Source organism: Corynebacterium flavescens (assembly GCF_008693105.1).
Taxonomy (GTDB): domain Bacteria; phylum Actinomycetota; class Actinomycetes; order Mycobacteriales; family Mycobacteriaceae; genus Corynebacterium; species Corynebacterium flavescens.
In genome coordinates, this window is sequence record NZ_VXKK01000031.1 from 171,696 (window position 1) to 219,776 (window position 48,081).

42 protein-coding genes and 1 tRNA gene (1 of these 43 cut by a window edge) are annotated in these 48,081 nt (G+C 60.6%); 7 read left to right on the forward strand and 36 right to left on the reverse strand.

Annotation, left to right across the window (positions count from 1 at the left end; all coding sequences use genetic code 11):
- The 7 genes from F4V60_RS06680 to aspS all read right to left on the reverse strand — a co-directional run.
- Positions 1 to 803, reverse strand: the 5' portion of a protein-coding gene (locus F4V60_RS06680) for a shikimate dehydrogenase (RefSeq protein WP_075729889.1). It extends 31 nt beyond the left edge of the window; the window shows 803 of its 834 coding nt (coding positions 1-803); it begins with the start codon at positions 801 to 803; its stop codon lies beyond the left edge, outside the window.
- 85 nt (positions 804 to 888) lie between these two features.
- Positions 889 to 2,130, reverse strand: a complete 1,242-nt coding sequence (locus F4V60_RS06685; RefSeq protein ID WP_084559261.1) for an endolytic transglycosylase MltG — start codon at positions 2,128 to 2,130, stop codon at positions 889 to 891.
- Between the two features lie 67 nt (positions 2,131 to 2,197).
- A complete protein-coding gene (ruvX, locus tag F4V60_RS06690) occupies positions 2,198 to 2,722 on the reverse strand; it encodes a Holliday junction resolvase RuvX (protein WP_075729890.1) in 525 nt (174 codons plus the stop codon).
- A gap of 124 nt (positions 2,723 to 2,846) precedes the next feature.
- Positions 2,847 to 5,540, reverse strand: a complete 2,694-nt coding sequence (gene alaS / locus F4V60_RS06695; protein ID WP_075729891.1) for an alanine--tRNA ligase — start codon at positions 5,538 to 5,540, stop codon at positions 2,847 to 2,849.
- Between the two features lie 148 nt (positions 5,541 to 5,688).
- Positions 5,689 to 7,071 carry a replication-associated recombination protein A gene (locus tag F4V60_RS06700; protein WP_075729892.1) on the reverse strand — a complete coding sequence of 461 codons (1,383 nt, stop codon included), beginning with the start codon at positions 7,069 to 7,071 and terminating at the stop codon, positions 5,689 to 5,691.
- A gap of 14 nt (positions 7,072 to 7,085) precedes the next feature.
- Positions 7,086 to 8,240 (reverse strand): phosphotransferase family protein, encoded by a 1,155-nt coding sequence (locus tag F4V60_RS06705; RefSeq protein ID WP_141255855.1) that lies wholly within the window; start codon positions 8,238 to 8,240, stop codon positions 7,086 to 7,088.
- 146 nt (positions 8,241 to 8,386) lie between these two features.
- Positions 8,387 to 10,204, reverse strand: a complete 1,818-nt coding sequence (aspS, locus tag F4V60_RS06710) for an aspartate--tRNA ligase (RefSeq protein ID WP_075729894.1) — start codon at positions 10,202 to 10,204, stop codon at positions 8,387 to 8,389.
- 344 nt (positions 10,205 to 10,548) lie between these two features.
- Between aspS and ypfJ the strand changes: the two genes are divergently transcribed.
- The 3 genes from ypfJ to F4V60_RS06725 all read left to right on the forward strand — a co-directional run bounded on the left by ypfJ (position 10,549) and on the right by F4V60_RS06725 (position 13,473).
- Complete coding sequence (ypfJ, locus tag F4V60_RS06715) at positions 10,549 to 11,457, forward strand: KPN_02809 family neutral zinc metallopeptidase (RefSeq protein WP_075729895.1); 909 nt, start codon at positions 10,549 to 10,551, stop codon at positions 11,455 to 11,457.
- Positions 11,458 to 11,670: 213 nt separating this feature from the next.
- Complete coding sequence (locus tag F4V60_RS06720; RefSeq protein ID WP_075729896.1) at positions 11,671 to 12,783, forward strand: LLM class flavin-dependent oxidoreductase; 1,113 nt, start codon at positions 11,671 to 11,673, stop codon at positions 12,781 to 12,783.
- 3 nt (positions 12,784 to 12,786) lie between these two features.
- Complete coding sequence (locus F4V60_RS06725) at positions 12,787 to 13,473, forward strand: FMN reductase (protein WP_075729897.1); 687 nt, start codon at positions 12,787 to 12,789, stop codon at positions 13,471 to 13,473.
- Positions 13,474 to 13,505: 32 nt separating this feature from the next.
- Here F4V60_RS06725 and F4V60_RS06730 read toward each other — a convergent pair whose 3' ends face one another.
- Both F4V60_RS06730 and F4V60_RS06735 read right to left on the reverse strand, forming a co-directional pair.
- A complete protein-coding gene (locus tag F4V60_RS06730) occupies positions 13,506 to 13,688 on the reverse strand; it encodes a YbdD/YjiX family protein (RefSeq protein ID WP_075729898.1) in 183 nt (60 codons plus the stop codon).
- Complete coding sequence (locus tag F4V60_RS06735; RefSeq protein WP_428840510.1) at positions 13,688 to 15,883, reverse strand: carbon starvation CstA family protein; 2,196 nt, start codon at positions 15,881 to 15,883, stop codon at positions 13,688 to 13,690. Before F4V60_RS06735 ends, F4V60_RS06730 begins: the two co-directional genes overlap by 1 nt.
- A 454-nt stretch (positions 15,884 to 16,337) precedes the next feature.
- Here F4V60_RS06735 and F4V60_RS06740 point away from each other — a divergent pair, with 454 nt between their 5' ends.
- Positions 16,338 to 17,747 (forward strand): L-serine ammonia-lyase, encoded by a 1,410-nt coding sequence (locus F4V60_RS06740; RefSeq protein WP_075729900.1) that lies wholly within the window; start codon positions 16,338 to 16,340, stop codon positions 17,745 to 17,747.
- Between the two features lie 78 nt (positions 17,748 to 17,825).
- Here the strand turns inward: F4V60_RS06740 and hisS are convergent, their stop codons facing one another.
- The 3 genes from hisS to tpx all read right to left on the reverse strand — a co-directional run bounded on the left by hisS (position 17,826) and on the right by tpx (position 20,437).
- Entirely contained in the window at positions 17,826 to 19,109 is a 1,284-nt protein-coding gene (gene hisS / locus F4V60_RS06745; RefSeq protein WP_075729901.1) for a histidine--tRNA ligase, read from the reverse strand.
- A 5-nt stretch (positions 19,110 to 19,114) separates the two neighbouring features.
- Complete coding sequence (locus F4V60_RS06750; protein ID WP_075729902.1) at positions 19,115 to 19,762, reverse strand: MBL fold metallo-hydrolase; 648 nt, start codon at positions 19,760 to 19,762, stop codon at positions 19,115 to 19,117.
- Between the two features lie 165 nt (positions 19,763 to 19,927).
- Complete coding sequence (tpx, locus tag F4V60_RS06755; RefSeq protein WP_075729903.1) at positions 19,928 to 20,437, reverse strand: thiol peroxidase; 510 nt, start codon at positions 20,435 to 20,437, stop codon at positions 19,928 to 19,930.
- Positions 20,438 to 20,574: 137 nt separating this feature from the next.
- Here tpx and F4V60_RS06760 point away from each other — a divergent pair, with 137 nt between their 5' ends.
- Positions 20,575 to 21,435 carry a peptidylprolyl isomerase gene (locus F4V60_RS06760; RefSeq protein ID WP_075729904.1) on the forward strand — a complete coding sequence of 287 codons (861 nt, stop codon included), beginning with the start codon at positions 20,575 to 20,577 and terminating at the stop codon, positions 21,433 to 21,435.
- Between the two features lie 135 nt (positions 21,436 to 21,570).
- Positions 21,571 to 21,852 carry a hypothetical protein gene (locus F4V60_RS06765; RefSeq protein ID WP_075729905.1) on the forward strand — a complete coding sequence of 94 codons (282 nt, stop codon included), beginning with the start codon at positions 21,571 to 21,573 and terminating at the stop codon, positions 21,850 to 21,852.
- A 147-nt stretch (positions 21,853 to 21,999) separates the two neighbouring features.
- On the opposite strand, the gene F4V60_RS06770 is transcribed toward F4V60_RS06765, so the two are convergent.
- The 14 genes from F4V60_RS06770 to F4V60_RS06830 all read right to left on the reverse strand — a co-directional run bounded on the left by F4V60_RS06770 (position 22,000) and on the right by F4V60_RS06830 (position 37,764).
- Positions 22,000 to 22,593, reverse strand: a complete 594-nt coding sequence (locus tag F4V60_RS06770) for a DUF421 domain-containing protein (protein WP_232315896.1) — start codon at positions 22,591 to 22,593, stop codon at positions 22,000 to 22,002.
- Between the two features lie 121 nt (positions 22,594 to 22,714).
- Positions 22,715 to 24,268, reverse strand: coding sequence for a bifunctional metallophosphatase/5'-nucleotidase (locus F4V60_RS06775; protein WP_232315897.1), 1,554 nt, complete (start codon positions 24,266 to 24,268; stop codon positions 22,715 to 22,717).
- Positions 24,269 to 24,544: 276 nt separating this feature from the next.
- Complete coding sequence (locus tag F4V60_RS12765; protein ID WP_232315898.1) at positions 24,545 to 24,838, reverse strand: hypothetical protein; 294 nt, start codon at positions 24,836 to 24,838, stop codon at positions 24,545 to 24,547.
- A gap of 185 nt (positions 24,839 to 25,023) precedes the next feature.
- Entirely contained in the window at positions 25,024 to 27,318 is a 2,295-nt protein-coding gene (locus F4V60_RS06780; RefSeq protein ID WP_075729906.1) for a RelA/SpoT family protein, read from the reverse strand.
- 89 nt (positions 27,319 to 27,407) lie between these two features.
- Complete coding sequence (locus F4V60_RS06785) at positions 27,408 to 27,953, reverse strand: adenine phosphoribosyltransferase (RefSeq protein ID WP_075731146.1); 546 nt, start codon at positions 27,951 to 27,953, stop codon at positions 27,408 to 27,410.
- 5 nt (positions 27,954 to 27,958) lie between these two features.
- The gene (locus F4V60_RS06790) at positions 27,959 to 29,701 is read right to left on the reverse strand and encodes an ABC transporter substrate-binding protein (protein ID WP_232315899.1); all 1,743 of its coding nucleotides are present in this window, start codon (positions 29,699 to 29,701) and stop codon (positions 27,959 to 27,961) included.
- Between the two features lie 83 nt (positions 29,702 to 29,784).
- Positions 29,785 to 30,990: a protein translocase subunit SecF gene (secF, locus tag F4V60_RS06795; RefSeq protein WP_075729907.1), complete on the reverse strand. Its 1,206-nt coding sequence runs from the start codon at positions 30,988 to 30,990 to the stop codon at positions 29,785 to 29,787.
- Between the two features lie 3 nt (positions 30,991 to 30,993).
- The gene (secD, locus tag F4V60_RS06800; protein WP_075729908.1) at positions 30,994 to 32,916 is read right to left on the reverse strand and encodes a protein translocase subunit SecD; all 1,923 of its coding nucleotides are present in this window, start codon (positions 32,914 to 32,916) and stop codon (positions 30,994 to 30,996) included.
- A 222-nt stretch (positions 32,917 to 33,138) separates the two neighbouring features.
- Positions 33,139 to 33,519 (reverse strand): preprotein translocase subunit YajC, encoded by a 381-nt coding sequence (yajC, locus tag F4V60_RS06805; protein ID WP_075729909.1) that lies wholly within the window; start codon positions 33,517 to 33,519, stop codon positions 33,139 to 33,141.
- A gap of 91 nt (positions 33,520 to 33,610) precedes the next feature.
- Positions 33,611 to 34,699, reverse strand: coding sequence for a Holliday junction branch migration DNA helicase RuvB (ruvB, locus tag F4V60_RS06810; RefSeq protein ID WP_075729910.1), 1,089 nt, complete (start codon positions 34,697 to 34,699; stop codon positions 33,611 to 33,613).
- 24 nt (positions 34,700 to 34,723) lie between these two features.
- Complete coding sequence (gene ruvA, locus F4V60_RS06815; protein ID WP_075729911.1) at positions 34,724 to 35,332, reverse strand: Holliday junction branch migration protein RuvA; 609 nt, start codon at positions 35,330 to 35,332, stop codon at positions 34,724 to 34,726.
- 9 nt (positions 35,333 to 35,341) lie between these two features.
- Positions 35,342 to 35,908 (reverse strand): crossover junction endodeoxyribonuclease RuvC, encoded by a 567-nt coding sequence (gene ruvC / locus F4V60_RS06820; RefSeq protein ID WP_075729912.1) that lies wholly within the window; start codon positions 35,906 to 35,908, stop codon positions 35,342 to 35,344.
- Positions 35,909 to 36,030: 122 nt separating this feature from the next.
- Positions 36,031 to 36,786, reverse strand: coding sequence for a YebC/PmpR family DNA-binding transcriptional regulator (locus tag F4V60_RS06825; protein WP_075729913.1), 756 nt, complete (start codon positions 36,784 to 36,786; stop codon positions 36,031 to 36,033).
- A gap of 108 nt (positions 36,787 to 36,894) precedes the next feature.
- Positions 36,895 to 37,764, reverse strand: a complete 870-nt coding sequence (locus F4V60_RS06830) for an acyl-CoA thioesterase (protein ID WP_075729914.1) — start codon at positions 37,762 to 37,764, stop codon at positions 36,895 to 36,897.
- Between the two features lie 156 nt (positions 37,765 to 37,920).
- Here F4V60_RS06830 and F4V60_RS06835 point away from each other — a divergent pair, with 156 nt between their 5' ends.
- Positions 37,921 to 39,177 carry a hypothetical protein gene (locus F4V60_RS06835; protein ID WP_075729915.1) on the forward strand — a complete coding sequence of 419 codons (1,257 nt, stop codon included), beginning with the start codon at positions 37,921 to 37,923 and terminating at the stop codon, positions 39,175 to 39,177.
- A 22-nt stretch (positions 39,178 to 39,199) separates the two neighbouring features.
- Here F4V60_RS06835 and F4V60_RS06840 read toward each other — a convergent pair whose 3' ends face one another.
- The 10 genes from F4V60_RS06840 to F4V60_RS06885 form a co-directional block, all read right to left on the reverse strand.
- Positions 39,200 to 39,661, reverse strand: a complete 462-nt coding sequence (locus tag F4V60_RS06840) for a LemA family protein (RefSeq protein ID WP_075729916.1) — start codon at positions 39,659 to 39,661, stop codon at positions 39,200 to 39,202.
- Positions 39,662 to 39,663: 2 nt separating this feature from the next.
- A complete protein-coding gene (locus F4V60_RS06845) occupies positions 39,664 to 40,827 on the reverse strand; it encodes a glycosyltransferase family 4 protein (RefSeq protein ID WP_075729917.1) in 1,164 nt (387 codons plus the stop codon).
- A gap of 12 nt (positions 40,828 to 40,839) precedes the next feature.
- Positions 40,840 to 41,751: a phosphatidylinositol mannoside acyltransferase gene (locus F4V60_RS06850; RefSeq protein WP_075729918.1), complete on the reverse strand. Its 912-nt coding sequence runs from the start codon at positions 41,749 to 41,751 to the stop codon at positions 40,840 to 40,842.
- The gene (gene pgsA, locus F4V60_RS06855; RefSeq protein ID WP_075729919.1) at positions 41,752 to 42,399 is read right to left on the reverse strand and encodes a phosphatidylinositol phosphate synthase; all 648 of its coding nucleotides are present in this window, start codon (positions 42,397 to 42,399) and stop codon (positions 41,752 to 41,754) included.
- Positions 42,392 to 42,943 (reverse strand): ATP adenylyltransferase, encoded by a 552-nt coding sequence (locus tag F4V60_RS06860; protein ID WP_075729920.1) that lies wholly within the window; start codon positions 42,941 to 42,943, stop codon positions 42,392 to 42,394. The genes pgsA and F4V60_RS06860 overlap by 8 nt, the downstream gene beginning before the upstream one ends.
- A complete protein-coding gene (gene thrS / locus F4V60_RS06865; RefSeq protein WP_075729921.1) occupies positions 42,930 to 44,993 on the reverse strand; it encodes a threonine--tRNA ligase in 2,064 nt (687 codons plus the stop codon). Before thrS ends, F4V60_RS06860 begins: the two co-directional genes overlap by 14 nt.
- 76 nt (positions 44,994 to 45,069) lie before the next feature.
- Positions 45,070 to 46,329 (reverse strand): Dyp-type peroxidase, encoded by a 1,260-nt coding sequence (locus tag F4V60_RS06870; RefSeq protein ID WP_075729922.1) that lies wholly within the window; start codon positions 46,327 to 46,329, stop codon positions 45,070 to 45,072.
- Positions 46,330 to 46,331: 2 nt separating this feature from the next.
- Complete coding sequence (locus tag F4V60_RS06875) at positions 46,332 to 46,982, reverse strand: copper chaperone PCu(A)C (protein WP_232315900.1); 651 nt, start codon at positions 46,980 to 46,982, stop codon at positions 46,332 to 46,334.
- A gap of 6 nt (positions 46,983 to 46,988) precedes the next feature.
- Entirely contained in the window at positions 46,989 to 47,561 is a 573-nt protein-coding gene (locus F4V60_RS06880) for a copper resistance CopC family protein (protein WP_075729923.1), read from the reverse strand.
- A 394-nt stretch (positions 47,562 to 47,955) separates the two neighbouring features.
- Positions 47,956 to 48,028: transfer RNA gene (locus F4V60_RS06885), tRNA-Gly, on the reverse strand.
- Positions 48,029 to 48,081: the final 53 nt, after the last annotated feature.

A 48,081-nucleotide genomic window follows, 5' to 3' on the forward strand; every position in this document is an offset into this window, starting at 1 on the left:
GCGTTGAGAGCGGCAAACATGGCCTCGCGCGGCGCTGCCTGTCCGGTAAAAAGCTCGAATTGGCTAAAGGCTTGGTGCGCGAGCATGACCTGCCCTCCGACAGTCCTATAGCCGTCGGCGGCCGCGAAGATAGTAAGCGGGGTGGGCCAGGGATCATAAATAACGTCAAATACTGGCGCATGGGATAGTTCCGGAAGATGCCCTTCCAGCGCCCGCGAGGGAACCGTGGATACCACCACATCGGAAGAACGCGACAAGCGCGCCAACTCTGCTGAATCATCATCGAAGCTCATGCCACGCAGCTCCACGCCCAGAATAGCTGCCAACGGTTCCAGCTCCTGGAGGCGGTCACTACGGTTGAGCACGGTGACCGCCTTCGCGCCATAGCGTGCCAGCCCCCACAGCGTCGGGCGGGCCGTGCCGCCAGCGCCAATGATGGTGGCGTGCTCAATGGAGGCATCTCCGAGAAGTTCACCTAGGGCACCAAGCACCCCGTCGGCGTCCGTGTTATCAGCGAGCCAGCCCTGCGGTGTGCGCACCAAGGTATTGGCTGAGCCGATGAGGCGAGCGCGATCAGTGGCGACATCGCCAAGCGCGAGGGCCGCGAACTTGCCGGGCATCGTCACTGAGAAACCACGAAAGTCCTCTGGGGCTTGCTCTAGAAACTTCGGCAGGGTTTCATCCGTCACCTCAAAGCGGGTATAGGACCAATCCCCCAACCCCAAGGCCGCATAGCCAGCATTATGCAAGAGCGGCGAGAGAGAATGCTCGATGGGTGAACCAAGAACTGCTGCGCGAGGCATGGTGGATGAAATCTCCTAATACTCGAATGCCAATACTGGGCCAGCACGGAGGCACAGCCCAGAAAGTGCCAGCCGCGACTTAACTTTAGGGTGCCGGGTTCTCCGCAGCCGGTGCTGGTGCTTCGCCGGCAGCTGGGTCCTGCTCGTCGAGAGGAGTGCCGCCGGCGGCACCTTGGGCGGGGTTGCCGCGCTGGGAGTTGAGGATACCGGAGTTGATGGCATCATCCACGCGGGCGAGGTGATCATCGTAGTTATCGGTGAATACCGTGGTGCCCTGCTGGTCGACGGTGACGAAGAACTTCCAATTGCCCTCCGCCGGATTCTCCATGGCCAGGATGGCTTCCTCAGAAGGCGAGGCGATTGGCGTATCCGGCAGCCCCTCCTTGGCGTAGGTATTCCACGGGGTGACCTCGGCGCGTGCCTCGTCTGTGGTGGCCAGCTCCACATCGGGCAGGCCGTAGTTGACGGTGGAGTCGAACTCGAGACGCATTGGCTCGGCCAAGCGGTTTAGGATGACGCGGGCCACCTTGTTGAACTCCCCTGCGGGCGCCTCGCGCTCAATGAGGGAGGCCGCGGAAAGCAGCTGATAGGGGCTGAGGTTGATAGCCTTCGCGCGATCGACGATGTTGGTGTCGTTGTAGCGCTTGGTGGAGCGGGTGATCAGATCGGTGAGGATTTCCTCAGCGCTCATGTTCGGGTTAATCACGTACTGGCCGGGGGCGATGAGCCCCTCGAGGCGCTTGGGATCCTCACCGCGAGCACGGATGGCATCAAGAGCCCACTCCGGCGCACCCAGCTTGGCTGGGTCCACGGCGGCGGCTACCCTCTCCAAATCCTCCTTGGAGACGCAACCCCCATCGCCACAGGAAACCTGGGAGATCATGGAGTAGATGCCATAGCGGACATCGCCGCCCACCACGTTGACATCGGAAAGAGTGGAACCGCCCTTGACGTCAAGCAAGTCAACCTTGTTGTCTTTGTCGAGCAGAGCGCTCACGGCGGACTTGGCACTCATCTCTTCCTCGAGGCGGTAGAAGCCCGGCTCGATCTGAGAGGCTTGGGGGTTGGAGGATGCAGCAGATGTAAAGGCCTCCGCAGTCTTGACCACGTTCTTCTCCACGAGGTCGGGGGCAAGCTCCGACATCGAGGAGCCCTCTGGGATCTCGATCAGCTGCGTCACGCCATTGCCGGCTCCCTCGTAGTCCAAGGTATTTCCTCCTCCCAACAGGCGGAAGCCGATGTAGCCCAGCGCCCCGGCGATGAGCACGATGGAGGCAAGGAGCACAGCAACGCCGCGCTGGCGACGCTTGACGTACTTCGGTTCCATCGATCTGCCGATGCGGGTTTGATTCCGGCTCACGTACTTGATCTCCTATGGGTTGGGGCTTGATTTTCTAGGCCTGGGACGAGTTGAGAATCCGCTGGCGAGCATCCAGCCACGATTGCAAAATCTCCACGGCCGCCGCTTGGTCAATGACGCTACGGCCCTTCTTCTCTGAAACTCCGGAGCTACGCAGCGCTTGGGCGGCCACCACAGTGGTCAGCCGCTCATCTGCCATGCGCACCGGAATTGCGCCCACGTTAGGGTTCGCGGCGCGACTCAGGCGCCTATTTATACGGAAGGCGATTTCCTTTGCGTGTTTGACGCTCTTTGAGCCATTGCCATGCAAGTCTCGCGGGAGGCCAACAACGACTTCTACCACCTGATACTGCTCAATGAGCGCCAGGATGGCGTCGATGTCACCCTTGTCCGAGTCACGCAGCCCGGTTTCGCGTGCCACGGTTTCTAGGGGCATGGCGAGCTTGGCATCCCGGTCGGATACCGCCACACCGATGCGCACAGTCCCCACGTCCAGCGCTAGGCGGCGTCCCTCCCCGGGATCATTGACCCCGGGACTATCTGGTGAAACCTGCGCCATGGTGACCTTTCGCGAGAGACTGTAATTGATAACAAGACGGTTAAGTTTAGGCAACAACTTAAGATAACACGTATTGCAACACAATTAACATCTCACGCGGGCAGCCGCCCACAAACTTCTGTCCTTAGCGGGCCGCCAGCTTTGATAGGCCATCCTTGACTGCCGCAAATCCGCTCTCGGCGCCGGCAGCATTCGCGCCCGATCCCTGCGCCATGTCCGCCTTGCCACCACCGCGTCCATCGACGTACTGGCCGAATTGCTTAACGATGTCGCCCGCCTTGACCCCGCGCTCAACCGCGCTCGGGGTGGCAGCCGCAATGAAGGGGAACTTGCCATTAGATACCGCGCCCAACAAGACAACCGCGTCCTGCTCGCGCAGGCGATTGCGCACATCAGTGGCGATGGTGCGCAGATCCCCACCAGCGGTGCCCTGTGGAAGCTGGAGTGCCACGACCTTGAAGCCGTTGACGTCCTGAGCAGAAGCGATGAGCTCGGCAGCGCGCGCAGCTAGCTGTGCGTTGCGCAGGCTCTCAATCTCCTTCTCTGCAGCCTTGAGCTTTTCGGCCAAGCTGCTGACGCGCTCGGGCAGGTCAGTCGACTGCACTTTCAGCTCACGCGACACGCCCTCCACCAAAGCGGTCTCCTTGGAGTAGTAACGGAAGGCATCGAGCCCGGAATAGGCCTCGATGCGGCGCGCGCCGGAGCCCACGGAGGACTCTCCCAGGACGGAAACGGGGCCAATCTGGGAGGAGTGCTTGACGTGGGTGCCGCCGCAGAGCTCGATAGAGAAAGGGCCGCCGATCTCGACGACACGGACCTGCGAGCCATAGTTCTCGCCGAAGAGCGCCATGGCGCCCATCGACTTGGCCTTATCCAGGGTGGTCTCGATGGTGGTTACTTCCAAGTCCGCGTCTACTGCCTGGTTAGTAATCGTGGCGATCTCTTGGAGCTGCTGCGGGGTGAGCTGCTCGGTGTAGTTGAAGTCGAAGCGCAGGTAGCCGGGGCGGTTCAAGGAACCTGCCTGGACTGCGGTGGGGCCAAGCACCTGACGCAAAGCTGCGTGAATGAGGTGGGTGGCCGAGTGCGCCTGGACAGCGCCGTGGCGCCACTTCTCGTCCACGATGGCCTCGACGGAGGAACCTAGGTCCAGTCCGCCGGAGGTCACGGTAGCCTTGTGAACCCACAGGCGCTTGCCGATCTTCTGCACGTCCCCAACCTCGAGCAGGGTATCCCCTGCCACGATGCGGCCGTGATCTGCGACCTGTCCGCCAGACTCTGCGTAGAGCGGGGATTGATCCAAAATGACCTCGACGTGCTCGCCCTCGTGTACCTCGTTGACCTTCTGACCGTCGCGCACGAGACCAATGACCTTCGAGGCAGAGCTGAGCTCATCATATCCAGTGAATACCGTCGGATCATTGTCCACCCACTCGCGGTAGAGGGAGAGATCGGTGTGCCCGTGCTTCTTGGCGCGGTTATCGGCCTTGGCACGGCTGCGCTGCTCGTTCATTGCCGCATCGAAGCCCTTCATGTCCACATCGAGGCCCGCCTCATGGGCCATCTCAAGGGTCAAGTCGATGGGGAAACCATAGGTATCATGCAGCTCGAAGGCCTTGGAACCGGACAAAACCTTCGGCGTCTTAGCGCGCGAGGTGGCCTTGAGCTCCCCCACAGCCTCATCAAAAAGCTTGGTGCCGGACTCCAGGGTCTTGAGGAATGCCTTCTCCTCGTTGACGGCGACGCGGATGATGCGCTCGCGGTTGTCTGCAATCTCCGGGTAGGAAGGCGTCATGGCGTCCATGATGGTGTTCATGAAACGCTCCATGGTGGGTTCAGTAGCGCCCAGAAGCTTGGCCGAACGCGAGATGCGGCGCAGCAGGCGGCGCAAAATGTAGCCGCGGCCTTCGTTGCCAGGGGTAACACCGTCGAGGATGAGCATCATGCCCGTGCGCGAGTGATCGGCGATGACGCGGAAACGAATGTTGTCCTCGTGGGCAACTCCTTCACCGTACTTAGAGCCGGTCAGCTTTTCCGCCTCGATGATGACAGGACGCAGCAGGTCCGTTTCGTAGACATTATCCACACCCTGCAGGATGCAGGCGACGCGCTCGATGCCCAGGCCGGTATCGATGTTCTTCTTCGGCAGCGGGCCGAGGATCTCATAGTTGTTCTTGCCAATGCCCTCGCCGCGCTCATTCTGCATGAACACGAGGTTCCACAGCTCCATGTAGCGGTTGTCATCCGCCACTGGGCCGCCCTCTGCGCCGTACTCCGGGCCACGGTCGTAGTAGATCTCGGAACAAGGGCCACAGGGGCCGGGGATGCCCATGGACCAGTAGTTATCCTCCATGCCTAGGCGCTGGATGCGCTCTTTGGGCACGCCAATCTTTTCGTGCCAGATATTGGCGGCCTCATCGTCATCGAGGTAGACAGTGACCCACAGGCGCTGGGGGTCGAGGCCAAAGCCACCCTCCTCCAGCGAGCCGGTCAGCAGGGCCCAAGCATGCGTGATGGCCCCTTCCTTGAAGTACTGACCAAAGGAAAAGTTTCCGGCCATCTGGAAGAAAGTATTGTGGCGGGTGGTAATGCCCACCTCTTCGATATCGAGGGTGCGCACACACTTTTGGATCGAGGTGGCAGTGCCATTCGGGAAAGGCGGATTCTGCTGCCCCAAGAAGTAGGGCTTGAAGGGCACCATGCCGGCGTTGACGAACAACAGGTTAGGATCATCCAGGATCAAAGAGGCGCTGGGCACCGCCTCGTGACCAGCCTTAACGAAGTGCTGGGTGAAACGTTCCCGGATCTCATGTGTCTCCACGATCTATTTTCCTTACTGTTGAAAAAGGCTTGCGAACTAAATAAATGCTGCTCCAACTCTACTCGTGTCAGCAAAGCTGGCTAAAAAGAGTGTGCCTAAAAGAGCAGGCTTTGAAGAGTGGGCTAAACGCAGTCGAGGACAATCCTAGCTATTTGCCGCGCCCGCGTGCACCTTTGCCGCGGATAATCTCGCGCAGGCGTCCTAGGTAATCAAAGATGCGCTTCTCCGCGCCATGATCGCTGGGCTGGTAGTACTGCGCGCCCTCCAGGGAATCCGGCAGGTACTGCTGGCTGACGACGCCGCGCGGATCATCATGCGGGTAAACATAGTCCACGGCATTACCCAGCTTCTTGGCTCCTTCGTAGTGCCCATCGCGCAGATGCGGCGGGACGTGCCCGCTCTTGCCTGCCTGGACATCGACTTGGGCAGCGGAGATTGCCTCGATGACGGAGTTGGACTTGGGAGCGGTGGCCAGGTGAATGGTGGCCTGGGCCAGCGGGATGCGCGCCTCCGGCAGACCAATGAGCTGAGCTGCCTGCGCGGCGGCCACCGCCACCTGCAAAGCCGTGGGATCCGCCATGCCGATGTCCTCCGAGGCGTGGACCATGAGTCTGCGCGCAATAAAGCGCGGATCCTCTCCCGCCTCGATCATGCGGGCCAAGTAGTGCAGTGCCGCGTCGACGTCGGAGCCACGGATGGACTTGATGAAGGCGGAGACGACATCGTAGTGCTGGTCGCCGTCGCGGTCATAGCGCACGACCGCTCGGTTAACGTTGTCTTTGATGGTCTGCGTGCTCAGCTCCTGGCCATCCTCGACCGCCTCGGCGGCGGCCTCGAGGTAGGTCAGAGCACGCCGCGCGTCTCCGCCGGCCAGCAATACCAGTTGATCGAGCGCATCCTCGCTAATGGAGACGCGCCCGCCAATTCCGCGCGGATCCTCCACGGCGCGGCGGATAAGCCCCTTGAGGTCCTCCTCGCCCAGGGAATTGAGCTGGAGCAACAAAGAGCGTGACAGCAACGGCGCGACCACCGAGAAGGAAGGGTTTTCCGTGGTGGCCGCCACGAGGAGCACAGTGCGGTTTTCTACTGCGGCCAGCAAAGCATCCTGTTGGTTCTTGGAAAAACGATGCACCTCATCGATGAATAAGACCGTGCGCCGCCCGGCCACAAGTTCGCGGCGCGCGTGCGTAATGACCTCGCGCACCTGCTTGACCCCGGAATCTAGGGCCGATAGGCCGACGAAGTTCTGTCCCATGGCGCGCGCCACCAGCGAGGCTATCGTGGTCTTTCCGGTGCCGGGCGGGCCGTAGAGAATGACTGAGGCCTCCCCCGATCCCTCGACCAGCCTGCGCAAAGGCCGCCCAGGCCCTAAGAGGTGATCCTGTCCCACGACCTCGTCGAGCGTGCGCGGGCGCATACGCGCTGCCAGGGGCGAATCGGCGTGGGTGCGAAAGAGGTCTTGGCCCACTCCGCCCAGTCCTGGCTGCGCTGAGTCTGGCGAGCTCTGGCCGAAGAGTGCGTCTTGTGCCACTTAAGCTTCTCCGTTTAAGACTTATCGTGCAAGCGCTGGGCCACCGTGGTGCCGAATTCGGCCACGGGTGTACACACCGCGCTTCCGCACTGACCCGCGTAGCGGGCTAGAGCCTCGAAAGTTTCATAGAGGTCGCGCCGGATGAGGAGCTCCTCTGGCTCGAAGTGACCGGAGTCCCCTGGGCGCAACAAGGAGTGCTGCGAATCGTGGTTGATCTCTGCCTCGCCGCGAGCCAGGGCTACAACGCCCTCAATGCCGCCCGCATACATGGTGGTCACGCTCGAGAGCGCCCAACCAATGAGCGAGGCGACGATTAGCTCATGCAGGTAGTCCGAATCACCGAAACGCGGCCACACCTCGACGACTTGGCGGACCCAAGCGTTGATGAAGGCATCGGCCTCCTCGTTGGAGATGGGCCGCGAGAAGAGGAACTGCGGGAATCCGGCAATGACGCAGGCCACGTCGAAACCGACGTTGCGGAAACCAGCCCACTCGTAGTCCAAGAAGAACACACGCTGGGAGATAACGATGTTATCCGGGGAGAGGTCGAAGGGCGTAAAGGCCCGGTTACTCCCCGAGCGCAGGGTCGAGGTGGCGTGCTCGGCTAGGCGAACGAAGTGCTCGGGAGCCTCCAAGCCGGCCTCACGCAGAATATCGCGCCCGATGAGGATGGAGCGCTGCAGCGACTCATCACGCAGCGCTTGGTGCTCGGCATAGTCGGGGTACTGGCGCAGCAGGCGGTGAAGGAGCCGATCATAGTCCTGCTCACGCCCAGCAGTTCCGGAATGCATCTGCCCCAGGGCCGTGCCCAAAGAGCGCACGACTTTAAGCCGCTCCTCATCTTTCGCGCTCATGAGGGTATCAGCCAGGGTATCGCCTTCCCCCAGATCGCTGAGAACGAGAATCCGGCGATCTAAGTCATGGGCCAACAGAACCGGCCCCGGACGAACATCTTCGGACAAGGAAGTAGTGAACTGGTAAGCCACCACCTCGCGCAGCAGCGCGGCATCATCAATGGCGTGGCCGGTAACCGGGCTGTATTTGATGACGACGGAGCGCTGCGGCAAGAAGGCGCTCGGAGAAATTCGCACGCGCAGCACCAGGGCATGCCCGGAGCCGCCGAGGTCTTCGACTGCGGTCATATCAGGCTCGCCACCATAGCGGCTCATCAGCAGCTCAGCTGCAACCTTGATGACCTCGTCTTGACTCAGCGATTCTTCCGAATTCACTCTTTCTCCTCGCACTAGTAACACCGGGATTTAGGCGCTGGGCGCCACGGATATAGCGAACCTAGGAGGCTACGCTCATCCTCCGATTACTTTTCTGGCTGCTTTTCCGGTTGCTTGGCAGCCTTCTTCTTTTCCGGCTTGAAATCCACGCCGGTCTCGCGGCGCTGTGCCGCGGGGATCGGTGCGGGGGCGTCGGTAAGCGGATCGACTCCGCCACCGGACTTGGGGAAGGCGATGACGTCACGGATGGACTCGAAGCCTCCCAGCAGGGAAACGATGCGGTCCCAGCCAAAGGCGATGCCGCCGTGGGGCGGGGCGCCGAAGGCAAAGGCGTCGAGGAGGAAGCCGAACTTCTCCTGTGCCTCTTCCTCGCCGATACCCATGACCTCGAAGACTCGCTCCTGCACGTCACGACGGTGGATACGGATGGAACCGCCACCAATCTCGTTGCCGTTGCAGACAATGTCATAAGCATAGGCGGTGGCAGAGCCTGGATCCTTATCAAAGGTATCCATCCACTCCGGCTTGGGAGAGGTGAAGGCGTGGTGCACAGCGGTCCACTTGGAATGGCCCAGGGCTACGTCACCGGAGGCGGTGGCATCAGCGGCCGGCTCGAAGAGCGGCGCGTCAACGACCCAGGTAAAGGCCCAGTCCCCTTCCTTGATGAGGCCCAACTTGGAAGCAATCTCGCCGCGGGCAGCGCCGAGCAGCGCACGGGAAGAACGGGTATCACCTGCGGCGAAGAAGATCGCGTCACCGGGCTGCGCGCCCACGTGGGCTGCAATGCCCTCGCGCTCGGCATCGGTAATGTTCTTGGCCACTGGACCGCCGAGGGTGCCGTCCTCAGCAACAGTAATGTAGGCCAGGCCCTTGGCGCCGCGCTGCTTGGCCCAGTCCTGCCAGGCATCAAACTGACGGCGCGGCTGGGAAGCTCCGCCCTCCATGACTACTGCGCCGACATACTCGTTCTGGAACACGCGGAAGGTGGTGTCTTTGAAGAAGTCGGTGCATTCGACGATCTTGATGTCGAAGCGCAGGTCCGGCTTGTCAGAGCCGTAGTACTTCATGGCATCCGCGTAGGTCATGCGCGGGATCGGGGTGGAAACCTCGTAACCAATGAGCTTCCACAGCGCGACCAAGATCTTCTCGCCGAGGGCGATGATGTCATCCTGGTCCACGAAGGACATCTCGACGTCCAGCTGGGTGAACTCCGGCTGACGGTCAGCGCGGAAGTCCTCGTCACGGTAGCAGCGAGCGATCTGGTAGTAGCGCTCCATGCCAGCCACCATGAGCAGCTGCTTGAACAGCTGCGGGGACTGCGGCAGTGCGTACCAAGAGCCCGGCTTTAGGCGGGCGGGGACCAAGAAGTCACGCGCACCCTCAGGGGTGGAACGCGTCAGGGTCGGGGTCTCGATCTCGGTGAAGTCCTCGGCATCGAGCACCTCGCGTGCGGCACGATTAGCTGCGGAACGCAAGCGCAGTGCTGCGGCCTGGCGCGCGCGGCGCAGGTCGAGGTAGCGGTAGCGCAGGCGGGTTTCTTCACCCACCTCGCCTGAAGCCGCGGGATCATCCACCTGGAATGGCAGTGCTGCAGACTTGTTGAGAACCTCGAGGTCTGCGACGTTGACCTCGATATCACCAGAGGGCAGGTTCGGGTTCTCCGAGCCTTCCGGACGCGGTTCGACCACGCCGGTTACCTTGATGCAGTATTCGGAACGCAGATCGTGCGCGCGCTCCGCCACGGCTGATTCACGGAATACAACCTGGGCAATTCCGGAACGGTCGCGCAGATCGATAAAGATAACGCCACCGTGGTCGCGACGACGGGAAACCCAGCCCGTCAGAGTTACAGTCTCGCCCGCAAGATCCTTGCGTAGCTCGCCTGCCAAATGAGTGCGCAGCACTATTGTTCAGTCCCTTCCTGAATTTTTTGCCTTAACGCTCACCCCCCGCCCCGCGTAAACGGCGCGCGCGGAGGGCGGCTTAAAAAACATGAACGGCCCAAGTCTACAGTCCGCACCCCGCAGCGGGAACTATCAGGCGCAATAAACTCAGGCAAGCGTCACAACAGCTATCCCTAAGGGCAACTTCCATCTCCCTCTTCAAACGCGTTGCAAAACCATTCAGACGCAAAAGAGGGTAATACCGCACACTGCGCCAACCACCGCACCGGCTTTCTGTGCGTATTCCGTGCGTGTTCGGTGAATGCTCTGCGGATTCGCGTTGCGCTTATGGCATTATCAGATTCATGACATTTCGCTCAGGCGCAGAGTTCGACAACACCCGTGCGCGATCCGGTGGCGGTGGGAGGCGTGGCGGCACCATCGCTGCCGGTGGCGGTATCGGCACCGTCGTCCTCATTGGCCTCTTCCTGCTGCTGGGCGGCAGCCCCTCGGACATTGGCCAGTTTCTCGGTTCGGATCAGGGCCAGGAGCAGTCCCAGGGAGAGATTACAGGGGGCGATTCCAGCGATGAGTTTGCCCATTGCCGCACCGCGGAGGATGGCAACAAATATGATGATTGCCGCGTCATGTACGCCGCACAGTCCGTGGACCAAGTCTGGGAAACCCTCCTTCCGCGCGAGGCGAGCCTGCAGTACACCAAGCCGGGTTTGGTTATCTTCCACGATTCCACGCAGAGTGGCTGCGGCATAGCTTCAGGCGCAACGGGGCCTTTCTATTGCCCCACTGATCAGACGGCCTATTTCGATACCGCTTTCTTCTCGCAGCTCCACCAGTTCGGCGCCGAGGATGCCCCGCTTGCCCAGATGTACATCGTGGCCCATGAGTTTGGCCACCACATCCAACAGCTCGAAGGCACCCTGGGTCTATCCAACTACAACGAGCCCGGCGAGGACTCGAACGCGGTGAAGATCGAGTTGCAAGCCGATTGCTATGCCGGCATCTGGGCGCATCACGCCGATGACGGTGCTGACGCGCTCCTTGATCCAATCACAGACCAGCAGGCTCGCTCAGCTATCGATGCCGCACGCGCAGTGGGAGATGACAACATTCAGGAACGCTCGGGCGGTCAGGTGCGCCCGGACCAGTGGACGCACGGTTCTTCCGAGCAGCGCGCACAGGCCTTCTTGAGCGGTTACCAAAGCGGAAACATGGCCTCCTGCGACTTCTTGGGCCGTGGGGTCTACTCCTCCTAGACTTAGTCGCCAACTTTCCTAATCTCGCAGGGCCCAATCCCCCAGCCCCAACACCCAGCCCCAATCCCCCAGCTAGTCAGGGCGCGTTTGCCTTATCAACGCGCACCTCACCCCCACCCCTGAGCCGGGCTTATCCTTCCATGGAATAAACCCTGTTCCTTTTTGTTGTCATGTCATATAAGATACTTTCAGACACCAGAAAGAGGTTGAATCATGCAATTCGGAATCTTTACAATCGGCGACGTAACCACCGATCCCACCATCGGCACCACGCCCACCGAGGCGCAGCGCATCGCCAGCATGACGGAAATAGCCCTCAAGGCCGAGGAGGTAGGCCTCGACGTCTTCGCAACCGGCGAGCACCACAACCCGCCTTTCATTCCCTCCTCTCCCACGACGCACCTGGGCTATATCGCGGCGAAGACCAAGAACTTGCTGCTTTCGACGTCGACCACGCTTATCACCACTAACGATCCGGTCAAGATCGCCGAGGACTACGCCTTCCTCCAGCACATCTCCGGTGGCCGCGTCGATCTCATGATGGGCCGTGGCAACACAGGTCCTGTCTATCCGTGGTTCGGCAAGGACATCCGCCAAGGCATCCCCCTGGCCGTGGAGAACTACCACCTTCTGCGCCGCCTGTGGCGCGAGCCGGTGGTGAACTGGTCCGGCAAATTCCGTACTCCGCTGCAGGGATATACCTCCACCCCGGCACCGCTTGATGGAGTCGCCCCCTTTGTCTGGCACGGCTCGATCCGCTCTGTGCAGATCGCTGAGCAGGCCGCCTACTACGGCGATGGCTTCTTCCACAACAACATCTTCTGGAACAAGGAGCACACCGCCAAGATGGTTCAGCTCTACCGCAACCGCTACGAAAAGTACGGACACGGGCGAGCGGACCAGGCCATCGTTGGCCTAGGCGGACAAGTATTCATGGCGGATACGGAGGCCGAGGCCAAGAAGTTCTTCCGCCCCTACTTCGATAACGCGCCGGTCTATGGCCACGGCCCTTCCCTCGAGGAGTTCACGTCACAGACCCCGCTTACCGTCGGCACGGTCGAGCAAGTCATCGAGCGCACCATGCAGTTTGCGGACTGGGTCGGCGACTACCAGCGTCAGCTCTTCCTCATCGACCACGCAGGCCTCCCGCAGGACGTCGTGCTCAAGCAGGTGGAGCTCCTAGGAACGCAAGTTGTCCCCGAGCTGCGTCGCCGCATGGAGGCACGGCGCCCAGATCACGTACCCTCGGATCCGCCGACTCATTCTTGGCTCAAGGCTCACCCGGATTCCCCGCACTTTTTGGTCAACCCTGGAAAGGAGGACTAGGACATGCGTTCTTTGGTCGTAGTCACGGCTGGCTTGTCCACGCCATCTTCGACCCGCAAGCTTGCCGAAGCCCTCTGCGAGGCCACCGAGGCCCACATCACCGCCCGTGGCGAGGGCGTGGAGGTCCAGGTCATCGAGTTGCGTGAGCTCGCCACCGAGCTCGCCGCGGCGATGGTCAACTGGGGGGCGGATACTCCAAATCTGGATGCCGCCAAGCGCGCGCTGTCCACCGCGGATGGGCTCATCGCCGTCACCCCGGCCTTCCAGGGCAGTTACTCGGGGCTGTTCAAGATGTTCTTCGACACCTTGACTCCCCATGCCCTCGAGGGGCTTCCCACGCTCATCGCCGCGACCGGGGGCTCCTCGCGCCACGCGCTGATGCTTGATTACTCCCTGCGCCCGCTGTTTAACTATCTCCATGCCGTGGTGGTGCCCACCGGCATCTATCAAGCTACGGAGGACTATGGCACGCAGCACGGGGCAAGCACGAACGAGCGCATCGGCGTAGCTGCAGGCCAACTCGCCGATCTCATGGTCTCCCCGACCGACCGCGTGGGCGGGCTCAGCGGCATCAACGCCACCGACCAGGCCCCGCGCAAGACCGGGCTCGACCTCGAAGAAGACCTCATCGACTTCGGATCCCTACTCGCCGGCCACGACGGCACGGCGAGCGATTCCGATAGGGCCTAGAGCGCGCGAGTCCTAGAACTCGTCACATTGCTTTAACAGCAGCGGGTACCGGGATTGGCGTCTTGCTCGGCATAACGCGCGCGCCAGTACTCGCGCTCGCTGGGCACCGCCTCCTCGGGATGATGGGCCTTGAGGTGGGCCACGTACTTCTTATAGTCGTGGTCCCCCATCAGCTCACAGAAGTACCACTTGACGGAACTCAGTAGCGCCAGCATCAGTGGGCTCCTGTTGCTTCGAAGGTTTCCCCGTACGCGGCGGCGACCTCTTTCTCGCGCTTCGTGGACATGAGGCCGCGTGGCAGGAACATCTCCGATTGCCGGAAGGGTTCCTCGGAGGTTTCCGGTTCCTGGCCCGCTGCGCGCTCACGAACGGACTGGTAGCAGACCACGAGCGCATTGGCCACCACGATGAGCGCCAAGACCGCGAAGAGGATGGAGAGGCTGCCTTGGATGGCGGTGTTGCGCACCACGGCCGCGATGGCCTCCGGCGTGGTAGCCGTGGCGAACTCATTGAGACCTTGGTCCATCGCGTCCTTAAAGCGAGCGTGGTTGGACCAGTATCCCACCGCTGGGTCGGAGCTGAAGATCTTTTGCCAGGAAGCAGTCATGGTCACGACCAAGTCCCAGGCCAAGGGAATGGCCGGAATCCACGCCCACTTGTAGAGGCCCTTCTTCACCACCACGACAAGGATGAGGGAAAGGGCAATCGCCGCCAGCAGCTGGTTGGCAATGCCGAAGAGCGGGAAGAGAACGTTGATGCCACCCAGCGGGTCGGTGACACCCATCAACAGGATGGCTCCCCACAGGGCACAGACCACAACGGTGGAAATCCACACGCCCGGGCGCCAGGTCTGGTCACGGAAGCGGCCCAGTCCCGGTATCGCCCCGAGGGAATCAGACATCATAAAGCGGGCGACGCGAGTTCCGGCGTCGACTGCGGTGAGGATGAATAGCGCCTCGAACATGATGGCAAAGTGGTACCAGAAGGCCTGCATGGCCGGCGAGCCGAGGAGGTCCGTCATAATCTCCGACATACCAAAGGCCAAGGTAGGAGCTCCGCCGGTGCGAGATACAATGGTATGTTCGCCGACAGCCTCGGCTGCGGCATTAAGCTGGTCTGCACTAATTGGCTGCCCCGGCAGCTGTAGGGTGGCCACAAAGCTGGCGGCACCCTCCTCGGTTCCACCGGTGACGGCAGCGGGAGAGTTCATGGCGAAATAAACGTGACGGTCAATGACCACCGCGGTGACCAAGGCCATGACGGCCACGAAGGACTCCATGATCATGCCGCCGTAGCCGATGGAACGCATGTGAGATTCCTTCTCCACCAGCTTCGGGGTGGTGCCGGAAGAAATCAGCGCGTGGAAGCCAGAGAGCGCACCACAGGCAATCGTGATGAAAAGGAAGGGGAACATGTTGCCGGAAAAGACCGGCCCGTTGCCCTCAATCGCGAAAGAAGTCACCGCTGGCATCTGGATGAGGGGACGCTCGATGACAATCGCCAGCGCCAACAAGACGATGACGCCGATCTTCATGAACGTGGACAGGTAATCGCGGGGTGCGAGCAATAGCCAGACAGGAAGGACGGAGACCACGATGCCGTAGCCAATAAGCGCGAAGGCAAGGGTCTCTTTAGACCAGGTGAAGGCCTCTACTCCCCAGGCGGTATCCGCCACCCAGCCGCCGCCGACGATGGCAGCCAGCAGCAAGACGATGCCGATGAGGGAGACCTCTGAGACCTTGCCTGGGCGCAGGTAACGCAGGTACAAGCCCATGAGCAAGGCAATCGGAATCGTCATGGAGATGGAGAAAACACCCCAGGGCGATTCTGCCAAGGCATTGACCACGATGAGGGAAAGCACCGCGATGATGATGATCATGATGGCGATCGTGGCGATGATTCCGGCTATGCCGCCGACCTTGCCCATCTCGTCCTCGATCATCTTGCCCAGCGAGCGCCCACGGCGACGCGTGGACACCCACAGGACGAGGTAGTCCTGCACAGCGCCTGCCAGAATGACGCCTAAGACGATCCACAGGGTTCCTGGCAGGTAACCCATCTGCGCCGCCATGACCGGGCCGACGAGGGGGCCGGCGCCAGCAATCGCTGCGAAGTGGTGTCCAAAGAGGACTCGGCGGTCAGTAGGCACGAAGTCCTTGCCATCATTGACGTACTCAGCCGGCGTGGCACGATCGTTGCGGGGCTTGACCACCTTGTATTCGATGAGGCGGGCATAAAGCGTATATCCGATGACATAGGAGCCAATGGCGGCTAAAACTAGCCATACTGAACTAATTGTTTCCCCGCGGTGCAGTGCCAATACTCCCCATCCAGCGGCTGCCACCACGGCTGCTACGAGGATGACGAAGGTCTCAACCTTGCCTATGACGCGCTGCGGGCGCACGTTAATGGGCTTCTTTTCACCCTTGACCTCGACGAAGTCAATATCAGACTTGTCCGGGTCTGCTTGCGGGCCGACTTTTATACTCACGCTCTTCTCCTCGACGAAACTGAGCGGATAAATAAAAACTCGTGGCTCGCCCCGCATGCAGATGCATAGAAGTAGGCCTGTGCTACCCCACGCACTTGACGGTGTGAGCTACGATACAGACTAGTATCACCTATACATAACTCACACACAATAGGTTGCGCTATATTCGCTTCACAAACTTCCCAAACATCTTCACGAGGCAGTTCCAAACACACGGGCTATGTCAGCACCAACGTCAGCTGCCGAGCTCAAGTTAGAGGCAGTTGTAAGATGAAGGGTTGCAGCGATACCCGCAGGCTCCGGCTAGAACATCGCGGACTTATCCCAGGCACAAAGAACATCCCAGGCACAAAGAAAGAAGTTCTCACCCCGCATGGCAATTAGCGTCACCGATATCTTCTCCATTGGAATCGGCCCATCCTCTTCCCATACGGTGGGACCGATGCGCGCGGCGAAGGCCTTTATAGAGTCACTTCCACACGTTCCTGCCCGGGTGCACACCGAATTGCGGGGCTCCCTCGCAGCCACCGGCCGTGGCCACGCCACCGACCGCGCGGTCATCTTGGGTCTGGCCGGATGGGATCCACTCACCGTCGCTATCGACGCCGAGCCGCAGGCGGGTCACCCCATCCCAGAACAGGGCCATGTCGAAGGACCTGCCGGAGCGATGTATTACTCGATCTCCTTCAACAGCACTCCCGTGGCCGAGCACCCCAATTGCCTTATCTTCAGCGCTTGGGACTCTGCAGGCAATGCCCTCGCCATAGAATCCGAGTACTTCTCCGTCGGAGGCGGATTCATCCTCTCCCGCGCAGAGCTCGATGCCGAGCTCAGTGCCAGCGATGAGGTTCCCGCTGGTGTCGCGGCCGCACAGGTCTCTGAGCCAGTTCCCTATGAGTTCAGTACCGCGCAGCGCCTACTTGAGCTCAGCGCGGAGACGGGCCTGGCTATCTGGGAGCTGGTCTTGGCCAACGAGGAAGTTCTCCACAAGGATGAGGGCGGCGCCGAGTATGTGCTGCACCATCTCGACCGCGTCTGGGATGTCATGCGCGAATGTGTCACCGACGGCATTTCAACGCGCGGGATCTTACCCGGCGGCCTGCATGTCTCGCGCCGGGCTCCGCACATGTACGAGCAGCTTCTCAATAGCTACCAAGACCAAGCCAGCGGCTTCTCCGCGATGGAATGGGTCAACCTGTATGCTCTCGCGGTCAACGAGCAAAACGCGGCCGGTGGGCGCGTAGTCACAGCTCCAACCAACGGCGCCTGCGGAATTATCCCCGCCGTCCTGCACTATGCCAGGGACTTTCAGGCCAACTTCACCCGTGAATCGGCGCGCCGTTATCTGCTTACGGCTGGGGCCATCGGGATGATCATCAAACAAAACGCCTCCATCTCTGGGGCCGAGGTGGGCTGCCAAGGCGAGGTCGGCTCCGCTTCCTCCATGGCAGCCGCAGGTATGGCAGAACTACTCGGTGGGACGTCGGCAGAGATAGAAAACGCCGCTGAGATCGCCCTTGAGCACAACCTCGGCCTGACCTGCGATCCGGTGGGCGGGTTGGTGCAGATCCCATGCATCGAGCGCAATGCCATCGGCGCGGTCAAGTCAATCAACGCCGCACGCCTAGCCAAGATCGGCGAAGGCACCCACTACGTCACCCTGGATGCCGCAGTGCAGACCATGGCGGAGACTGGGCGGGACATGCTCTCCAAGTACAAGGAGACCTCCATCGGAGGACTCGCCAAGACTCTGGGCTTTAGCGTGTCCCAGGTGGAGTGCTAGCACCCTAATCCCAGACACAACCCAGCCAGAGCCTCTGGCTCAGCAACAGACACACACCGGGCCTCAGAGCCCCCAGGCCTAGACCAAAAGGCGCCGCGCAACCTCGGCGACAACCTGGTCCAGGGCCACCTCGTGCTGCTCGTGGGCGGCGAGATCCTTGAGGGCCACGGTGCCGGATTCCAGTTCCTGGTCACCGATGACGAGGGCGAAGCGTGCACCCGCGCGGTCGGCGCCCTTCATCGCACCCTTGAGGCCGCGGTCACCGAAGGACATGTCACTGGCAATGCCAGCCTTGCGCAGCTCATTGATGAGCCCTGCCATGTGCCTCTTGGCGTTCGCACCCATGGGCACGCCGAATACATCGACGCGACTGTTGACGCCGTCGAGGGTGATGCCCTCTGCTTCCAGTGCCAACAAGGCGCGGTCGACGCCGAGGCCATAGCCAATGCCGGAGAGCTCTTGGCCGCCTAACTGAGCCATCAGGCCGTCATAGCGCCCGCCGCCGCCGATGCCAGATTGGGCACCGAGGCCATCGTGGACGAACTCGAAGCAAGTCTTGGTGTAATAATCCAGCCCACGCACCATGCGCGGGTTGATTTCAAAAGGCACCCCCATGTCCTGCAGTAGCCCGGTGACCGTTTCAAAGTGTTCCTGGCACTCGTGGTCGAGGTAGTCGAGCATGAGCGGGGCGTCGGCCGTGGCTTCCTGGATTTCTGGGCGCTTGTCATCGAGAACGCGCAGCGGGTTAATCTCCGCGCGGTGACGGGTCTCCTCATCTAGGTTGAGCTTGAACAAGAACTCCTGCAGCTTCTCGCGGTAGGCCGGACGGCAGTTGTTATCACCCAAGCTGGTGAGTTCAAGGCGGAAACCCTTGAGGCCCAAGGTCCGGAAGGAACGATCAGCCAAGGCTACGACCTCAGCATCCAAAGCGGGATCATCCATGCCGATGGCCTCGACGCCGACCTGCTGCAGCTGACGGTAGCGCCCAGCTTGGGGGCGCTCATAGCGGAAGAAAGGCCCAAAGTAGTTGAGCTTGACCGGCAGCTGTCCGCGGTCCAGGTTGTGCTCAATAACAGCTCGCATGACGCCTGCTGTGCCCTCGGGGCGAAGGGTAACAGAGCGATCGCCACGGTCGGCGAAGGTGTACATCTCTTTGGAGACCACGTCGGTGGATTCACCCACGCCACGGGCAAAGAGGGCGGTGTCTTCGAAGATGGGCAGCTCGATGTGCTGGAACCCAGATAAATGAGCCTGCTCCACCATGGTTTCGCGCACCTTGTAGAAGGTTGCGGACTGCGGCGGTACATAATCCGGGACGCCCTTGGGCGCCGAAAGGGCTTGGAACTGCTTTTTATCACTCACGCGCTCTAGATTACCTTCCCGATAGATCGCAAGAAGGGATTGGTCGCCCGCTCCATCCGCATCGTCGAGGTGGGACCGTGCCCAGGCAGAATGGAGAGCTTGTCCGCCAGGTTCCACACGGGTCCGCGCAGGCTGGCCGCCATGGCTTCCGGATCGGAATGCTCGAGGTCCGTGCGCCCAATGGAGCCACGGAAGAGCACATCCCCTGTGAGGGCGAAGTCTTCACCCACGATGATGGTGCATCCGGGCGAGTGCCCGGGGGCGTGGGCAAGCCCGAAGGAACCCCCTATCAACTCAATTTCTCCTTCGCCGGGGAGATCCCGCAAGTCGGTGATGGGGGTCATATGCTCGCCGTCGAAAAGCACCTGCGATTGGGGCGAAACCCCGGCCCCCTTGTCCAACATGAATGCATCCTCGGGGTGGATATATACCGGAATCTGCAAACGCGCGGCCAGGTCCCCGGCCTCGCGCGTGTGGTCGATGTGACCGTGCGTGAGCACGATGGCCTCAAAGCTAAGCTCGTGCTCTTTGGCAAGGTCTAGTACGCGGCGCATGGCATGCATCCCCGGATCCACCACGAAGGCGCGGGTGCCATTGGCCACCACGTAGGTATTCGTCTTATAAGGACCTGCCCCAAAACCCAATATTTCCATGCTTTCTAGCCTAGCCGCTCCCCTTTCCGTTTCTGTATAGCCTGTGCTTGGCGAAGCCGCCTCATACCGACGCCGCCACAACGCCGCACCACACCCCAGGCATGCAAAAGCGCCCCGTTTCCACAACAAAGATGTGAGATAAGGGGCGCTGGAAAAATGAAGCTTCTAGCTATCGAGCTTGTGCAGTGCTTCTAGGGCTGCATCATAATTCGGCTCGGTTGTGACCTCCGGTACGAGCTCGACGTAGACGATCTTGTGGTTCTCATCAAGAACGAATACCGAGCGTGCCAGCAGGCCCTTCAGCGGGGTATCCGCGAGGGAGATGCCGAGCTTGTCCCCCAGGTCGGAGCGGAAGTCCGAGGCAGAAACCACGTTCTCGATGCCCTCGGCCGCACAGAAACGGGCCTGTGCGAAGGGCAAATCGCGGGAGACGGAAAGCACGACGGTGTTCTCCAGGCCCGCGGCCTTCTCATTGAAGGCACGCAGCTGGGCCGCGCACACACCAGTGTCAACGGAGGGGAAAAGGGAAACCACGACGCGCTTGCCTGCAAAATCAGACAACTTGACGGGGGAAAGATCGGTACCTACGAGCTCAACATCAGGGAAAGCATCCCCTACTGCGGGGAGGTCTCCAACGGTCTGGGCGGGTTGATTATCAAATTTAACTGTAGCCATGCGCCCGAGCCTACTGATTAGTGAGCACGATCGCTACGACCCCCGCACCGCGTGGGTACTTCACCCCAGGAGACTGCCTGGCGCTAGAATCATTCCAGATCAATGCAAAGACTCCGATACTAGAGGGAAGTTTTACGGTGCCCGATAATAAAAAGCGTGGCGAGGAAGCACTCGCCCACCTCGGCCGGGAGCTCAAGGCTCGCGACCGCAAGGAAAAGACCCGCCCCTTGGGCGTAGTAGCCGCCTCCGCCGTGGTCATCCTGGCCCTGGTCGGCGGTATCTATTTCCTCTCCACCCGTGATGGCTCTGAGGACAAGGTCCAGGCCGAGGAGTCCTCGACCGCCACCACCCCTGAGACGCCCACCGCCACCGCCCTGACGGGCAAACGCGCCAAGGCCCTGCCCGCAACCGTGCAGTGCACCTACGACAGCGCCGGTGAGGCCGCCAAGGAAGCCTCCAAGCCTTCGGGCAAGGACGTGTCCACCAAGGGAACGGTCACCGTGAACTTTGAGACCTCCCAGGGCCCTATCGATATGGAGCTCGACCGCGCTTTGGCACCGTGTACCACCAACGCCATTGCCTCGCTGGCTGAGTCCGGCTACTACAACGACACCGTGTGCCACCGCATGACCTCCGGCCAACTCAACGTCTTGCAGTGTGGCGATCCCAGCGGCAAGGGCTCCGGCGGCCCTGGCTTCCAGTTCGCCAACGAGTACCCCACCGACGAGGCCGATGACGCGGCGGCCAGCAACCCAGTTATCTACCCGCGCGGTTCCATCGCCATGGCCAACGCCGGCGCAGGCACCAACGGCTCGCAGTTCTTCCTCAACTACGAGGATTCTACCCTGGCCCCTGACTACACCTACTTCGGCAACGTCGGCGACGAGGGTCTGAAGACCTTGGATAAGATCGCCGAAACCGGCGTCGAGGGCGGCGCTTCCGACGGCGCACCTGCCGAGGAAGTCAAGATCACCAGGGCCACAGTCAAGAACTCCTAAACTCAACCGCCACTTAGACCACTCCAGACACAATTTTCAGAGATTTATCAGTTTTCACCCCTAAGTATTGCGAAACCTGACAAAGCTGATTAGCATCTGGGGAGTCTAAAACCTCACCCTAAGGATCGAACACACATGAAGTTCTTCTCCCGCAAGGCCCTCGTCGCAGGCGCCACCGCAATTGCAGTCTCTTTCGCTGGCGTCAACGTTGCTTCCGCACAGAGCAGCAACAACGCTCCTGCAGCTTCCTCGACTACGTCCTCACCTGCAGCGCCTACCACCACCACCCCGGAGCCTGGCAAGGGTGGTAGTTCCGACCTTCGTGCTAAGGACATCAAGGAGTGGATCGGCATCATCACCGCAGTTGTCGGTGCTCTCTCCGCCATCTACACTTTCATCAACAAGATCTCCAAGTAATTTCAACTGAGGCTTGCTGAACGGACACCGCCTCGCACCATTTGTTGGTGCGAGGCGGTGTTACGTTTTGTTTAATTCTATAAGGCTTCTCTCCCTGCGAGCGATCGCCTCCTTGTTGCCCTGTCGCTCTCCTACTGCTTAGCCGTACTACTCGCTCTCGCGTTCGCGTTCAGGCAAGGTGGAGTTGAGAGCCTCCTCGGCGCCGAGGACGTCTGCAAAGAGTTTGGGGTCTATGGCTTGACCGGTGCGGATGACGGAGATCTGGCCGGTGGGCTCGAGGATCATTGCTTGGGCATCGCTGCGTTGGCCAATGCCGGCCTTGCGTAGCGCGGAGTTGATGTCGCTCTGGCTGACGTGAGAAAACTTAAGGTTCTTCTCAATAACCTCTCCCCGATACAGCAAGAGTACGGGGCGGCGATCGAGGAAGCGGGACCAGCCGATGTAGCGGCGAATGGTGCCAAAAGCCGCTTCAAGCAGCATGAGGGTCAATAGCCCGATGATGCCGGAGGCCAACGTGGGAGGATTGCCCACGATGACACGGCCTGACACGGCGCCGAACATGATGACAATTACGGCGTCGGACGCCGTCATTGACGTCAGCACGCGCGATCCAAAGAGCTTGACCAGCACCATGAATGCCAGGTAGATGCCCACCGTAGCCGCGATGACGACGGGGATGCGATACGGGGCTACGGTGAGCTGATACTGCGCATCGACGAGGACGAGTCTGAGAGTCTCCACGACCCTTTAGCCTACCCGCCGCTGGCAGGCCAGGCTAAAGGGTCCCGGGATGGATTAATTGCTGCTTCTGTATTGCTTCTGTATTGCTTCTGTGTTGCTTCAGTGCAGCTTTGGGAGCTTCCTAGCGGGCGAACTGGCTGCGGAAGTTCTCGATGATTTGGCGCACGGGTGCAGGCAGAAGCTGCGGGTTGAGACCGACTACGCCGACGACGCCGACGAAGGCCGCCAGGATGGCTGCCAAGATGCCACCGCCGAGGGCACTGTTGTTGGAGCTGCCGGAGGAGCCATCAATGATGCTGGAGCCATCGCCATGTGAATTGCCCCCAAGATCGAGCACCAGGACGGCGTGCGTTCCGGCGTCGGTGGTAATTTCCAGGTTCTGTTTGCCGCTAAGATTCGCGGGAATGGTCAGCTCCATGGTGGCGCGTCCGCGCTCACCAATCTGCGCGTCACCCTCGCGCGCAGCATTGTCAATATCAGCGCTTTCCTCGACGTCACCCAGCTTGAGCGTGGCCTTCTTCGCCATTGGCTCTCCCTCCGAGGTGTAGTTCAGAGAAGAAAGATCAACGGTGATCTTCTGTCCTGCCTTGATCTGGCCGGTGATGTGCGCGCCTACCTGCGACTGTCCGGTACGGACTACGGTCTCGTTGGTCTTGATGTAATCAATCATGGCCTGGGTGTCCATGTAGCCCACGTCCACGGTGTCCTTAATGGCGCCTTGGTCAAAGAAACTATCGCCACCGCCGATAAGGAAGGTGGAGGCAGCGATGGAGTAATCCTTGGCCGGGTCAACCTCCTCACCGTTGATGGTGACAGAAGTGACGCGGTGGTCCTGCGCCGCAGTCTGGTCGTAGATGACCTGCACGTTGTTGGACACTCCGAGCGCCAAACGCGGGCGGGACTTGCCTGGCTGCCACTGGTTCTCCAGAGCCTTAATAAAGTCAGCGCCGGAAATCAGTCCATAGGACACAGCGTTGCCGAAGGGCTGCACGGTGAAGATGTCCTCGTAAGAAACCTTCCCCGCCTTCAGGTCCGCGCGCACACCACCAGCATTCATGACGCCGATGTCGATGGTCTTATCCACCATCGTGGCCATGGAGCTGCGCTGGGCCTCTGCGATGTAATTGTTGAGGGTGGACTCGACGCCACGGTTGGAACCGGAGGCAGCGCCCTCATCCGAACCGCGATAAAGCGCCTGCGGGGTGGTGCCTACGATCGCGGAGCCGAGCCCTTTCGCCTTAGCAGCGGCCTCAGCAACGATTGCTACCAGTGCAGGATCCTCAGTGACACCATCCAAGTTGGTGGCGTCATACTGCGTGAGCTCAATGTCGGTGACCTTGCGCTCTGCCTTGTCGAAGGTAATGTCGACGTCGTTAAGTACCTTGCCGTATTCGTAGCCCTGTGCCCACTGCAAAGGAAGCGCGTCCTGGCGCTCCACAGTGCCTGCGGTACGGACGTGGGTATCGCCACCGAAGAGAACATCAACGTCATTGTTGAATCCAGGGGCGAATTTCGCGGCATCCTCGTGCATCAAGGCTACGACAACGTCGGCCTCGCCCGACTGTTTCAAACGCGTAGCTTCCTGGTTGGTGACGGCAACTGGGTCGGTGAAGGTGATTCCAGGAATGAGGGCCGGGGCGACCTTGTTCTCGGTGTTTTGAGTCACGGTGCCCACGAAGCCAACCTTGACGCCGCCGATGTTTTGTACATAGGACGCATCTAGCAGAGGCTGGCCATCCTATATTACGTTTCCGCCCAAAACCGGAAAACTAGAGCGCGGAGCGATGCGATCCATCAGGTCCTCCGTGCCCTTATCGAACTCGTGGTTGCCCACCGCCGAGGCAGACACACCCATCGCGTTGAGGGCTTCCAGGGTGTATTCATCCTCCGAGATGGCGGAGATATAGGCAGAACCACCGACGTTGTCCCCCGATGTGGTAAGCGCATACTCCTAGCCCTCGTTGACCCTTTTGATGAGTGATTGCAAGAGCGCAACGCCCATCTCATCGCCGGCTTTGGGCGTCACGGCCCCTTCCTCGCTCTTGGACAGGCCGTTGGAAAGGTGTCCGTGCAGATCGGTGATATTGGAGACCGATATGGTCACGCTATCCGCCGAATTTGACTGGGACTCGACTTCTTCCTCGGCAAAGGCAACCGAGGTGCCCGCGAGGGCAACTGCGGCCGCGGTGCCCATGGCGGTCACGGTGGTCGAGACGGCATGGCGCCGCCTAGGTAGTCTAAGCATCTTCAAGGGAAACTCCACAAAGTAGAAAGAGAGAACTTGTGTACAAACGTTCTTTCTATCTGCTCTGCGCCGTCCCCGCAGGGTGAGGCTTCCCCATCGAACAGGCAGTTAAGGTCTAGAGCGAGAAGAGTTCACGCAAATGTCACCGCAAATCCCCGGGCGCTTAAACCTTCAGCCGGCTGGCACTAGGCGGTGACGCGGTAGACGTCAAAGACTCCCTCCGTGTTGCGCAGAGTCGTCATCAGCTGCCCCAGCTGCTTGGTATCCGAGACCGAGAACGTGAAGCGCACGGTAGCGATGTGGTCATCACCGCGGTTCGAGGTCATGGACAAGACGTTGAGGTTCTGATCACTCAAGACGCGCGTGAGCTCAGAGAGCAGACCCTGCCTGTCGAGAGCCTCAAGCTGCAGCGTAGCCGAGAAGGCGCCGCCTGCAGACTTATTCGAGGACCACTCCACCCGCAGCATGCGCTCCGGCTCCGCCTTGAGCTTCTCCGCGTTGGTGCAGTCCACGCGGTGCACGGATACGCCGCCGCCACGGGTGACGAAGCCGAAAATGGCATCACCGGGAACGGGCTGACAACACTTCGCCAGCTTCGCCATGACATCCGGGCTGCCCTCGACGAGGATTCCCGTGCCGTGTTCGGAGTCCTGAGTGTGCTGACTGCGTGAGCTCTCCAACTCGGAGAAAGGAGTGCGCGAGGCCAATGCGTCAACCGCGTCATCCTGATCGCCGAAGAGCGCCATGAGCTGGTGCGCAACGTGCTGAGCAGAGACATGGCCCGCACCAATCGCTGTATATAGTGCGTCGACGTCGCCGTAGTGCAGCTGCTCGGCCACCTGCTTCATCGAAGAAGCAGTAAAGAGGCGATAAAGCGGCAGTCCACCGCGCTGCACCTCGCTGGCCAGCGCGTCACGGCCCACCTCGAGGTACTCCTCGCGGCGCTCCTTGGCGAACCACTGGCGCACCTTGGCCTTCGCACGCGGCGAGACCAAGAAGTCCTGCCAATCCAGGGATGGACCGGCATTCGGGTCCTTGGAGGTGAAGATCTCCACCTTGTCGCCGGACTTCAACTGCGATTCCAAGGCCACAAGCTTGCCGTTGACCTTCGCCCCGATACAGCGGTGGCCGACCTCCGTGTGCACCGAATAAGCAAAGTCCACCGGCGTTGAACCGGCCGGGAGGTTGACCACATCCCCCTTAGGGGTGAAGGCGAAGATCTGCTTGGTGGTCAGGTCATAACGCAGGGAATCAAGGAACTCGTTGGGGTCCGCAGCCTCCTTTTGCCAGTCAAGCAGCTGACGCATCCACGCCATCTGATCGACCTCATCCTGGTGACCGGAGTTCTTGCCCTTGGTTTCCTTATAGCGCCAGTGAGCGGCCACGCCGAACTCGGCGTTGTAGTGCATCTCATGCGTGCGCACCTGGACCTCAAGAGTGGAACCGCCCGCGGCCATCACCGTGGTGTGCAGAGACTGATAAACCCCGAAACGCGGCGAAGAAATATAGTCCTTGAAGCGCCCCGGCAAGGCCTGGTAGATGGAGTGCACCACGCCGATGGCGGCATAGCAGCTATTGATGTCATCGACCAAGATGCGGATACCGACGAGATCGAAGATCTCTGCGAAGTCGCGGCCGCGCACCATCATCTTTTGATAAATGGACCAGTAGTGTTTCGGCCTGCCCATGACCTCCGCGTCGATGCCGTTCTCCTTGAGAGCCTTGGCCACATCAGCCTTGATCTCCTTGAGAGCACGGTCGCGCGAGGGCGCGCGATCAGCGACCATGCGGACGATCTCGTCATACTTCTTGGGGTACAAGATGGCGAAGGACAGATCCTCGAGCTCCCACTTGACGTTCGCCATGCCCAGGCGGTGTGCCAGAGGCGCAATGACGTCGAGGGTTTGGCGAGCCTTCTTGGCCTGCTTCTCGGGAGGTAGGAAGCGCATGGTGCGCATGTTGTGGAGGCGATCGGCGACCTTGATGACCAAGACGCGGGGGTCGGTGGCCATTGCCACGATCATCTTGCGGATGGTTTCAGCCTCAGCAGCGGCGCCGAGCGCCACCTTGTCTAGCTTGGTGACGCCGTCCACGAGGCGTGCAACCTCAGAGCCGAAATCTCGGGTGAGGTCATCGAGGGAGTAGTCCGTGTCCTCCACGGTATCGTGCAGCAAAGCCGCAGCGATGGTGGTGGTATCCATGCCGATCTCCGCAGCGATGGTCGCCACCGCCAAGGGGTGGGTGATATAAGGTTCCCCGGACTTGCGGAATACGCCTGCATGGAGCCGCTCGGCGGTGTTATAAGCGTTGTTGAGGAGCTCCGCATCCGCCTTCGGGTGAAACTTGCGGTGAATGGACATGAGGGGATCGAGGACGGGATTTATCTTTACCCGCCCGCCCGTCAGCGACCTAGCCAAACGCGCAGACATGCTGCGCATTCCGCCCCCGCTGGGGCGTTTGGTCGACTTCTCCGTGGTCATGGCGCCGCCCTTCTACTCGTCGCTAGCAGTACCTGCCGCCCATCTACTCAAAGGTTAATGGGACATGTACATAGCTTAGACTGTTCATTCTAGTCTGTGGCGTTGAGCACAATAAGTGGTGGCCCCGCTAAGCGCTCGCGGCCGCCCAAACCGTCGACCTCAAGGACAACCACATTGCCGGCAACCTCCGCGCCGGCGGACTCAAGGAGCACCTTAGCCCCGTACAGGGTTCCGCCGGTCGCGAGCACGTCATCGACCAAGGCAACCCGCTTGCCCTTGATGTCGATGCCTACCGCGGGAATCTCCAGCGCGGCGCTGCCGTACTCGAGCTCATATTCCTCAGTCAGTACCGGCGGGGGCAACTTGCCCTTCTTGCGAATCGCGAGGATTCCCACCCCCATCTTGTAGGCCACCGCAGACCCAAGCAAGAATCCGCGGGCATCCAATCCACCAATCAAATCGGCGCCGAGCTCCTCGCAGGCGGCGGCGAGGCCGTCGACGATCGTGCGAAAGGCCTCCGGATCCGCCAGCGCCGGAGTGAGATCCTCAAAGAGAATGCCCTTCTCCGGAAAGTCCGGGACGAGGCGAACTTTATCCTTCAATGCCTCGCTCGCGGAAGCGTACTTGCTGCTCATGTTGTTCACGGCTTAGTCCTCGTTTGAGTAGATTCGGTTTCTTCAGCTCCGGTGTCACGCCAGCGATCCATATTCCAGCCAATACCAGCTAGGCCGGTATAGGGAACAACGCCCGCCACGGAGCGATCCACCACGAAGACGCGCGGTTGCGCGGCAATGGGAATGGTGGGTACATCCTCCCACAGGGCCTCCTCCGCCGCACGGAGCTCGTTGACCTTGCGGATGTCCGCGTCAGCAGCGGGATACTCGCTCATAGGGTCAACCGGGCCCAAGAAGGCGTCGATAGTGGGCAAGGACGTGGCAGGATCAAGCTCAAGGAAGGCCTGAGACATGTATTCGGCTGACTTATCCTCGACCGTGATTCCGGCTGGCTCGCAGGCCTTGGAAATCTCCTCCACCATGGCGCCGTAGCGCTCATCCGGACCGCGGTATCCGATGCGGATGGTCTGGCCGGCCAGGCTGGCCGCCACAGACATATCAATAGCCTTGTGTCCCTCACCCACCCCAGAAATTGAGGCTGCGAGCGGATCGGAGCTGCGCAGAGTGCGCAAGAGGACAGGCGGGACATCGACCCCAGACTTTTGAGAGCTCACCTTGGCCAAGTGCGGCTGATCGATGCAGGCCGCAAACGCCTGGCGGGCCGATGCTTGAGTAAACACTCCCGATTTCGACAGCGAGAGAGTATCGGTGAGAAAACCCGTCTCCGGAGTGACTTCAAAGTTATCGTCTGCGCCATCTGTGGTTTTATCTGTGGCTTTATCTGGGGCGCCATTTGTGGCGCTATCTGTAGCGCTTTGTGCGCCTTGCGCGGAAGAAAGCCACGCGGGCGTGGTGCTGGGGGCGTCGGCGACCTTGAGCGCCCCAGCATCGACCAAGCGCTGCACGTCAGTATCCGCGGGCCAAGCGACGACGTGGTCGAGTTCCGGTTGGTCCCCGTAGTACTCCTTGTTGGCTTTGAATACTATCTCGCCGTCCTCCCCGATTCGCTCAATGACGAAGGGGCCATAGGAAACCTGCAGCTGCGGATCAAAGTCGTCCCGCTGGAGACTGAACCCGTCGCGCCAGGCCTGAGCTACAGGTTCTAGAGTTGCCGCGTCCTCCGCTACAAGGGCTTCATACAGCTGTTCTTGGCTCAATCCGGCTTTGGCCGCCAATGCGTGGGAGGGCATGACGGTTCCCGGCCCGAAGAGGTAACGCCAGCGCTCGCCCTGATTCTCATTAAAGGCAACCATGAACTTCTTGTTTCCAGGCTCGCAGAAGAATCCAGAGACTTCCTTCGCCAGCGGCAGGTGGGAGCCGAACTCCTCGGCCATGCTTCCTGCCTTATAAGACAGGAGGAAGTCATCACAGGTTACCGGGGTGCCATCAGAAAAGTTAGCGTTCTCAGCGAGAGTATAGAGGATCCTGCGTTGGTTGTTGTCCGGCGATGGGGCGAGCTCTTCCGTCTCAGCCAGATCCGTGTTGGGGATCAATTGGCCGGAAGGGCCGGGCATGAACACTGCCGGATAAAGCCGATTGGATTGCTGCGCGGCACCAGCCGCGGCGCCAAAAGCCGTACCGGCGTTGGACGTGGACACCTTGGTGTTGAGAAGGTAACCAAAGTAATCAGTGCTTACCGGCCCGCTCGGAGCCCCTGGTTCTTCTTTCCGGCCTTCCGAGCTACAGGCAGCAAGGCTAGCAGAGCCCAAGAGGAGGGCACAGGCCAGCGCCCCGACACGCCGCACAACGAGAAGCCGTGAGCCTGACAAATGCGCTGCGCCTTTTCCAATCGCGGGATTCACCGTTTCTTTAAAGCTCCCGTGCATCGTGGCAAAACTTCTTTCTTAGATTCTTAGCGGCCTGGCCGCCATGTTGCTCCCCCGGCGCCGCCAGGGAAATCCTCGCCCTCACGCAGCGGGTTAGCCGGAGCAGAGGTGGGACTAGTCGGCGAGGCTACCTTGCGGCTACCGGGAGGGGAAGCCTGCTCAGTCTCTGGCGTATCTGCGCCTGCGCTTGAAGCGTCACCGCTTTGAGCAGCACGATAAGCGGCAACTTCAGCGTTGTGCTCCTTGACCTTCTTGGTGCGGTTAGCAAAGCTGACCACGAGCGGGGTGGCCAAGAACAGCGAGGAGAAGATTCCCTCGATGACACCAATAAGCTGGATAAGGGCCAGATCACGCAAGGTACCGATACCCATGAGCCACACCGCCACGACAAAGAGGGCGATGATCGGCAGCGCCGAAATCACCGAGGTGGAGATGGAACGCATGATGGTCTGATTAACCGCCAGGTTCGCTCCCTCCCCGTAGGTATATTGTCTCTGCCCGCTTAGTCCCTCGGTATTCTCGTTGACCTTGTCGAAGACGATGACGGAGTCATAGATGGAGAAGGTCAGCACGGTGAGCAAACCAATGATGACGGCCGGAGAGACCTCGAAACCAAAGGCGGCATAGATGCCGGAGATGATGATGCCGTCAATGATAAGCGCTGCGATGGCGGCGAAAGCCATCGTGCGCTGCAGGCGGATCGCCACGTAGATGGTAGCTACCACGAGGAACACACCCATCGCGAGCAGCATGCGGGAGGTAATGGAAGATCCCCACGACTCGGAAACGGTAGAGGAACCGATGGCGTCAGGGGTGACTTCCCCGTTCTCGTCCTTGGTGTCATAGGTCTCGTAGATGGCCTCGCGCGCGCTATTGACCTGATCTTGGCTAAGGCGCTCCGAGGTAATTTCCAGAGTCTCGGAATCGCCGGCGCCCACGATCTGCACAAGCTCGGGTTCTACCCCGGTGGCATCCTCGAAGGTCTGGCCTACCTGTTCTGTGACGAGGTCGTCGGCAGGCATGGTCAGCTTCGTGCCGCCCTCAAAGTCGAGGGAAAGCGTGAAGCCGCGGATGGCGATGAAGAGGATCGCGGCGATAACCAGCCCGGCGGTAATGGAGTACCAGAGCTTGGTGCGCCCAATGAAGTCGAATCCGCCCTCGTCCTCGTAGAGGCGATCGAGGCGAGAAATCCGATACTTCTTCTTGGTGTCTTTTTGGGTATTGACTGACATGTTTTACTTCTCCTCGCCCTCGGGCTTCGACCCCTGGGCGGGCTCGTTTCCGGAAATGTCTTCGCTCGGGGTATCGGTGCTGATGCCGGATGCCGGCGCTGGCGTACTTAACGACGCCGCCTTCGCAGGCTCTTCCTTGGCATAGTAGCCGCGGGCACGGCGCTCCTCGATGAGGCCATAGATTCCACCCAGACCGTTGAGGGAAGCCTTAGCCAGGGCAGGCTTGCGACCCAAAATCTGCATGAGCGGCGCCATGAAGAGGAAGGAAACCACGAGGTCGAAGACCGTGGTGAGACCCATGGTGAAGGCAAAGCCCTTGACCTCACCGATGGCGAGGAAGTAGACAATGACCGAGCCTATGAGAGTGACGGCGTTACCAGTAACGATGGTAGCCCGCGAGCGTTCCCAGGCCTTAACCGTGGCTGAACGGAAGGTTCTTCCCTCCAGCATCTCATCCTTGATTCTCTCGTAGTAGACCACGAAGGAGTCCGCCGTGGCGCCGACACCGATGACCAAACCGGCGATACCGGAAAGATCTAGCGAGTAGCCGATCCAGCGACCAAGAAGGACCAAGGCCCCGTAGGTGAGGATTCCGGAAGCAACAAGCGTGATGAGTGAAACTCCGGCGAGAGCCCGGAAGTAGTACAGCGAGTACAAAGCGACCAGGATAAGCCCCACGATGCCGGCGATGAGGCCAGCCTTAAGGGCCGCCTTGCCAAGTGAAGGTGGAACGGTTTCCACCGTGCCACCGGGCTCACCGTTGGCACCGGTAAAGGACAAGGGTAGTGCACCATAGCGCAGGTTATTGGCTAGACTGGTGGCTTCCTCTTGGCTGAAGTCACCGGTAATGGAGGTAGCCGAGCCCACTGGCGTTGCGCCCTGAATCTGCGGGGCGGAGATAACCGCCGAGTCCAAGGTGATGGCAACCTGCTTCTGCAGGTACTCCTGGGTCAGGTTGGCCCATGTCTGAGCACCGTTGGGGCCGTCACCAGTCTTGAACGCAAAGCTGATTTCCATTTGGCCGGTCTGCCCATTGAGCCCGCCGTTAATCGGCGAGTTGGTGTCGATCTCATTACCGGTCAAGCGGGTGCCGTTTTCATCCGTGATGCCATCCAGCAAAGGGGCGGGATCAAGGATATAAGGAGTCTGGTTCGAGTAGTCACAGGTGACAAACTGCTTGGCCGGATCATCAGAGCCAGCCAGTGGATCCGATCCGGCATCACAGGTTAAGAGAGCCGAGGCCGCAGTCAAGACGGTGGGATCAGAGGACTGGCGGTCCGCCAACAGCATGTCAGTGACCTCCGTGCGCCTCTGGCTCTCCTCGAGCGAGTTGCCAGGCTCAGGACGCGGCTTGGCAGTGACCTTCTTGCCCTCTGCCTTGGGAGCCTCACCGCCATTGCCCTGGGCCTCACCCTGCGCGATGGCATCGGCCACGCGCTGCAGGGAAGTATTGGCCTGATCTGGGGTGAGCACTCCGTACTCGACCCAGCGATTAGCCATGTCGAGGACGTCACCTTCCAGCTTGCTCATGTCCGGCATGGGCGATTGCGCCACCGGACGGAAGAGCAGCTGCGAGGTCTTTCCTACAGCCTGGGCCTGCGAGGCATCCTCACCAGGAACGGTGATGACCAAAGTCGAGCCGTTGATAACAACCTCGGAGCCCGAAACGCCCATGCCGTTGACACGCTGTTCCAGGATGGTGCGCGCCTGCTGGAGTTGATCCTGGGTAGGGTCATCGCCCTGTGGGACGAGGGTGACGCGCGTTCCTCCCTGGAGGTCAATGCCGAGCTTCGGCGTACCGGTACGGCCTCCGGTGAAGAAGATGAGGGCATAGATAATGACGACGATCAAGACAAAGAGTGCGATCGCGCGTTGGGGCCATTTACGGTTGCTATGCGTAATAGCGCCACGGTTTGGTGCGGACAAGGAAATCTCCTGTGCAACTTGAAACAGGTGGAAAATATAAGACGGCCCCTTGAGTGCTCAAGGGGCCAGCACGATCCACCATCGTACGTCATAAGGTTCTCGCTACCTTAAGAAGACCTAAAAATACCGGCGCCACTGTGACGAGAAGAACTCTCAATCACGCTGTGACGCCGGCTAGTAAGTCCCCCGAGGGCGGAAGAAAAGCTGGTCCGCTAGTCCCCCCTAATCCCTATCGCGGGGTGCGGACTCGTTCTCTGAGCTGTCCTGCTGCACAGCCTCGGATGTGTTGGAGGGCGACTCCGGCTCAACCTCGGGGTGGCTTGCGGCGGCCACAGCGCTTTGATCGCGCGCAATAGCCAGTTTATCAAAGGTAATGACGGTTCCCGGCGCAACTTCCAGGTCCACGCTGCCTTCGTTAGCGCGGACCACGGTTCCGTGCATGCCACCTACGGTGATGACCTTTTGACCCACAGAAAGAGCGGCTTGATAGTCCATCATCTTGCCACGCTGTTGCTTCTGCTTGCGCATCATGAAGACTGCTTGCAGGAGCAGCAATGCCGCGAGCGCGATGACGAAAAAAGTTCCAATTCCAGATGATCCCATGGGGATCGAGTTTGCCAGAAGTATTAATAAGGCCTGTTTGGCTCTCCCCCACACTCCACCCCCACACACGAGAGGTCCGCTTCCCTGGGAACTAGAAGAGCCCCAGCGCCCCCTCGGGAGGAGTAAGCCCAAGATGCTGCCACGCTGCTGAGGTGGCCACCCGGCCTCGCGCAGTGCGGGCGATCATTCCGGCACGCACCAGATAAGGCTCGCAGACTTCCTCCACCGTGGAAGATTCCTCACCTACCGCGACGGCGAGAGTATTCACTCCCACTGGCCCGCCACCGTGTCCGTTAATGAGGGCACTGAGCACCGCGCGATCCAGGCGGTCGAGGCCCATCTCATCGACGTCAAAGACCTCGAGGGCACCGCGCGCGGCGGCTAGGTCAATGTGCCCGTCCCCGTTGACCTCAGCGAAGTCCCGCACGCGACGCAGCAGGCGGTTGGCAATACGCGGGGTTCCGCGGGAGCGCGAGCCTATCTCTACTGCGGCATCGTGGTCGACGTCGAGTTCCAAGATCTTCGCCGCGCGGGTGATGACGCGGGTGAGATCAGGCGTGTCATAGAACTCCATCTGCGCGGTAAAGCCAAAGCGATCGCGCAAGGGGCCGGTAAGCATCCCCGCGCGGGTGGTGGCGCCCACGAGGGTAAAAGGCGGGATCTCCAAAGGTATTGAAGTCGCACCAGGGCCCTTACCCACGATGACATCGATCCGGAAGTCCTCCATGGCCATGTAGAGCATTTCCTCCGCAGGGCGGGCAATGCGGTGAATCTCATCGATGAAGAGGACATCGCCCTCCATCAAATTGGAGAGCATGGCGGCGAGATCACCGGCGCGTTCGAGCGCAGGCCCAGAGGTCATGCGCAAAGAGGTGCCCAGTTCTTGAGCAATGATCATGGCCATCGTTGTCTTGCCTAGGCCAGGAGGCCCGGAGAGGAGAACGTGATCGGGGGTGACTCCCCTATTCTTCGCGCCATTAAGTACCAGGGAGAGCTGTTCGCGCACCTTGGGCTGGCCAATGAACTCTCCCAGCGACTTCGGGCGCAGCGAGCGCTCAGCGTCCTGCTCCCCCGGCTGCAGTTGCGCATCGACGTCACTATTGCGGGCGCTGGCCTGCGAGGCGGCGGACTGCTGCAGGTCCTCGGGCAAAGAGAACTCGGTGCGTTCAAGGTCTGACATTTTTCCCCTTTCCTCTTGCCGAGCCTACTTCTTGCGCCCGAGCTGGCTCAGCGCGGCGCGCAAGACTTCCGCGGTGGCAGCCTCAGGCTGCTCCGCCGCGATGGCTTCCACCACTGGGCGGGAGGCCTTTTCGCTAAAGCCCAGGCCCAAAAGTGCCTCCGTAACCTGTTCCACCAGCACGGCTGGTGCGCCCGAGGCCTGAGAAAGATCGGCGGAAGGTGCCACCGGGCTAAAGGCTGCGACCTTGTCCTTGAGCTCCAAGGCCATGCGTTCCGCCATGCGTTTGCCCACACCTGGTACTGATTGCAAGCGCTTAGAGTCCGCAGCGGCGATGGCAGCCGCCAGATCGCCGGCATTCATAATGGACAAGGCTGCCATGGCAAGTTTGGGACCCAGACCAGACACAGACTGCAGGAGATGAAACATTTCTCTGTCCTCAGGTGCGAAGAACCCGAAGAGCGTCATCGAGTCTTCTTTGACCACCAAGGAGGTCAACACGCGCGCCTCGTGCTCCCTCTGGAGCTGGGCCAGGGTGTTCGCTGTGGCTAGGAACTTATAGCCCACACCGCCACATTCAATGACGGCATGGTCGAGGCCGATACTAATCACCTCGCCGTGAAGGGACGCAATCACCTGTGGTACCTAACCTTTCCGAGTCTTTTCATTCTTGCTGGGCCAGGCACCTGGTATCCCCGCCTCCGGCCCGCGCACGCGAGCCAGTGCTGGGGCACGCCAGCAGTGACACACCGCCAAGGCGAGCGCATCCGCAGCATCCGCCGGCTTTGGGGCCTCCGAGAGGCCAAGGATGCGCGTGATCATCACGGTCATCTGCTTTTTGTCTGCGCGGCCGTTGCCGGAAATGGCCTTCTTCACCTCAGAGGGGGTGTACATGTGCACAGGAATATCGCGCTCGGCAGCAGCGAGCACGAGTACGCCTACCGCGTGGGCGGTCTGCATGACCGTGGAGACGTTTCCGCGCTCGAATACCCGCTCGATGGCAATGACATGGGGGCGGTAATCATCCATCCATTCGCGTACTGCGACGGAAAGGCGCAACAGGCGCTCCGCGAGTTCTTTATCGCTCGGGGTGCGCACCACGCCGACCGAGACCGGTATGATGGCGCGGCCCCGCCCGGCTTGCACGACGGAAAGCCCACAGCGCGTCAGCCCGGGGTCAATCCCCATGACTCGCAATCCCTCGAGATTCACCGCCGCTGCCCACCATGCCTTCCCTTGACCCTAAGTAATTTCCCTGCAACGCACATCGCCGCAGGATTCCTTACTAGGATACACACACATGTTCTAAATGTGCGCTTTGGGCAGGAGGAAGGTTAGTCTTCCTCGAGCTCTGCTAGGACCTCATCAGACAAGTCCATGTTGGTGTAGACGTTCTGGACGTCATCGGATTCTTCGAGGGCGTCAATAAGGCGGAAGATCTTGCGAGCATCCGCAGCTTCCAGGGGCACCTCGACCGAGGCGCGGAAATCGGTATCGGAATCGTCAATTTCGATACCAGCCTCCTCCAGTGCTGCCTTCACGGCCGGAACGTCCGTGGGCGCGCAGGTTACTTCAAAGCGCTCGCCGAGATCGTTGACCTCTTCGGCACCGGCGTCGAGCACGGCCATGAGGACATCGTCCTCGCTGAGCTCGCCCTTGACCACGGTGACGATACCGATGCGGGAGAACATATAGGCCACGGAGCCGGATTCACCCAGGTTGCCACCGTTCTTCGACATTGCAGTGCGCACGTCGGTGGCGGCACGGTTGCGGTTATCAGTCAGGCACTCGATCAACATGGCAACGCCGTTGGGACCGTAGCCCTCATACATGATGGTTTCCCAGTCGGCGCCGCCGGCTTCCTCACCGGAGCCGCGCTTGCGGGCGCGCTCGATATTGTCATTGGGAACGGAGGCCTTCTTGGCCTTCTTGATCATGTCATCGAGGGTCGGGTTTGCAGAGGGATCGCCGCCACCCGTACGCGCTGCAACTTCGATGTTTTTGATCAGCTTGGCAAATTCCTTACCGCGCTTGGCATCGTTTGCAGCCTTCTTGTGCTTGGTAGTAGCCCATTTAGAGTGGCCGGACATCATGTCCCTTTCATATCGGGGATGAGAAACTGCAGGCAATTATACGTGCCTGCGCCAAGCACCGAAAAAACCGGTCCCTGCTTTTCACTGCCGCGCGCTTGAGGGCGCCTATACATCCTGCCAATTTCCGTGCGCGCCGCCTGCTCTCAGAGGCTTTTCTACCGTGCGCATGAGCCCTTCCTGCATGGTCATGGCCACCAGTTCACCGGCGCGATTATAGAGTTTTCCCTGTGCTAATCCCGTGCCGCCGCCTGCCGCGGGCGATACTTGCTCATAGAGCAGCCACTCATCTACATGGATGGGGCGAAAGAACCACATGCAATGGTCCAGGCTAGCCAGCTGGACCTCCACGCCCTGGTGCTCGATGAGCGCTGAGCGGATGAGCGTCATATCTGACATATAGGCCAGCCCCGCCTGATGAAAGCTCTGTTCAGCAGGAACGGCGCCGGTATAGCGGAACCAAATATAGCGAAATCCCGAGCCGGTTCTCTCTGCGGCGGCGCTATCGCGGCCTGGCTCCGGGATGAGCCGAATATCCCAATCCTGCCACTCCGGCAAGATGATGCGCGGGGAATGCAGCTTGCCACCACCGCCGCGCACTGCCTCCTGCGGCCCCGGAACCTCCGGAGCCGGATCCGCGTGCTCAGGGCCTTGTTCCCCGGGAAGGTGGAAGGAGGCGCTGAGGATAAAAATGAGCTTGCCGTGTTGACTAGCGCGCACCTGCCTCGCGGCAAAGGAGCGGCCATCGCGCACAGTCTCCACCTGCAGTGACATCGGGCTCGAGGAGTCACCAGGGCGCAGGAAGTAGCTGTGCAGAGAGTGCACCTGCTTTTCGCTCACAGTGAGCTGTGCGGCGCGTAGTGCTTGGGCCACCACTTGCCCGCCGAAGGTGCGCGAAATCTGGGAGGGCACGGCCGGAGCGATGAAGTGACCTGCTCCTTCCTCCTGCAGTTCCAACACGTCCATGATGCTGGCCATACGACCTCTCCTCCCAGGTTCTTTGTTTAAGGGCTTTTCTCACTGTACTTCCCCGCCCACGCGGGAACGCGGCATACCCTTAGAAAATGCTTCGTCTTTGCACAAAATGGCGGTTGAAATAGTCACCCACGCCAAAAGTCAATTAAACTCCGGAAAGTGAAAAAGTACCGCTCCGTTATTGGCGCCTGGATTGGCTGGACAATAGCTCGAATCCTGCTCGTATCCATGTGCCGCCTAGATACTGGTGCTGACGGCGATGTCATCTATTACTTCACGGGCATCTACGGTAGCCGCGCCAAAGACATGACGGAGTATCCGGACGTGGGAGCCTGGCCCACCCTGGTGGTCTCCTGGTTCAGCGGCCAGGATCTTTCCTCCTACATCAACGATTACATCGTCATGTGCTTGCTTGTCGACGGCGCTTTTCTCGCACTCTTGCTGCGCCACCACGCGCACAACCGCCGGGCAATACTCGCCGCCTGGTTCTGGATCATATTCGGCACTGCCGCAGGCCCCGTCCTGCTGATGCGCCTCGATCTCTTCCCTGCCTTAGCGGTAGCAGGGGCAGGCGCTTTCTTCATCTCTCGCCCCAACGTGGCTGCCGGCCTCCTAGCGCTTGCGACCACGATGAAGCTTTGGCCGGGAGTCCTCGCCGTAGCCCTGGTGGACCGAGTCACGCGCGCGCATACCTGGGTGCGCCTTATGGTTTTTGTCGCCACCGGCGCAGCGCTGAGCGCAGTAACTGTGCTTACCCAGGGCGTCGATAGGCTCCTGTCCCCCCTGAACTATCAGGGAGAGCGCGGCCTGCAGATAGAATCCCTTCCCGCGAGCATCGCCATCGTGCAGGCGCACCTTAACCCGCGGCAATACTCCATCTTCTATGCCTCCTCCAAGAGTTTTGAGATCACCGGCCCTGGCGTCGATACCGCCATCGCCATCAGCACGGTCTCCATGGCGGTCCTACTCTTTTTCGCGGTCTCCTTCGCCTTGTATCGCTTCTGCGCGGGCGGCTGGACTACGCACTCCGCTCAGGCACTGTGCGTGCTCTTGGTGCTTGCGCTCATTGCCACTAACAAGGTCTTTTCCCCGCAGTACATCGTGTGGATAGGCCCGCTGCTCGCCGTGCTTGTGCGCCAATCCTCGGGCCGCGGCGTCGCTTGGCTCAAGGGCTTCCTGGCCCTGTGCGCCATCATCGCCGCAGGGATGGGAACCTATATCTTCCCCTTCAACTACGCGTCTATCACCGACCCCGGCTTTGGCTTGAATGCGGCGGTCATCTGCCTGGTGGTGCGCAACAGCCTCATCCTCGTGATGACTCTGGGGGCTCTTGCCTGGTTTATCGCCGAGCTGCGCCTTGGAGCGCGCCCGCGCATAGTACCCCAAGGGGCACGCTTGCAGCGTTTGGGTGCCTAGTCACCCTTTCTAGGCTCGGCTTTTAATCCGAGAAAGAGTAATCAAAAAAGTCTGGGAGCGGGGCGCGCCCACCCAGCCGGAAGATACGGACCATCGGCCGCAGGCGCAGCGCACGCGTGTCACTGACAGCCTCGTTATAGAAGCGATGAGCTAGCTGGATGCGCGCCTCCGCATCCACCAAGGGCGCGGGAAGCTGCGGGAAGCGTTGCCCTATGGCATCCGATAAGGCTCTCTCTTTGGCCGAGCGCTCCTCGAACTGGTTTTGAGCCAGGTTCGTGGTGTCAGCGGCCTTCGCTACGTCCGCGAGCTCGGGGGCGAGCGCCGCGACGACGGCGGCGCGGCGATCAAGCGTGGCCTCTAACTGCGCCAAAGCAGCATCGGTGCGAATATGGAGGGTGTTAAGGCGTTGCGCGGTGAAATACGCCCACGCGGAAAAAAGCGCCACGACGAGGGCGAGGATAAAGAAGAAGGTCTCAAGTGTCATGTCTACTTAATCCTCACCTTGGTGCCATCCTGGACAGTCTCATAGACCTTCATGACGGCGGCCGCTACATGGTCCCAGTCATAGGTACGCGCCCGGTGGGTACCTGCCTCCACCAGCTGCTCCCGCAGCTTCTTATCGGAGATCACCTCATCAAGGACGCGGGCCAAATCAGCCGGGTCCTCGTTGCGGAAAAGGACACCTGCCGGGGTGGGAGAATCCACGTCACACACTGCGGCAAAGGCCTCCAAGTCGGAGGCCACAACGGCACAGCCAGCCGCCATCGCCTCCACGAGCACTATGCCAAAGCTCTCTCCTCCCGTATTAGGAGCAACATAGATGTCCGCCCGCCCAAGGATCTCGGCCTTCTCCGCGTCGCTGACGCGGCCCGCAAAGTCCACCCCGGGCACGTGCCGGGTCCGGCCGCCCCCCATCACGGTCACACGCACGCGGTGCTCAAGCCTTTCTAGCGCCTCGAGCAGGATGGCGAGACCTTTACGAGGCTCATCAAGGCGCCCCAAGAACACGATTTCCAGCGGTCGCTCTTGTCCGGGCTGCATCTTCGCCTGGGCTGCACTATCCGCCCGCTCCGGATTCTCGGGCCGTCGTGCATTCTCTGTCTCAGCAAGGCTGCGCGCGCGAGCATAGACAGAGGTATCTACCCCATTGGGAATGAGGACGGGATCCCCGCCCAGCTTTTCCACCTGCCAGCGCCGCGCCATCTCCGAGACCGCAATGCCACCGCGGATCTTCTCCAGCAAAGGCATGAGGAAAGGTTTGACTAGAGAGAGAACCAAGGAACTCGAGGCCGAGGCATGGTAGGTGGCAACGATGGGCCCTTGGGCTACGCTCAGCGCGGCTAAGGAATAGCTCGGTGAGTTGGGCTCGTGAATGTGAAGAACGTCAAAGTCGCCCTCGCGGATGAAGGCTTTGACATTCCTTAACACCTGCGGGCCGATGGCAAGTCTGGCCACGGAGCCGTTGTAGGTGATTGGGATCGCGCGACCGCCCTTGACCACAAAGTCCGGCAGGGGCGTGTGCGGCGAGGCCGGGCCGATCACCCGCACGAAGTGGCCCTGCTCAATAAAAACGGTGGCCAGGTCCAGGATATGGGCCTGAACCCCGCCGGGCTCATCGAAGGAATAGGGGCAAACAAGTCCAATGCGCATGCTCGCTTCCTCCTAACTCTGTGCTTTCCGGTCGCGGCGGCGCTTGTCGACGTCCACATTCCACTGCGGCTGCAGCATATGCCAATCTGCCGGATGGCGGCGAATATTGGCGGCAAAGCCATCCGCAAGGCGCTGCGTGGTGGCGACGACGTCCGTGACCTCCACCGGCTCGCTAACGGATAAGCCCCAGCCCCCGCCCTCTTCAGGGCTTTCGTACCACGAGTGGACCACGTGAAGTGCCGCCCCAGTCTCGATGGCTAATTGCGAGGGGCCGGCGGCCATGTTGGCCTGCTCCCCCATGAAATCCACGCTCACCCCAGTACGCGTGAGGTCGCGCTCGGAGAGCAAGCACACTATGCCACCGGCTTCCACGACCTGCTTGAGATGGTGGAATGGTGGCTCTGCACCCCCCGTGAGGGCAACCACGTCGAAGCCGAGGGCACGGCGGAAGTCTACGAAGGCGTCGAAAAGCACCTCTGGCTTGAGCCTTTCGGCGACGGTGGTGAATTGCCCGGAGAGATCAACGAGCAAGGTGCCCGCCATATCCCAGTTCCCGGAATGCGGCAGCGCGAGGATGACTCCCTTGCCGCGGCGCTCGGAGGCCCGCAGATGCTCCAAGCCGCGCAGACCTTCGTGCAGGCGGCGCAGAAGTTGCGGATCATCATGCATGCGCGGCAGGCGGAAGGCCTCGAGCCAATAACGCAGGTAGGAGCGCATGGAATCCCTGACCAACTGCCTGGTCACATTCTCCGCGCCGACCACCCGGGTCAGGTTGCGGCGCAGCTGTTCCATGCCTTTGCCGTCGTGGGAGACCCTATCCGCGATGAAGCGGAAAGCCACGCGGGCCACGGGCTCGGGGGCAATACCCACGACCTTCCACCCCGCGAGGTACGCGAGCGCGCTGAGGTCTTGCGCCCGCCACATCTAGGCGGGTTCCTGCTCTGCGCTGCGCCGCGCGGCTTCGCGGTTGGCGTGCTCCTGGCGGCCGGCAATCAGCATGCGCTGGAACACGGTGAAGATGGAACCGATGGCCAAAATCCACAGGGAGACGGCGATCGCATTGGGCACGCCAAGCCCCTCTAGCCCCACGCCACCGAGCCCCAGGATGAGGCGCTCGGGGCGCTCGATGAGCCCGCCGACCATGGTGAAACCGGAGGCCTCACCGCGGGCCTTGATATAGGAAATAACCTGGGAAGATACCAGGGTGATGAAGCAGGCGATAACCGTAGACTGCGCTGCATCGGCGGTATAGATGAGCCACCAAGCAATCGCGCAGAACAGCGCACCATCGGTGATGCGGTCACAGGAGGCGTCGAGCGTGGCACCGAACTTCGAGGCCTGGCCCGAGAGCCGGGCCATGGTGCCATCGAGCATATCGAAAGCGACAAATAGCCCCGAAATAATCGCTGCGGCAAAGAGATGACCGGCCGGAATGAGGATCACCGAGATGGCGATCGTCACGATAGTGCCCACCACGGTGACCACATTTGGGCTGAGCCCCACCTTCAAAAAGGCCTTGGCAATGGGCTCGACTACAACGGCGGCCGGTTTGCGGCCATGCACGCTAAGCACGTAATTCCTCCTCTATTTCCCGCCACCCCTGCGCAAGCAGGGCCCGGGTATCCTTCAGCAACTGCGGCAAAACCTTGGTCCCATCCAGGATAGTCATAAAATTACTATCCCCCGGCCAGCGCGGCACGACATGCAGGTGCAGGTGATCGCCCACCGAGCCGCCCGAGGCTTTACCCAGATTGAAGCCCACGTTAATGGCATCCGGGTTCGATACCCGCTTGAGTACCCGCACCGCTTTCTGCGCGAACTCCATGAGCTCAGCTGACTCTGCGGAACTGAGGTTCTCTAGATCCGCGACCTTGCGATAAGGCACCACCATAAGGTGGCCGGCATTATAGGGATAAAGGTTGAGCAGAGCGTAGACGAGTTCACCGCGGGCGATGATGAGTCCCTCCTCGTCGCTGCCGCGCGGAGCCTCAACGAAGGGATCCTCGGAGCGTTTGGTGATATACGCCATCCGGTACGGGGCCCACAGGCGCGTGAGGCGGTCGGGGTCCCCGGCACCGGAGTCGACGTAACTCCCGTTATCGCTATCGCCGGGCACTGATTAGCTCTTCACTCGGCTGCTCGTTGGTGCGCGCACCGATCCAGGCGGAGATAAGCTCCACGGCCTCGGCGACGGGAACGCCATTGACCTGGCTACCGTCAAGGAAGCGGAAAGACACGGCATCCGCCTCGACGTCACGCGCACCGGCCAGCAACATGAAAGGCACCTTTCCGGTGGTGTGATTGCGAATCTTCTTCTGCATGCGATCATCGGAGGTATCCACCGTTGCGCGCACTCCACGCTCGCGCAACTGCGCCGCGACCTTCTCTAGGTGCGGGGAAAAGTCATCGGCCACAGGAATGCCCACTACCTGATGCGGTGCCAACCATGCCGGAAAGGCACCTGCGTAGTGCTCCAAAAGCACGGCGAAGAAGCGCTCAATGGAACCGAAGAGCGCGCGGTGAATCATCACCGGACGTGCCTTGGAGCCATCGCTGCCGGTGTACTCCAATTCAAAGCGCTCCGGCAGGTTGAAGTCGAGCTGCACGGTAGACATCTGCCAGGTACGGCCAATGGCGTCGCGCGCCTGCACCGAGATCTTCGGGCCGTAGAAAGCGGCGCCAGCAGGATCCGGGACAAGCTCGAGGCCGGACTTCTCAGCCACGGCGCGCAGGGTCTCGGTGGCCTTCTCCCAGATATCATCGGAGCCGACGTACTTATTGGGGTCCTTGGTGGAGAGCTCGAGGTAGAAGTCATCGAGGCCATAGTCCTTGAGCAGGGAGATGATGAACTCCAAGACGGTGGTCAGCTCCTCCTCGAGCTGGTCCTCGGTGCAGTAGATGTGTGCGTCATCCTGGGTGAATCCACGTGCACGGGTCAAACCGTGGATAACGCCAGACTTTTCATAGCGGTAGACGGTGCCGAACTCGAAGAGTCGCAGCGGCAGCTCGCGGTAGGAACGTCCGCGGGAAGCAAAGATCAGGTTGTGCATGGGGCAGTTCATCGGCTTGGCGTAGTAGTCCACGGCCGGTTTGGTGATGTTGCCCTCGGCGTCACGCTCCTCATCCAGCTTCATGGGTGGGAACATGCCGTCGGCATACCAGTCTAGGTGGCCGGACTTCTTGAAAAGCTCGCCCTTGGTCAGGTGTGGAGTGTTGACAAAGGAGTATCCGGCGGCGATGTGGCGCTTGCGGGAGTGCTCCTCCATCTCCATGCGCACGATTGCTCCATCCGGATGGAATACCGGGAACCCAGAGCCAATCTCATCCGGGAAGCTGAAGAGATCCAACTCCTGGCCCAACCGGCGGTGGTCACGCTTCTCGGCCTCTGCGACCATGGTCAGATAAGAATCGAGACTTTCCTTGGACTCAAAAGCCGTGCCGTAGATGCGCTGCAGATCAGCCTTCGACTGATCACCGCGCCAATAAGCCGCGGAGGAACGAGTCAAGGTAAAAGCCGGGATGTACTTGGTGGTAGGAACGTGCGGTCCGCGGCAAAGGTCAAACCACACCACCTCGTTCGTACGCGGGTTGACGTTGTCATAGTGGGTGAGATCGCCCGAGCCCACCTCGGCGGCCTCGTCCGAGCTGGGGTCAACATTGCCCTTGTCCTGGACTAGCTCCAGCTTAAAGGGCTCATTGACCAGGGCGGCCTCGGCATCTGCCACGCTGGGATAAACGTGCCGCTCAAAACGCTGACCCCCCTTGATGATCTTTTTCATCCGCTTTTCAATGGCCTTCAAATCCTCCGGGGTGAAGGGACGGGCGACCTGAAAGTCGAAGTAGAAGCCATTTTCAATGGCGGGTCCCACACCAAGCTTGGTGCCCGGGAACTCTTCCTGGACTGCCTGCGCCATGACGTGGGCGCAGGAGTGACGGATGACCGCGCGGCCATCTTCCTCGCACGCGGCAACCGGGGTGAAGACGGTGTCTTGCCCCGGCACGTGGGAGAGGTCGAAGAGGTGGCCGTGCTCATCGCGCGCCACTACTACTGCCTCGGGACCTTTGTTGGGGAGATCGCGCTCCCGCATCGCGGCGCCTATCGCCGTCCCGGCGGGGACCTTGAAGGGCTCGTAATTGACCGGGATTGCGGGGATCATTTCCGCCATGCTCGCGCTCCTTTTGCGCTCGTGCAGCAGCGGCATACCTGGCCGCTGCTGCTAATTGGATTGACGGGAGACTATCTTACAGCCCCGCTTGCTCCAGGAGCGACTGTGCCCACCATGAATCACCTTCACCGCTTCCCGCATGGGTGCCAGGCGGGCAGAAATACACCGCCGAACCCTCATGTGTCAGCCACTCATTGAGCAGATCCGCCTCATCAAGACGTTGCTGAATGGGCTCAAACTGCAGCGACGGGTCCTTTTGATAGCACACGAAGATCTGTCCGGCGTTGCTCAACTGATCCGGGGTCCGTGGATCCGGCGGCAACTCGTAGTTATAGGGCCGGCGCAGGATCTTCTGCTCGGGGTGGTCAGCCGGTGCAGTGGCCCGCGCCATGTGCGAGTTTTTATCGATGACCGGCAGGCCGTACTTGTCTGTAGCAGAGAAATCTGCCACATCGTGTTCTTCCTCACCCGTTAGTGGCGCGCCATTGGAAAGCTTGCGGCCAACGGAGTGCTCCCGGGAGGCGCGGTCGAGCTCTTCCCACGTGTCCAGGTTCATGCGCACGCGACGCACCACCATGGCGGAGCCGCCCTGACCCCACTGCGGCCCCTCATCAATCCACACCTGCGCATCGAACTCCTCATCTGTGCGCGGGTTAATGGTCCCGTCAACCTGCCCGAAGAGGTTCCGCGCGGTCTCGCCCGGCTGATAATTGCCGTGCGCATGGCTAAATCCCTGCTGGAGCCACTTCACCTCGGCATAGTCGCTGCCCGAGCGCACCATGTGCCGCAGGCAATGCGAGGCCACGACCGGATCATCAGAGCAGATCTGCAAGACAAGATCGCTTTGGCCCCAAGCCGGATCCAACTTATCGTGCTCAAAGGCCTTAATGTCGCGCAGCCAGTTCGGCGGCGCTACCCCAATGCGCTCGAAGATGGGTCGCCCTAGTCCACAGGTCACCGTGAGGTTGGCCGGGGAAACGCTCATTTCCGGCTCGAGGCTGCCTAAAGGAGTCTCGGCCGTGCACAGGGCACGTGCGTCCGCAGTCCACAGCCTTAAGAGGTTAGCCAGATCCTGCTTGGCGACGCCGCTTTTAAGGTTAAATCCCACCATATTGAGGTGCGCCTGCGCTGAGGTAGCAATGCCGGCCTGGTGGGGTCCGTCGAAGGCAACGATGGCGTCGACCAGCTCTGCGGTGTGCCCCGTGTTGGAAGCAGTACCTCCAGAGTGCTTCAAGGATTCTTCTGTGCTGGAGCACCCCGCCAGCGCCACCGCGCCGGCTCCAATGCCAACGCCGGTGGCTCCTACAAGGAACCCTCGCCTTGATACTCCGGTCATGACTAGTGCTCGGCGGACTCGCTGGGCTTGGCCTCAGAGCCCATGCCCGACATGCCATCCATACCAGACATGTCCGAGCGCTCGCCCTGACCGCCGTGGCCCTCGATATCGCCGTAGGCTTCGCCGCCCGCACCCATGGAACGGGCTTCTACCTGTCCCAGGTCAATCTCGCTGCCATCCTTGAGCTCCAAGGTCACGTCAATGGTCTCGCCAGCCTTGATGGGCTGGTGCAGGCCCATCAACATGAGGTGGTTGCCACCGGGATTGAGCTCAAAAGTGCCGTGTGCCGGGATGACCATCGGCTCGGTCATCTGGCTCATCTGCCCGTTGACGGTCTGGTGCAGCTGGTTCATGTCTGCGTTGGCCGAGCTGTGGAAGCCGGTGACCTCAACATCGGAATCGCTGTTGTTCTCCAGGGTGCCGAAGATGGCCGTCATGTCCGAGCCCTCTTCCGCGGCGCGCACGACTCCCTGGGACAGCACAACCTCACCCTCTTGGGCTGAAGAAGCAGCAGAAGATGGCGCAGCAGACTGTGCCGATGACTGCGCTGCTGACTCCGACGTCGAGGCGGGCTCATCACTTGCTGAGCAGGCACTCAGGGCCAAGGTCGAGGCCGCAATAATCCCTAAGGTAAAACGCATTCCACTAGTCATCTTCATTTATCCTTCTTCTTCATTCTTGCGAAACTTCATAAACAACATGGCGACAACTGCCAACAACGCCAGAACACCGCCCACAGCGATGATGAACTTCAAGGCCCCGCTCAACTCTGGGTCTGCGGTGGCAGATCCACTGTCGGCCGGCTGCGCGCTGGCGGAGGCTGCATCATTTGCAGCGCTCGCCCCAGCGACCTCAAAGGTGATAGAACCACGCGTGGCGTGTCCATCGGAGGAGGTGATCTGGAAACCAACCTGATAGTTGCCCGGTCCTGGATCTACCCCCTCTGGGGTCTCAATCTTGAGCTCACGGCCGTCTGCGGCGGGTTCCTCTGTGAAAATGACCTCACCGGTATCCGTGTTTGTTAAAGCGAAGGTAATGAATCCTTCCTTCGGGATGCCGGAGAACTCCAGGGTAATTTCGCGCGGGAAGGAATCGAGCACCTCGCCCTCTTTCACGCTGCCGCCGACGACGGAATCATGTGCCAGTGCCTGCGGCGCCATCCCAACCATGAGCAAGAGTGCTGCAGCAAGCGCGGTGACAGCGCGGAACAAAGAACGAAGGCTCAGGGCCATGGAGAAACTCCTTGAATTTCAAGCGGTGCAATTGCCTGACATCCTAACGCGCGGGCCCAACGCGGGCATAACCCCCATCGAAGCCGCCAAGCACGCCGGATAGTCAAGGAGTAGTCGCGCCACCTCCCCACCAAGTTCCACTTTGTGCGCGATAGAGGTGTTAATCACCTTCGGGAACTTATACTTTAAGGCAAGGCATACTTGCGCTTTCCGAAGATAAGGCCGGCGCGTTCACGGTAAATAGCGGCCAAGTTCTTGAAGTTTTTGGCCACTGCGCGCGGTGAAGGATCAAACCGGGGGTAGTGAACGCGCCAAACCGGGGCTAAGGAGCAACGATGAAAAAGCAGCGCCCTCCCCCTTTTCACGGGGAAGACGCTGCTAGATACTGAAACTGAGCGGATGACGAGATTCGAACTCGCGACCCTCACCTTGGCAAGGTGATGCGCTACCAACTGCGCTACATCCGCATTCGAAACCAGGCCCGGTTTCTAGGACAAAGTCCTTGTGCGCAATACTGGGA

Bases quoted from the DNA above. Each gene is read 5' to 3' on its own strand.
- F4V60_RS06825 (WP_075729913.1), bottom strand. From the start codon at position 36,786: ATGTCCGGCCACTCTAAATGGGCTACTACCAAGCACAAGAAGGCTGCA.
- F4V60_RS06880 (WP_075729923.1), bottom strand. From the start codon at position 47,561: ATGGCCCTGAGCCTTCGTTCTTTGTTCCGCGCTGTCACCGCGCTTGCT.
- F4V60_RS06765 (WP_075729905.1), top strand. From the start codon at position 21,571: ATGAAGTTCTTCTCCCGCAAGGCCCTCGTCGCAGGCGCCACCGCAATT.
- F4V60_RS06785 (WP_075731146.1), bottom strand. From the start codon at position 27,953: ATGAGCAGCAAGTACGCTTCCGCGAGCGAGGCATTGAAGGATAAAGTT.
- F4V60_RS12765 (WP_232315898.1), bottom strand. From the start codon at position 24,838: ATGCTTAGACTACCTAGGCGGCGCCATGCCGTCTCGACCACCGTGACC.
- yajC (WP_075729909.1), bottom strand. From the start codon at position 33,519: ATGGGATCATCTGGAATTGGAACTTTTTTCGTCATCGCGCTCGCGGCA.
- F4V60_RS06685 (WP_084559261.1), bottom strand. From the start codon at position 2,130: ATGGAACCGAAGTACGTCAAGCGTCGCCAGCGCGGCGTTGCTGTGCTC.
- ruvX (WP_075729890.1), bottom strand. From the start codon at position 2,722: ATGGCGCAGGTTTCACCAGATAGTCCCGGGGTCAATGATCCCGGGGAG.
- secF (WP_075729907.1), bottom strand. From the start codon at position 30,990: ATGTCAGTCAATACCCAAAAAGACACCAAGAAGAAGTATCGGATTTCT.
- F4V60_RS06720 (WP_075729896.1), top strand. From the start codon at position 11,671: ATGCAATTCGGAATCTTTACAATCGGCGACGTAACCACCGATCCCACC.
- F4V60_RS06875 (WP_232315900.1), bottom strand. From the start codon at position 46,982: ATGACTAGTGGAATGCGTTTTACCTTAGGGATTATTGCGGCCTCGACC.
- F4V60_RS06780 (WP_075729906.1), bottom strand. From the start codon at position 27,318: ATGACCACGGAGAAGTCGACCAAACGCCCCAGCGGGGGCGGAATGCGC.
- F4V60_RS06730 (WP_075729898.1), bottom strand. From the start codon at position 13,688: ATGCTGGCGCTACTGAGTTCCGTCAAGTGGTACTTCTGTGAGCTGATG.
- ypfJ (WP_075729895.1), top strand. From the start codon at position 10,549: ATGACATTTCGCTCAGGCGCAGAGTTCGACAACACCCGTGCGCGATCC.
- F4V60_RS06845 (WP_075729917.1), bottom strand. From the start codon at position 40,827: ATGCGCATTGGACTTGTTTGCCCCTATTCCTTCGATGAGCCCGGCGGG.
- ruvB (WP_075729910.1), bottom strand. From the start codon at position 34,699: ATGTCAGACCTTGAACGCACCGAGTTCTCTTTGCCCGAGGACCTGCAG.
- F4V60_RS06840 (WP_075729916.1), bottom strand. From the start codon at position 39,661: ATGACACTTGAGACCTTCTTCTTTATCCTCGCCCTCGTCGTGGCGCTT.
- F4V60_RS06750 (WP_075729902.1), bottom strand. From the start codon at position 19,762: ATGGAAATATTGGGTTTTGGGGCAGGTCCTTATAAGACGAATACCTAC.
- F4V60_RS06740 (WP_075729900.1), top strand. From the start codon at position 16,338: ATGGCAATTAGCGTCACCGATATCTTCTCCATTGGAATCGGCCCATCC.
- F4V60_RS06725 (WP_075729897.1), top strand. From the start codon at position 12,787: ATGCGTTCTTTGGTCGTAGTCACGGCTGGCTTGTCCACGCCATCTTCG.
- F4V60_RS06850 (WP_075729918.1), bottom strand. From the start codon at position 41,751: ATGTGGCGGGCGCAAGACCTCAGCGCGCTCGCGTACCTCGCGGGGTGG.
- thrS (WP_075729921.1), bottom strand. From the start codon at position 44,993: ATGGCGGAAATGATCCCCGCAATCCCGGTCAATTACGAGCCCTTCAAG.
- F4V60_RS06870 (WP_075729922.1), bottom strand. From the start codon at position 46,329: ATGACCGGAGTATCAAGGCGAGGGTTCCTTGTAGGAGCCACCGGCGTT.
- F4V60_RS06830 (WP_075729914.1), bottom strand. From the start codon at position 37,764: ATGGCCAGCATCATGGACGTGTTGGAACTGCAGGAGGAAGGAGCAGGT.
- tpx (WP_075729903.1), bottom strand. From the start codon at position 20,437: ATGGCTACAGTTAAATTTGATAATCAACCCGCCCAGACCGTTGGAGAC.
- F4V60_RS06705 (WP_141255855.1), bottom strand. From the start codon at position 8,240: ATGAGCCGCTATGGTGGCGAGCCTGATATGACCGCAGTCGAAGACCTC.